This window comes from Flavobacterium marginilacus (assembly GCF_026870155.1).
GTDB lineage: Bacteria > Bacteroidota > Bacteroidia > Flavobacteriales > Flavobacteriaceae > Flavobacterium > Flavobacterium marginilacus.
In genome coordinates this window covers 1,326,443-1,384,113 of record NZ_CP113975.1, presented here as the reverse complement: position 1 = coordinate 1,384,113, position 57,671 = coordinate 1,326,443, and the positions used below count along the sequence as shown (strand labels likewise).

The following is a 57,671-nucleotide window of genomic DNA, read 5'->3' as shown; positions in this document are numbered from 1 at the left end:
TTACAAATAAAGCATTACCTGTTTTTCAGGTTTTCAGCTTAAATTAAAAGAGTATGAAGAAGTTTATGGCTTCAGTAATAATTCTGGCTGATTACCACAAATGGAAGTCACAGAAAATCAATTTTATGATGCCGATGGGAGTAAAAAATTTACCTGCTCTTTTTCCATCATACTATTAAATAATTAGACAGACTGATAATGAATAAATTGATAAATATTCTAATTGTATTTTTAACAATTACACAAATTTCCTTTTCTCAGGTACGTACCGTAAGAGAATTGGATAACAACTGGAAATTTCAAAAAGGGGATTTTGAGAATGCTTTTCAAAACAATTTCAATGATTCAAAATGGGAAACAGTAACTGTCCCGCATGATTGGGCAATTTACGGTCCTTTTGATAAAGAAATAGACAAACAGAGCGTTGCAATTGTTCAAAACGGAGAAAAAACAGCTTCTGAAAAAACAGGAAGAACCGCTGCTTTACCTCATGTAGGATCTGCTTGGTATCGAAATAAATTTACAATTTCAGCTGCAGAAAAAAGTAAAAAAGTGATTTTGCTTTTCGAAGGTGCCATGAGTGAACCACAGATTTACCTAAACGGAAAAAAAGTAGGCGAATGGGCGTATGGTTACAGCTATTTTTATTTTGACATAACTGATTTTATTACGGCTGGCGAGAATATTTTGGCAGTAAAACTAACCAATAAAGAATTTGCTTCACGCTGGTATCCAGGAGCAGGTCTGTACAGAAAAGTAAGCCTTATTATAAAAAACAAGGAAAGCATCGACCAGTGGGGAACTTCTGTCACGACACCGTTTATCAGTAAAGAAGAAGCCAAAGTAAATATAAAAACTAAGGCTTCTGGGGATAATGGCTATCTGGTTACCACTATTTTTGATGCCAATGGTCAAAAAGTAAGTTCAGATAAAGCTGTGACTCCTTTTGGAACTGAATTTGACCAAAACATCAAGGTCGAAAATCCAAAATTATGGAGCCCTGAAACACCTTATCTGTACAAAGCCGTTTCACAATGGTTTGTTGGCAGTGAATTAAAAGATGAAGTTACGACCCGCTTCGGTATCCGTGACATAAAATATGAGCCTAATAAAGGATTTAGCCTAAACGGCGAGATCAGAAAGTTCAAAGGCGTTTGTCTGCACCATGATTTAGGACCTTTAGGAACAGCAGTAAACGTGGCTGCTCTGCGCCGCCAGTTAACGATACTGAAAGATATGGGCTGTAATGCAATCCGCAGTTCTCATAATATGCCTTCATTGGAACAATTAGAATTATGTGATGAAATGGGTTTTATGTTTTTAGCTGAAAGTTTTGACGAATGGGCAAAGCCAAAAGTTGAGAATGGCTACAACCGTTTTTTCGAACATTATGCTGAAAAAGATATTGTCAATTTAGTTCATGCTACAAGAAATCATCCATCAATTGTAATGTGGAGCTCTGGAAATGAAGTTCCAGATCAATGGGGAGACGAAGGAGTAAAACGTGCCAAATGGCTACAGGACATTTTCCACCGTGAAGATCCTACAAGACCCGTGACTGTTGGTATGGATCAGGTAAAAGCAACAATGGAATCCGGTTTTGGAGCGTTGCTGGATATACCAGGACTAAATTACCGCGTTCATTTATATGAAGAAGCATTTAAAAAATTTCCGCAGGGATTTATTTTAGGTTCTGAAACAGCATCTACTGTGAGTTCAAGAGGAATTTATAAATTTCCTGTAGTGCAGGCCAAAGACAAACAATATCCAGATTTTCAATGTTCGTCTTATGATTTAGAAGCCTGCAGCTGGTCCAATGTTCCTGATGAAGATTTTGTTTTGCAGGACGACAAACCTTGGGTTATAGGTGAATTTGTCTGGACAGGTTTTGATTATTTGGGAGAACCGACTCCTTATGATGAAAAATGGCCTTCCCGCAGTTCCTATTTTGGAATCAACGATTTAGCAGGATTACCAAAGGACAGATTTTATTTGTACAAAAGCCGCTGGAACAAAAACGAGAAAACCCTGCACATTTTACCGCATTGGAACTGGGAAGGACGCGAAGGTCAGGTAACGCCAGTTTTTGTGTATACCAATTATGACAGTGCAGAGCTTTTTGTAAACGGAAAAAGTATGGGTATTCAAAAAAAGAATAATTCAACACCGCAAAACAGATACCGTTTAATGTGGATGGATGTTAAGTACGAACCTGGAACGGTAAAAGTTGTTGCATTAGATAAAGATGGCAAAGCAGCCGCAGAAGAAGAAATCCACACTGCCGGAAAAGCCTACAAAATAGTACTTGATCCTGACAGAAAAACAATTAAAGCCGACGGTAAAGATCTGTCTTATGTTACGGTTTCAATATTAGATGAAAAAGGAATTCCATGCCCGAATGCTGTCAATCAGCTGCAGTTTAAAGTTACAGGAAAAGGAAAATACAGAGCCGCATGCAATGGAGATGCAACTTCGTTAGAATTATTTCATCTGCCTACAATGAAAGCCTTTAGCGGAAAAGCAGTAGTACTTGTTCAATCGCTGAAAGAAGCTGGAAACATAGAACTTATAGTTAGCAGCAAAGGTTTAAAAACCGCTACAGTAACTCTTAATTCTTCGAACTAAAAATAGCATTAAATTCAAAATCCCTCTTTCCAGAAACTGAAAAGAGGGATTTTTGTTTTGTCTTAATCTGTATTTCTTACTTCAATTCAAAACCGCTTTCTAATCCTTTGTCAGAGCTTCCTCCAACCATGATTTTGAAAGTTCCCGGTTCAACTAAATAGTTCCCGTCATTGTCATAAAACCCAAGTGCTGCATCTGTTAAAGTGAAAGATACTGTTTTGGTTTCGCCTTTTTTCAAACTAACCAATTCAAAACCTTTCAGTTCTTTTATCGGACGGATAATACTTGCATAATCATCATGAATATACAGCTGTACTACTTCTTTTCCGTCATAATTTCCTGAATTAGTAACCTCAACAGAAACCTGAACAGGCTCACCTTTTGCGAAAGCAGTCTTATTTAATTTCAGATTTTTATAATCGAATGTTGTATAACTCAAACCAAAACCAAACGGAAATTGAGGTGTTTTTTCGACATCGGTATAATGTGACCAAAACACATTTTTGTCTGTATTTGCTGGTCTTCCTGTACTGTATTTATTATAGTAAATTGGAACCTGTCCCACGTTTCTTGGGAACGACATTGGCAGTTTGCCGCTTGGATTATAATCTCCGTATAGAACCTGAGCAACAGCATTTCCTGTCTGAGTTCCCAGATGCCAAGCCTCAACAATAGCAGGAACATGTTCTGCAGCCCACGGAATACTCAACGGACGCCCATTATTTAAAACCAAAACAATATTTGGATTTACTTTATAAATTTCTTCAAGCAGTTCCTGCTGTAAACCAGGTAAATTAAGATCCGTTCTGCTGCGTCCTTCTCCACTCTGGAAACCATGCTCTCCCAAAACCATTACAACTACATCTGCTTCTTTAGCTACTTTTTTAGCTGCTTCAAAACCGCTTTTATCCGTAGTATTGAAAACAACCTCATCTAAAAAGGAAGTTTTCCCAACAGTTAAATCTGCTCCTTTTTCAAAAGTCAGTTTATTGTCTTTATACTGCTGCATTCCTTCTAAAACTGATACTGCAGTATTATCATCCGATGCAATTCTCCAGCTTCCCAATGGGCTGTTTTTATCATTTGCCAAAGCACCAATCAAAGCAATTTTCTGTCCTGATTTTTTCAAAGGCAGCAAATTTTTATCATTCTTAAGCAACACAATGGACTTTTTGGCCATATCCAAAACGCCTTCAACATGAGCCTTGTTTCCAATGGATTCTTTTTCGCGTTTTTCGTCACAATATCTGTACGGATCATCAAATAATCCCAATTCAAATTTCACACGCAAAATTCTGCGGACAGCATCATCAACCAATGCTTCTTTAACTTTTCCTTCTTTGACCAAATCAACCAGTTTTGCAACATACAGATAGGATTCCATATCCATATCCGATCCTGCAACAACTCCTTTCAAAGCGGCATCTTCCTCATCTTTGGCATAGCCATGTGCAATCATCTCACGTATCGAAGCATAATCTGAAATTACAAAACCATCAAACTTCCACTTTCCTTTCAGAATATCTCTTTGCAAAAACACATTTCCTGTAGCCGGAATTCCATTCAGTGTATTAAAGGAATTCATAAACGTACGGACACCTGCATCTACAGTCGCCTTAAACGGTGGCAAAACCGAATTGTACAATTTAGAATTACTGATATCCACAATGTTATATTCCAATCCTGCCTCAACATAACCGTAGGCAGCAAAATGTTTTGCACAAGCGGCAATTGTATTCACTTTTGCCAAATCGGCTATTGTTTCCCCTTGAAAACCTTTTACTCTCGCAGCTGCAATTTTACTTCCCAAATACGGATCCTCGCCTGCCCCTTCCATCACACGCCCCCATCGGGCATCATTGGCAACATCTACATTAGGACCAAAAGTCCAGTTTATTCCCGATGCCGAAGCCTCATCTGCCGCAATAACCGCCGATTTTTTAATCGCTTCCAGATCCCAGCTAGCCGATTCTGCCAGCGGAATAGGACTCAACGTTTTATACCCGTGAATCACATCAAAACCAATGATCAGCGGAATCCCCAATCGGGTTTCTTCGACAGCAATTTTTTGAACCGCGCGTACATTTTTTACACCGCGAACCGTCAGCATCGATCCAACTAATCCTTTGCGCAGATGCTCATATTTCAGCTCGGCAGTCCCGCCTTTTGGTGCTGGCCCTGTTACTTCCCAAAATCCATTATACTGATTCATCTGCCCCGCTTTCTCTTCCAGTGTCATTTGCTTCAGCAGCAGATCAACACGTTCTTCAACAGGTTTAGTTTTATCTAAATGAGGTAATTTTTGTGCATTCATAGTTCCAATTGTAATCAGGGTAAAAATCCCCGCAGTAATTTTTTTTTTCATTTTAAGAGTTAAGGATTATTTTTTGCAACATCATATTTAAAAAGACCAGCTTTTCTGCTCAAACTATCTGGGCGTGACCACGCAGCTTCACGGATTTCAAGACATTTTTTTCTTACCCAATTAAAATGAGGATTAAAAAAATATCATAAAAAAACAGGGAGCAATTTACTTTTCTAATTCTCTTTTGACTAAAACAGATGTTGCAAAAACTAAAACAAATGGGGCTTTTATACTTCCATAATTTGAAATTATTCCGTTATAAAAGACGAAGCAGGCAAATTGGCCTTATTAAAAAGTGCTGCCTGATCGGTATTTTTCCAAGCATAACGAGCTTTCACCGGTTTTTTTACCTGATCAGAATGCAGTACTACAGCATTATTTTTTATAACTGCATTTGCCTTATAAAACACATTATCAGCTCCTGCAACTTCAAACATTTCGGCCTTTTTATCTTTAAAATATAATCCATCGGCATAATCAAAAGTAACTGTCACTTTATTTTTATCGATTGTGATTCCTTTATAAAGCGGTCCGTTTACTAATGCTGTGTTCGTTTTATAAGTATTTGCCAAAGCCAGATTCGCCAAGCGTATTCCCACTGATTTTTTATCTTTTGGATGAATATCATCAGTAGGTGAAATATCACTGGTTACAGCCATTCCTGTATTTGGAACTTCCTGTAAAACTTTTCGCTGTGAATTGCGGACAATCGTTCCGCTGAAATGATTTTCTCCATATTTATAAGGTGCAATCTGAACATAGTAAAATGGGAAATCATAATTCCATAGTTTTCTCCAAGACGTGATTAAAGCAGAAAGCGTTTTATCATAAACCTCAGATCCCACATTGCTTTCTCCCTGATACCACAATGCCCCAGCGATTTTAAATTTTGTCAATGGATAAATCATTGCATTAAAAGCACGTCCCGGCTGATTGGGACCGTAACTTTCTTCTTTACGTGTCTTAGCAGATTCCAATAAAACAGCATCATTTTGAATCACTTCTTCCGGCATCCAGATTTCTGCTGGCGTTCCTCCCCAGTTCGATGAAATTAAACCAATTGGTACGTTCTTCAATTCTTCCTGCAGTCGTTTTCCAAAAAAATAGGCTACTGCGCTAAAATATTTCATAGTCTCAGGTGAGCATTCAGTCCAGTTTCCTGATATATTATTCTGTGGAGTTACAGCCGTTAATTTTGGAACCAAAAAAAGTCTTATGTTCGGATTTGAAGCATTTTTTACAGCTTCATCGCCATTCTCGATTCCCCAGCTGGCGCTCATTTCCATATTAGACTGCCCCGAACAAATCCAGACTTCACCAATCAGAATGTTTTTCAGTACTACTTCATTATATCCTTTTATCGTAATAGTATACGGCCCTCCTTCTTTTGGAGTCGGAATTAGAATCTCCCATTTTGCCTGATTGCTGGCTTTTATTTTATAGCTTTCATTGTTCCAGCTTGGCGTAATCACAACTTCTTCCTGCGGATTGGCAAATCCCCAAAACAGCACTTCGCTATTGCGCTGCAAAACCATATTATCCGAAAAAATATTCGGAAGCGTAACATTTGCGGAAGCGGTATTTGAAAGTATCAGGAAAAGGACAAAGACAATAAGCTTATTTTTCATTTAGCAGTTTTTTAAAATAAGGAATCAATTGGTCAGCCATTACTTTATCATCAGCAATATCTGGATGATAGCCACAGCCTTTTGGAGACATTGGCTGAAATTCGAATAATGTAATTGGCTTGTGTGTTTTATCATTTTCAAAAGCCTGAATTACTTTTTTCAGACATTTTACCAAAGTCACATTTTTATCACCCGAAACCATCGGACTTGTCAATAATACAATTCGGGCATTAGGAGCATGTTTGTAAACCGTTTTAATAAATTCGATATAATTGGAAACATATTTTTCTTCATTAAACGGCAGTCTTGCTTTTTTTCCGTCTCCATCAGAAAGGTCATTAGTCCCTAAACAAATACTAACCAAATCAGGCTGAAATGCAAAATCATACGGTTTTGAACTGTCTTTATTTAAATATAGATTTTCATAAACATCCGGAATATTGGGTTCGTTTTCATGCTCGTCATTCCAGTTCCGGTACATCCCGTAACCCGAAACAGAACTCAATACAAAATCGATATTCAAAGCTCTGGAAAGCACCGGACCATAAGCCCAATACGCATTGTGCTGATCGTACCAGTCACCGCTCCCGCAGGGAATCGCCGAAGCATCGTTTCCAAAACCGCATGTAATGGAATCTCCAATCAGTTCAATTTTTTTCTTCTTTTTGGATGCTGTGCTTTTTACTAATTTAGCTGTTGTCCCTGCAAATAAAACCCCTCCGTTCGCAGCTTCGGTAGCTTTGTAAATCGAAAGATGGTGCGTTTTTTTACCATTAGAAACTTTAACAGGATAGCTTTTTATTTCCCCTTTCTCAATTCGAACTCTCCCGATATAGTTTCCGTCGAGTTCCAATGAAACATAGTTTTGATGATTCTCTAAACTTTGCAGTAAAACATCGCATGAGTTGCCGCTAAAATCAAAAGAAACAGCAGCAGCAGCACCTATCAGCACCGCTTTATTATCTGCTAATTTTTCGATTCTTCCGCTATACTCAAAATATGACTGATTTTCAGCGTTTTTTTGCGCAATAGAAATTGACGAACCGCAGACCAATAAAAATAAAAGGTATATTTTTTTATAATTCATAATCTTTTAGGACTTTCTTTGTAATATAGGCAACAAATATAAAGCGATTGCTATTCAAGAACAGATACTATTTTTTCAAATTATAATCAAAAATCTACATGCCGCTTATTTGTAAACAAAAAAACCACCCTGATTAGGTGGTTTCACATACATAATTGTTTTTTAGATTAACTTTTTACCCCAGCTGATGCTGTAACTACAGTTCCTTTTATAGTCAAAACTTTAGGTGCCGTTTCAACATTAGTTGTTACTGATACTGTTTTGGTAAATGTCCCTGGATTAGCAGCATTATACGTAGCTGTAACTGTTCCTGATTTTCCTGGAGCAATCGGCATTTTAATATAATCTGTTGCGGTGCAGCCACAGGAACCTTGAACATTTGTAATTATAACAGCTGTTTTTCCTGTATTTTTAAATTCAAAAACAATAGGTTTTGGTGTGTTCTGTGGAATTGTCCCCACATCAATAGTCTCGCTTTTCCATACAATTGAAGAAGCTGTGATTGTTTTTGAAATTAATACCTTTACTGGAGCGATAGCCGAAAAAGACATTAAGCTTAGTGTTAATGCCAGCATTGAAATTTTGATCATTTTCATATTTTTATAATTTTATTGGTTACTGTTTTGAATAACCCAAAAATAAATTAGAAAAACAGACCCCTTTGTTAAGCGGTTTCAAATCTTTGTTAATGACTTGTTAATGCAGAAAACACAGCCGAATTTTGATTAATATTACATCATGAAACTGAATAAACTCAATGGCAGCATCCTGATTGGCTTAATTGCAATTATAGGAATCCTGATAGCCCAGCTGCTTTGGACAAGGGAAGCCTTTAATAGTGAAGATAAAAAGTTCAGTCAGAAAGCACATATTGCCTTACTGGAAGCTGCCAAAAAATTGTACCGCGGGACTAATCTGGAGCTTCCCGGCAAAAACCCTGTGCAAAAAATTTCTAACGATTATTATATTGTAAATGTTGATAACGATTTTGAACCGGAGATTTTAGAATTTTATCTCATTTCCGAATTCAGAAAAATGAATATCACTACGGATTTTGAATATGCGATGTACAACTGCCAAAGTGAGGAAATGGTGTATGGAAACTACATTTCACTTTCTGAAAAAAAACAGACCAAACATTCTGTACATTTCCCCAAACATAAAAATTTTGTTTATTATTTTGCTGTCCGATTTCCCAACCAAACCGGTTATCTCTTTAGTTCACTGCGTTTCTGGTTTGTACTTTCGATTGCATTAATCATTATTTTATTGGTCTATGTGTATTCTATTTTTACGCTTTTACAGCAAAAAAAATACTCCGATCTGCAGCGTGATTTCATTAATAATATGGCACACGAATTCAAAACCCCTTTGTCCTCCATACTGATTGCATCGAATTATCTCTACAAACAGGATCCAATCAGGCAGGATGAAAAACTGAAAAAATACACTCATATTATTATTGATCAAAGCAACAAACTAAGTCAGCATATTGAGAAGATTCTAAGCATTGCAAAATCTGATAACAGTCCATTAATTTTAAACAAAAAAACTCTGGATGCTCTGCCAATTTTAGAATCAGTAATTGAAAACATACAACTGAAACATCCCGAATCTCAAATAAAAATTGAAACCGATTTAGAAGCTACCAGCATCGAAGCTGATGAATTTCATTTTACAAATTTAGTTTACAATCTGCTGGATAACGCTATTAAGTATAGCGAAAACAAACCCGAAATCACTATCGCTATTTCAAAATCAGGAAAGAATTTACAAGTCAATTTTATAGATAACGGCATTGGAATTTCGTCCAAAAACATTGACTTTGTCTTTGATAAATTCTACAGAATTCCAAGCCAAAAAAGTAATGAAGTAACTGGTTTTGGATTAGGTTTGTACTATTCAAAAAAAGTTTCTGATTTACACAATTGGAAAATTTCAGTAAAATGCAATCCCGAAAAAGGCTGTACCTTTTCACTATTAATTCCCCAAACTAAATGAGTACTTATCGAATATTATACACCGAAGACGATGCGACCTTGGCATTCCTGACCAAAGATAATCTGGAACAAAACCATTATGAAGTCACCCATTGCGAGGATGGAAAATCTGGTTTAGAAGCTTTTAAAAAAGATTCTTTCGATATCTGTATTTTGGATATAATGATGCCAAAAATGGACGGTTTTGAATTGGCTGCCGAAATCAGAAAACTCGATACTGAAGTTCCTATTATTTTTCTTTCGGCAAAAACCTTAAAAGAAGACCGCATAAAAGGTCTCCGTTTGGGTGCTGATGATTATCTCGTGAAGCCTTTCAGCATTGAAGAATTACTGCTGAAAATTGAAGTATTCCTGAGACGTTCCCGCAAAAATACTGCAATTGAAAAATCAATATATGAAATTGGAAAATACCAATTTGACACTAAAAATTTTACCCTTTTCAATGAAACGGAAAAAATCTCCCTCACCCAGCGCGAAGCAGATCTCTTAAAACTATTCCTTGACAATAAAAATGTAGTTTTAAAGCGGGAACAAATTCTGACTTCTCTTTGGGGTGACGATGATTATTTCATGGGACGCAGTCTCGATGTTTTTATTTCCCGCCTGCGCAAAATTTTGGTTAACGAAAAAGGAATTGCGATTGAGAATTTACATGGGATTGGGTTTCGTTTTAAAGCGGAGTAAATGTATTATGGGTTTTAATAGTTCTTGAAGCCGTTTGATGTGTCTTTATTTTACTCAAATATTTTTTAACTTTTTCAAGATTTAGTGATAATCTAAACATTAACATCAAATTCATATTAAATTGCCAAATTCAGAACTAGCACTAAATCAAGCCTAAGAATTTTATTTTTGGGAAACTATTATTAATAGTAATTCTTTTCTTTTTTTAAGCTTGGCAGTTCCGTTTTTTCTTCTAAATTTGTAACCATTGTGTAATGTTAAATAATATGGTTATGAATGAAGAATATATGACGCTTTCTGAAACTTCTGAATACATTGGTAAAAGTAAAGAAACTTTGAGACGTTGGGATAAAGAAGGTAAATTGACAGCTGTTCGTGAACCAATGAGCAATTACAGAGTTTACAGAAAATCAGATGTTGAAACTTTATTTTTTGATTTCTCAGATGAAAAGATTCAGGAAACAGTATCAAATTATATTGAACCTCATAATGAATATACAGTTTTAGAGCTTTTTGCTGGAGCTGGCGGATTAGCAGTCGGAATGGAAAAAGCAGGTTTAAAATGTGTTGCCTTAAACGAAATTGACAAATGGGCTTGTCAGACATTACGAAAAAACAGACCAAATTGGAATGTTTTAGAAGGTGATATAAAAACTTTTAATTTTTCTGAATATAATAACAAAGTTGACATTGTAACTGGTGGATTTCCTTGCCAAGCTTTTAGTTATGCTGGAAAAAAATTAGGTTTAGCAGATGCAAGAGGAACTCTATTTTATGAATTCGCAAGAGCTGTTAAAGAAGTAAATCCTCCTATTTGCATTGGCGAAAATGTACGTGGTTTGTTAAGTCACGAAAATGGAAAAACTCTAGAAGGAATGATTTCTATTTTGGATGAAATTGGCTATAATGTTGTTCCAGTTCAAGTTTTAAAAGCAATAAATTATAATGTTCCTCAAAAAAGAGAACGATTAATTCTCGTTGGAATTAGAAAAGATATTGATTTAAAATATGAATATCCCAAACCATATAAAAAAATATACAATTTAAAAGATGCCCTTAAAAAAGGTGATTTATTTGATTGTGATGTTCCTAAATCGGAAGGTTCAAAATATCCAAAAAGCAAAATTGATGTTTTAAAATTAGTTCCACAAAAAGGATATTGGAGAGATTTACCTCTTGAAATTCAAAAAGAATTTATGGGGGGAAGTTTTCATCTTGGTGGTGGTAAAACAGGAATTGCTCGAAGAATAGGCTGGGACGAACCATGCCTTACGTTAACTTGTAGTCCTGCTCAAAAACAAACAGAAAGATGCCATCCCGAAGAAACTCGCCCGTTTACTGTTCGAGAATATGCCAGAATTCAGACTTTTCCTGACGACTGGAAATTTGAAGGCTCTATTGCTCAGCAATATAAACAAATAGGAAACGCAGTTCCAGTTAATTTAGGGCAAGAAGTTGGTTATTCAATTGTGAAATTTCTAAATAGTTATTATAATTTATTAAAGTCAAAAAGTTGAGAACTTTCAATTTCCTTTGCCAGTTCTTCAACTCCGACATTTATTAAATCCTGAGTATCAATATTATTAATTATTTTTTGTAGATTATCAACTAAACCATTATAAAAGTCAGGAAATCCTGTAACTCTATGCCAAAAGTCTTTACCAATAATAACAGGATGTGTTTTATCTATCACTTTGTAGTGCATACTTAACTCATTCTGTTCTCCATAAAGAACACCAACTATAAAATCTGTGTTATTTATATTTTTAAATGCTTTGTTTGTTCTAGCAAGGTTAATTGTGTCTGAAAACTTTTTTATTAGAGGTTTCACATCCTCAGAATTAATTGTATTTGGCCCCGATTTTAATTGGCACCATTTTCGTCGATTATCTATTTTATCTATAAATTCTATATCCATTCCTTTAATTAAAGAACCTTCACCAATTTTTAAATCAACAAACATATTTTGAATTCTGGTACCAAAAGAAGTATTTATTGAAGTCCCCAACACTCTGGGATAATAAAGGGCTTTAGCCACTCCAACTGCATTATAATTTCCTTCCAAAACTTTTGACAAATACTTTACTACAATAGGATTAATATTGTACGATTTAAGTTTTGAGTGAACTTTTAAAGCCGCATTGATATGATTTTCAAAAATATATACATTAAAATACTCTACTATTTCAATTAAAAGTTCCTTTTCAGTTCTATTTGGCATTTGATTTATCAATTTAATTTTAATCGCTAAAATAGCACTTTTATTTTACAAAGGAATATTTCCATGCTTCCTATCAGGAGTCACACTTACTTTATTTTCCAGCATGGCAAAAGCTTTTATCAGTTTGCGTCTTGTATCTTGTGGCAAAATCACCTCATCGACAAAACCGCGCTGCGTTGCCGTGTACGGATTCGCAAACAAATCGGCATATTCGGCTTCTTTTTCTAGGAGTTTAGCTTCATGATCTTCGGCATCCTGAATTTCTTTCTTAAATATAATTTCCGAAGCGCCTTTGGCTCCCATTACCGCAATCTCAGCAGTCGGCCAGGCAAAATTCATATCGGCACCAATGTGTTTAGAGTTCATCACGTCATAAGCGCCTCCGTAGGCTTTTCGGGTAATCACGGTAACTCTCGGGACTGTTGCTTCGCTTAAGGCATAAAGCAGTTTTGCTCCGTGAACAATAATCCCGTTCCACTCTTGATCGGTTCCCGGCAAAAAACCCGGTACATCGACCAATACCAATAACGGAATATTAAACGCATCGCAAAAACGGGTAAAACGCGCTGCTTTTTTCGAACTTTTCACATCCAGACAGCCAGCTAGAAACATCGGCTGATTGGCAACGATTCCAATGCTTCGGCCTCCCAACCGGGCAAAACCCACAATAATATTTTCGGCATAGTTTTTATGAATTTCAAAAAATGAATCTTCGTCTATAATCCCGCTTATAACAACATGCATATCATAAGGTTTATTCGGGTTATCCGGAATAATGCCGGCCAATTGTTCACGTATTTCATCTTTGAGTTCATACGGCAGACTGCGGGGTTTTTCTTTGTTATTTTGAGGCAGATAACTCAGCAGTCTTTTGATATCTTCCAGACAAACCACGCCATTCACAGCTGTGCGGTGTGCCACTCCCGACTTGGTAGAATGCGTACTCGCACCTCCCAATTCCTCCGAAGTCACCGATTCGTTGGTCACGGTTTTCACCACATTCGGTCCGGTAACAAACATATAACTCGTTTCTTCGACCATAATCGTAAAATCAGTAATCGCTGGGGAATAAACCGCTCCGCCGGCACAAGGTCCCATAATGGCAGATATCTGCGGAATCACGCCGCTCGCCTGAACGTTTCTGTAAAAAATATCAGCATAGCCTCCCAGCGAACGAACTCCTTCCTGTATACGTGCGCCTCCCGAATCGTTCAGTCCAATCATTGGAGCACCTACTTTTACGGCCATATCCATAATTTTGCAGATTTTCTCGGCATGGGTTTCGGATAATGAACCTCCAAAAACCGTAAAATCCTGAGCGAAAATATAAACCAATCTTCCATTGATAGTTCCGTATCCTGTTATAACTCCATCGCCGTAATACATTTCGTTTTCCATCCCAAAATCGGTGGTGCGGTGTGTCACCAGCATCCCGATTTCTTCAAAAGAACCTTCATCCATCAAATAATCGATGCGTTCCCTTGCGGTTAGTTTTTTACTGCTGTGCTGTTTTGCAATACGCTTTTTTCCTCCGCCCAAATGAGCCTGAGCAATTTTATCGCTGAGTATTTTTATTTTGTCCTGCATATCTTTTTTCAACCGTAAGTTTTTATTAATTCTTTTTCTTTTTGGCTAAAGCCAAATGTTTTTTTCACCATTAAGATATTAAGAAAATTAAGTCCTGCTTTCTTAATGAGACTTAATACCTTAATGGTTCAAATCAATTTTCAATTTGGCAATCGTATTATTTTTTGGTCTTCAAAATACTGTTTCAAGGCAACCAAAGCTGCAATTTCGGCTTCCTGTGCCATTTGATTTTTCAGCAAATCGGCATTGTAATATTTCTTGACAAAATGAGTATCAAATTTCCCTGAACGGAAAGCTTCGTGCTCAAAAACAAATTTCCCGAAAGGCAAAGTTGTCTGCACGCCTTCTACTTTGTAATTTTCAATAGCTTTAATCATCAGCTGTAGTGCTTCTTCCCGCGTATGTCCGTAAGTGATTAATTTGGCGAGCATCGGATCATAATAAATCGGAATATCCATACCCTGCTCAAAACCATTATCTACACGGATCCCTTCGCCAACAGGCAATTGATACACATCAAGATGACCAACACTCGGCAGGAAATCATTCAGCGGATCTTCGGCATAAACACGCAGTTCAAGAGCATGCCCCTTTATTTGTAAATCGTCTTGCTTAATTGGCAATGCTTCTCCCCTTGCGACTCTGATCTGCAGTTCGACCAAATCGGTGCCTGTAATCAGTTCCGTAACGGGATGCTCCACCTGCAGACGGGTATTCATTTCGAGGAAATAGAAATTATTATTTTCATCCAATAAAAATTCAACAGTTCCAGCTCCTATGTAATCACAGGACTTAGCCACCAAAACAGCTGCTTCTCCCATTTTCCTGCGCAGTTCGGGAGTCAAAACTGAAGACGGTGCTTCTTCCACCACTTTTTGATGGCGTCGCTGAATACTGCACTCTCTTTCAAAAAAATATAAAATAGTACCATGACTGTCTGCCATCACCTGAATTTCAATATGCCTTGGAGAGGCCACATATTTTTCAATAAAAACGGAGCCGTCGCCAAACGCTGCAACAGCTTCACTTATGGCCCGGTTCATTTGAGACTCAAAATCGGCTTCGGTTTCTACCACACGCATTCCTTTTCCGCCACCGCCAGCCGAAGCTTTAATCAAGATAGGAAAACCAATTGCTGTGGCTGCCTGCTTTGCTTTTTCGATATCAGTAATTGCCTCGTCTATGCCCGGAACCATTGGAATATTATATTCTTTAACAGCATCTTTTGCTGCCAGTTTACTTCCCATAATTTTTATTGCATGTGATTTTGGACCAATAAAAATTAAGTTGTTTTTTTCGGCTTCTTCTGCAAAATCAGCATTTTCACTGAGAAAACCATATCCGGGATGAATGGCATCAGCGTTCAGAGATTTGGCAGCTTCTATAATTTTGTGTCCCAGCAAATACGATTGGCTTGAAGGCGCTTCACCAATACAAACCGCTTCATCAGCAAATTTTACATGCGGAGAATTCCTGTCGGCAGCCGAATAAACTGCTGCTGTTTTAATACCCATTTTCTGTGCGGTTTTCATCACCCTGATAGCGATTTCACCTCTATTAGCAACTAGTATTTTTTTCATATTTTTAATTCTTTAGAATATAGAAAATAGAGAATAGAATATAAACTTTTAGGCAAAAATGAGAGTTCACAATATTCAATCTGTTTTCTTTTTTCTTTACTCTATTATCTTTTCTTCTTTACTCAAATTCAATTAATAACTGCCCTTTTTCCACAGCATCTCCAGTCTTTACGAAAATAGATTTAATCACACCGTCACGGGGCGAAAGAAAACTGTTCTCCATTTTCATGGCACTTAGAATAATTAGATTGTCATTTTCCTTTACGGACTGTCCGACAACAGCATTGATTTCCAAAATCAGTCCCGGCATGGGAGCTTTAATCACATTAACCTGCTTGGCCGACCCAGCCTCAAACCCCATTTCTTTAATCAAAATATCCAGCGGATTTGAAATTACAACAGTATAATTGGTATTATTTACCTTCACTGTAAAGCGTTTTTGATTAAAATCCGATGAGACGATTTCAGCTTTATAAGGCGAATTTTGATGCAGGATATGAAATTTATTTACCCCTGCAGGTATTGAATCGAGCTGAGAAACGCTTTCTTTTTCAAAATCAAAATGGAAAGCATCATTAACAGTTACTTTGTAATTTGAACTCATTCCTATTTATTTTAGTTTAGTAAAAATAGGAAAGAAATCGTTTGAGTTTACAAAAAAACAAATTCACTAAAAAAGTTATAACCTAATATATCAATTAGTTAAAAGGATTATTTGTATTCACAATCTCATTAAATTAGGTTTGAATTCATTCTAAGCAAAGGTCCAGAGGCGCAAAGTTCAGAACGGATTTCTTTGTGTGAGCCATATTAAAAAAAGATATTGATGAATTTTATACATTATTTAGAACATGCTCATGCATTCAGATTTTGAGTAATCTAATGTATAAAACGGAGGCTGATAATAATAAATCAGTCCAGATAAAAAATGTAACCAAAAGTTAACCCGACCTGCCAGTCGTTATATTTGTTTTCGGTAAAAATTTGTTTATTAGGATTTAATCCGTCCACCCAGTCGGAACCAAAATACTGAAGGCGAAATTCAACAAGTAAATCCGATAGAGGAGTTAATTTGTAACGAGAACCTACACCTGAAACAATTGACCAAGTACTGCTGCTTTCGGTAGAAAAACCGTAAGAATGTCCATCCGAAGGAATTAAATATTTTGGGAAGGTTGCTGCCACAGTTCCCAATTCTCCCATCGATGAAGAAGATTTTACATTGTAAAAATTACATTGAAGCCCTAAACTAAAATAAGGTGAAAAAGAGCCTACAGTATATTCAAAATCGTGGATTCTTCTAAATGGAAAATATTCTAGCTGCGCACCCAGATTTAAAATAGATGATTTCCCTTCCATTGCTCTTAACTGCCGTTTGCCAATGCTATTACCATTTTCTGCCCATTTTCCAAAATGATTCAATTCGGTCTGATTAAAAGACAACTCGGAACGTACTTTAAAATGTTCTTTAAAATAAGCACTGCTCATCGAATTGGATGAAAAATTCAGATAATGTATAAAACCAATTGCAAAACCAGTATTCCGATAAGTAGAAGGATCATCATTTCTTTGTCCGTAATCCGATTTCATAACACTAGGACCCAAAAAACCGCCTATTTCATGAGCAACTGAAGACTGAGCATAAGATAAATTGAAAAGCCCAAGAAAAGCAATAAAAATACAAGTAATCTTTTTGGACATTCTATGATTAATTTTATGATTTGGGGACAGTTTTAATCTTTAGCTATACACTTTCATTTATTTTAAAAAAAAACAAATAAATTATAATCCGCAAAGAGAATAACTATAAAACACAATAAAAATTAAAATCGTTGAATGTCAATTTTTATAGCTTAAATACATAATTTTCAACTGTGCTGATGTATAATATTACAACAAACTGACTTACTGCAATATACAAATTATTTTTTTATTATCACTTCTAAACAACTATAACGTTTTCGTAATGCCGATTCCAAAGGAAAAAATTAAATAACGCACAATAGTACAAAACAAAAACCACTGAAATGCAATACAATAACATATAAAAATAACAAAAAGAATGATTTTATTGAATAGGAAAATTCACAACAAAAAAAAGAAAAAAAATGTAGCCTTAATCGAAATCAATATCTTTAAAAATGGCTCACTAATCAAGCACTAATATAAAGAATAAAATTAAGAGCCTGTTTAAGTTTTATTTATTGGCTCTCTTATGATGATTTTTGGTTACAACTTCGTTAAATTTTCATACAATAGCTCTGCTATTTTATAAAAATTTGCCTTGTTTCACTCAAAAATCCTCTAATAATAAATCTCAAAAATAAAATTTAAACAGGCTCTAAGAGAAATTACAAAACTAATAATCCAAACTCCCGTAAAACATTCACTGGTTTGGAGTACCAAAATAGTTCGAAATCTTCCAATTGGATTTCAAAATCGTTTTTTACTTCCTGAAAAGAAAAGGTTTTAGCATTCGAAACCGATAGTTTCTGAAGCATTTCAGCAAGCCATTCACCTTCAGCTTTGCTGGTCTGAATAGTGAAGCTTTGTTTTTTGTCATGAAAAGTCAAAGCCAGCATTTCCCAGCTGTTTCCTTTTTTGGATTTGGTAAATGTTTCAGCAGACGGTTTTCCTCCCAGCCAGACGATTTTGGCTGTAGGTTTTATATTGAAATTGGCTTCTTCCTGCAGTGCATCAAAAATAAAGTCGGGACCTATTTTTGTCTTCGGAATTTTGAAATCGAACCACTCCTGCAGTTCATAGTCAAAACAGATTCCGTGCATGTAATTAAACAGCGATTTCTTAAGTCCGAAACTGAATTTATCGTGATCGATTCCTGTAGAATCCACAAAATTAATATCATTATTAGCAAAAGTTCCAATGTCTTCTGTTTCTTTTACTGCTCCAAACTGCTCTGGAAACATTCCCACCGGACTGTGAGCCGTCATGGCAAACTGATGCCAAAATCCCGACTGCAGCACTCCCGCTTCAAACAACTGGCGCACCATTTCGAGGCTGTCCACCGTTTCCTGAACTGTCTGTGTAGGGTAGCCATACATCAGATAAGCGTGTACCATTATATCGGCTTCGGTGAAATTTCGGGTAACTTTCGCCACCTGCTCTACGGTTACACCTTTATCAATTAGGTTTAATAATCGGTCCGAAGCTACTTCGAGTCCGCCTGAAACTGCAATACAGCCCGAAGCTTTTAGCAGCAGACATAAATCGGCCGTAAAACTTTTTTCAAAACGAATATTTGTCCACCAGGTAACCGATAATTTCCGGCGAAGGATTTCAAGAGCCAAAGCACGCATCAAAGCAGGCGGTGCTGCTTCGTCTACAAAATGAAAACCGGTTTCACCTGTCTGTGCAATCATTTCCTCCATTCGGTCACACAATAAACTTGCCGCAACAGGTTCGTACACTTTTATATAATCCAGAGAAATGTCGCAGAAAGTACATTTTCCCCAATAACAGCCATGCGCCATCGTGAGTTTATTCCAGCGTCCGTCACTCCACATTCGATGCATCGGATTCACAATTTCAATAACCGAAATGTATTTGTCCAAAAGCAGATCCGAATAATCGGGCGTTCCCACCTGCGATTGTTTATAATCGTGCTTCCTGGAATTATTTTTATAAACTACTTTCCCGTCTTCCAGCAGAAAAGTTCTTTTAACCTCCCCTAACCCCTGCAAAAGAGGGGGATTCGATACCAAATTGCATAACAACTCGATTGGAGTTTCACCATCATCCAAAGTGATATAATCGAAAAATTCAAAAACTCTTGCATCAGATAATGAACGCAGTTCGGTATTTGGGAAACCGCCGCCCATCGAAATTTTAATATCTGGATGATGCTTTTTCACCCATTGCGCAGAGCGGAAAGCCGAATATAAATTCCCGGGGAAAGGAACCGAAATCAAAAACAAATTCGGCTGAATATTTTCTATTTTTTCTTTTAAAATTGAAAGCAGAATAGTGTCAATATATGTTGGCTCCTTTTGCAAAGCTTGATACAATTCATCAAAAGAATTGGCACTTCGGCCTAGACGTTCCGCATATCGGCTGAAGCCAAAATTATCATCAATACATTCTACGATAAAATCCGAAATATCTTCGAGATACAATGTTGCCAAATGTTTAGCCTTGTCCTGTGTCCCCATTGTTCCAAAAGCCCAATCCAATTCTTCCAACTGAGCAAAACGAGATGCTTCAGGCAAGAAATCCTCCTGACAAATTTGAAGTGCCAAAGTTGGATTTTTTCCCTGCAAAAAAGCAATAACCGAATCAATCGTTTTGATGTATTCGTCCTGTAAAGCTAGTATTCGTTTGCAGTTGTCGGTTGTTGGCTGTTGGCTGTTAGCAAACAAATTTTGCAATCCTTCTTTTGAAAATAATCTTAAAATCACATCAATACCCAAATCCGCCTGAACGGATTCAATATTTTTGGTATTCAAAAAACCTTTTATATACGCAGTTGCAGGATACGGTGTATTCAGCTGGGTAAAAGGCGGGGTGATTAGAAAAAGTTTTGGTTTCAAGAGAAAAAATTTTCAGCAAAAATAAGGGATATTTGGAGACTTTTCAGGAAAAGATTTTAGGAGTGTTTTTTATGCTTTAGAAACGGAATTTTAGTTTTTTTTTATAAACATTTGATTACATTTGTAAGGTTCCAAATTTTTCTTATGAAACGAATTTTACTTTTTTTTATTTTACTGCATCAATGTACTTTAGTTCTTTCTCAAAATACAAATCCAGATTCGTCTACCCAACATTTACTTGAAGATAAAAATGGACATCTGATTCAAGATTTAGAACAGCAGAAACAATTTTTAAAGATTCGGGAAGAAAAAAAGAAAGCAGAAATACTGAGTTTGAAAACAGTAAACGGGAATACAAAAAAGGGAAACTTGACTTCAAAAACTGCAGCTGTACTTCAGGCGGTAGAAATGTGTACTAATGGAGGTTTTGAGCAATATGAAACCATAAACGGAAGCAGTTATCTAAAGAACTTTCTTTACACAATAGGCGATCCTCCCGGCCCGACACAATGCCGATCGATTACCAATACTGCAGACTCCTACATCAATCGCTATAACCCTAATAACATGAATATTATGGCAACTGGTGTTTCTGCAAATTTAGTTGACCCTTATATGGGAGATATTAAAGCATTTGATCAGTATGCGCTTAAAATCAATCATGAAAACTCCTCTACTTATGGTTCTATTGTTCAAGGCAAAAGGTTTAAAACAAATAACGAAAATTATCTAAAGTTCAACTACAAAGCTGTATTACAAAGTGTATACGATAACAGCCATACTGACAATCAGGCATTTGTAAAAGCAAGAATTCTAGATAAAAATAAAGTAGTTGTAAATGAATTTTGTCTGGTAGGAGATGAAAAAAACTGCATTTTTTCCAAAGTTCCAAGTCAGACCTCTTCTTTTGTTACCTTATATACCACCAACTGGCAATCTGGATATCTGGACATTTCATCAATTCCAAATAATGAAGAATTTACCGTTGAATTTATGGCTTCAAGATGCGGATTGGGCGGGCATTTCGGCTATATGTATGTTGATGATATCTGCTTATTACATTCGGCAGAGAATCTTCAAGGTTCTATAGAACTTGATCCTTTGAATAAAGTCTGTCCTAGTTTACCGATTTCAGTTTGCGGTACTTATACTATTCCAAATTCCGGAGGAATTTCTGCAACCGTTAAAAAAATTACTTTAACAGCTTACAACAGCAACAATGTTTCTGTTTATACAACATCAACTACCTCAAGTCTTGACACCACAAATAAAAAGTTTTGTTTCACACTGAATGCTTCTGATTTCCCAAATACTGCTAATGCAAATTACAATATAGGCGTACAAGTAGATTATGATATTTCCGGAACTTCCTGTGCAGGAACAACATTTAATTCTGCCATAGATCCTGATGCAAATTCTGGCTGGGATATCTCTTTTATGAATTGTACCTCAAGCTGTTCGATTGATGTAAAGACTGCAAAGATCTCTCAATGTGATACAAATCGTGACGGAAGTGAAAATTTTGATTTGTCTAAATTAAATGCTGCAGTAGTGGCTTCTACTGCGGGTTTAAATTTTAGTTATTTCAAAAATTACAACGATGCGGAGGCCAACTTGAATGCCATCACAAATTTTACAAGTTATCCAAGTTCAAGTGCTTCTATTTTTGTCAGAGTGAGTAAGAATACCTCTTGCTACAAAATAATTTCTGCTGATTTAGAGGTTAGAAATCCCACTGCTACTATTTCAGGTATTTTAAATGTCTGTTCTGGGAGCACAATATTGACTGCATCTTCAGGTGCTTCGTATTTATGGAGCACTGGAGAAACCACGCAAAGCATTACAGTAACCTCAATAGGAGATTATTCTGTTACGGTCACTGATTCTTTTGGATGTGGCAGCGATGCGAGTGTTACTATCGAACCGAGTCAAACTGCTGTATCTCCGGTCCTGCAGATTACGCAGCCCTCCTGTTTTGCCTCCACAGGAACCATAAAAGTAACTTCAGCAGCATCACAATATAGTTTTGACGACGGCGCGACGTGGAGCACAAACGACACAAAAAATAATTTGTATCCTGGTACTTATTTAGTAAAAATAAAAACTGTAAATGGATGTACATCCTTTTCTCAAAGTGTAACTATCACAGCAGCTTCAACTTTGTATCCAAGTTACAATTATACCAATCCTCTATTTTGCGGAGATACTGGCAGCATCACTATTATAACTCCTGCTGCATACTATAGTTTTGATGATGGTGCAACTTGGGTAAATAATTCTGTTGCGACCAATCTTCAGCCTGGAAATTATAAAATTCACACCAAAGATCTGCAAGGCTGTATTTCATCGGCCAACAATGTACTTCTAAGCAGTAATACACTGGAAAATCCCACTTATACGATAACACAGCCTGCTTGTACTGCAAAGGGAAGTATTACTATCAATACTGTTTCGGATTTTTATACTTTTGACGGAGGGACCACGTGGGTTACAAGCAGCACAATGAACAATTTAAATACAGGAAGCTATTCTTTAGGGATAAAAAATGCTATAGGCTGTACTTCTTATTATACTTATGTTTATTTAACTGATTTTCAGTATTCCTATCCTGAATATACAACAGAACAGCCTGTCTGCGGAAAAGACGGAAGCATTACGATTACTACAGCAGCAGATTCCTATAGTTTTGATAATGGAGTGACCTGGACTAGTAATAACGTTAAAATTTTACCTTTTGGAAACTATCAGATAAAGATAAAAAACAGTGCGGGATGTATCAGCTCAACATCTTATGTTAGTTTATATCAGCCTTACTTGAATTCGCCGGTTGTCAGTACAGAACAGCCAACTTGCGGTGTAGACGGAAAAATAACTATTAACTCATTATCCGATTTTTACAGCTTTGACAATGGCGCAACCTGGACAACGCTCAATTCAAAATCATTGCCTCCCGGCAGTTATCAAATAATGATAAAAAATAATATTGGCTGTACCTCTTATCCAAGTTATGCTTATTTAAATAATCCAAATATTGCCCCTCCTGCTTATACAGCAGTTCAGCCGACTTGTACTGCTGCGGGCAGCATAACCATAAATACAGCTGCCGATTTCTATAGTTTTGACGGGGGCTATACCTGGGGAACTTCTCCTTCCTTAACTAATCTTAATACTTATACATATTATAACATTGCAGTAAAAAATAATTTAGGATGTATTTCTAACAATATAAATATTTTAATTAACTCTCCAAAACTTCCTGATCCAGATTATACAGTTACCAATCCAAGCTGTGGAAATATTGGTAATATTACATTCAGCACCACTGCAGATTATTATAGTATAGACTATGGTACTACTTGGAGTACAAATAATGTCTTTACTAATTTAGCCCAAGGATATTACTATTTAATGATAAAAAAGGCGGATTGTACTTCCAATATAATTTCCGTTTATATGGATAACACAAGTTTGGCAAAACCAAATGTTACTATAACTCAGCCTGCCTGCGAAACAAAAGGCAGTATTAAAATCAATACTACTGCTGATTTTTATAGCATAGACGGAGCCAATTGGGGAACAAATCCAGTTTTTTCAAATCTTTCGCCGGGATATTATTACCCAAGAATCAAAAACACACAAGGCTGTATTTCTAACTATACCCAAGTATATTTTCAGCCTTTTTATCTCCCAGCTCCAACTTTTAAAATAACACAGCCAACATGTGGAAATGGAGGAAGCATAACCTTTACTTCAACAGAAGCAGAATACAGTATAGACGGAGGAAATACCTGGAGTACCAATCCGGTATTCACTAATGTAAATACTGGATCTTATTATTTAATAGTAAAAAACAATGCCGGATGCACCTCTAATCCTTATAGTACATATGCTTCCCTGCAGCAGTATTATTTACCTAATCCAGATTTCACAATAATTCAGCCAAGCTGTGGCGTCAATGGAAATATTACTATTGCAACAGTCGCTGCTTCTTATAGCTTTGACAATGGCAGTAATTGGTCAACAAACCCAGTCCTTTCCGGACTTACTTCTGGCTATTACAACATAATGATAAAAAATGCAGCCGGCTGTGTATCTAGAAGTCTATCAATATATATCAATCCATATTATCTTCCCAATCCAAACGTAAAAGTGGTTCAGCCGAGCTGCGGCAATGGAGGAAGCATCACTGTCACTACTCCTGCTTACCAATATAGTTTTGACGGAGGTACCACTTGGACTACCAATCCTATTTTACTAAATCCAACATTGACATATTATACTATCATCATTAAAAATACAACGGGCTGTAAATCAAATTCGCAATATGCATATATAAACAAATTTTATCTGCCCTCGCCAAATATCTCCACTATTCAGCCAACCTGCAGTACTCCGACAGGAACTATAATAGTAAATTCTACAGCAGATCAATATAGCTTTGATGGAGGAACAACTTGGACTACAAATCCTATAAAGAAAAATTTAGCTGGAGGCTCTTATTATTATATGCTAATAAAAAACACTCTAGGCTGTACTTCAAATAGTTATTATACTTATATTAATAATCCTCCCGCTGTTCCTGCAGCACCCGCTGTACAGATAGTCCAGCCTTCATCCTGCGGAGCTACTGACGGCAGTATAACCATAACAACACCGGGTATAAGTTATAGTTTCAATGACGGAAACAGCTGGACTACAAGCCCAACAAAAGTAAATATAGGAGCTGGTACTTATATTATTAAAATCAAGACAAATACATATAGCTGCGAATCATTGGCAGCTGTTGTCAATTTAAGTTCCGGAAGTACTATTGCGGCTCCAGATTTCACCACTAATCAACCCAGCTGCAGCTCATCAAAAGGTGCCATTACAATTACTACTAATGCTTCAACCTATAGTTATGACAATGGATTGACCTATGTTTTTTCAAATACAAAAACAGATCTTTCTCCGGGAATTTATTACATAAAAATTAAAAATGCAGCGGGTTGTGTTTCAGATGCCGCTCCAGTCACTATCTCTCCGGTATCACCGCTTCCAGCTCCTGCCTATAAAGTCATTCAGCCAAACTGCACCAATTTTACAGGATCAATTACCTTTGATACCGCAGCCGCTTTTTACAGTTTTGATAACGGAATCACATTTGCAACATCCAATACAAAATCTAATTTATCACCGGGAACCTATAATTTAATGATTAAAAATAGTTCCGGCTGTATTTCTCTGGTAACACTAGTCACTATAGATGCCGCACCTGTAATTCCTGATGCGCCGCAAGTTGTTGTCACAGACCCGATAGGCTGTAATTCCGCGAAAGGCAGCATTATGGTTTCGACTGTTGCAAATCAATATAGTTTTGATGATGGTACTACTTGGAGTTCAAGCAATACAGCCAGTTTATCACCCGGAATTTATTTAATTAGAATAAAATACACCAATGGATGTGCTTCTGCTGCATATAAAGCAGTCATCAATACACCTCCAGATGCTCCTTCTGCTCCAACGCTGAGTGCTACGCATCCTATTAGCTGCAGTAATCCATTTGGTTCAATTATAATTACCAGTACGGCTTATCAATATAGTTTTGATAATGGTGCAAATTATTCAGCCAGTCCAAATTCTGGTAATTTAGCAGCCGGAGCCTATCAGGTTCGTGTTAAAAACAGCAGTGGCTGCGAGTCTTCTCCAGTACCTATAACTATTAATGCACCAACAGATTACCCTAACAACCCTAAATTCACAGCTCCTCAGCCCGATTGTAACAATCTTAAAGGAACTATTACAATAACAGACAGTGCATCAGAATATAGTTTTGATAACGGTGTCAGCTGGACTACAAATGCAGTGCAGCCAAACCTTGATCCCAAAACCTATTTTATTAAAGTAAAAAATAATGATGGATGTGTTTCAAATGCGACCACAGTTACCCTAATTCCTTTTACAAATTTCACTCCAAAACCAACTGCGGCAACTCCGCAGACTTTCTGCATTCAACAGAATGCTGCTCTAAATTCAATTAGTGCCACAGGTCAAAATATAAAATGGTATGATGCATTAACTGCTGGAACACTTTTGCCAAATACCGCTGTACTACTTCAAAACGGCAAAATTTATTATGCTTCGCAGACTATCAATAACTGTGAAAGTGAAAGAACTCCAGTAACCATTAACATTCAAAACACATTGGCTCCAGCGGGAAATACTAATCCGACTTTCTGCTCTAGCCAAAACCCAACAATTGCAAATATCCAAGTTACCGGAACTGCAATAAAATGGTATGACGCTGTAAACAACGGCTCTTTATTAGCCCAAACAGCCAGTCTGCAAAATGGCAAAACCTATTATGCTTCACAAACAATTAATTCCTGTGAAGGACCAAGATTCGGCGTTACGGTTTCTATCGTTAATACGCCTGCTGCTCCAGCTGGAAATGCAAGCCAGGCATTTTGCAAAAGCGAAAAAGCAACACTAAGTACTATCCAAATATCCGGACAAAATATAAAATGGTATGACAGCAATACTTCGGCTGCTGTTATGCCAAATACAGCTTTATTAGAAAACAATAAAACCTATTTTGCCTCGCAGACGATTGGGTGCGAAAGTGACAGAACTCCAATTTTAATTCAGGTAAATGATACTCCTGAACCCACAGGAAACAGCAGTCAGCAGTTTTGTATTGATGATAATGCCGCAATTGCCAATCTGAATATCATTGGAACAGCTGTTAAATGGTATGATGCTGTAGCGAATGGAAATCTTTTATCGTCAACTATGCTCCTGCAGAATGGCACCTATTATACCACGCAGACACTTAACAATTGCGAAAGCGGCAGATTTCCAATTATCGTAAAAATACAAGACACTCAAAGTCCTACTGCTGATTCCCCGCAGACATTCTGCATCCAGAAAAATGCAAAAATCAATGACATTGACATTATGGGACAAAACATAAAATGGTATGACAGCAGCACTTCTTCAGTAAGTTTGACAGGATCAACCCTGCTTGCAGACGGAATTACATATTATGCTTCACAAACCGCAGATAATTGTGAAAGTGACAGAATACCTATTGTCATTAACATACTTGCGGCAACAACAGGAGACTGCATCAATTATGTTGAAGTACTTCCTTATCCAAAATTCTTTACTCCAAACAGTGATGGATTTAATGATACTTGGACAATTGATTTTGCTTATCTGGCTCCAAATACCGGAATTAGAATATTTGACCGCTATGGGAAATTAATAACTGTATTATCCGAAAATAGTTCCTGGGATGGAAATTATTCTAATCAGCCCTTACCATCAACGGATTACTGGTTTACAGTTACACGAAAAAACGGTAAAGAATTTAGAGCTCATTTTAGTTTGAAGAGATAGAGGCTGTCCAAAAAGTAAGGACAGCCTTTTTTTTGCTGTTTTTAATCTAAAATAGTATCTTAGAGTTGCACAAAAAACGAGCAATGGCTAAAGTAATATTTAAATCGCAATCGATCAATACACCGGAACTTTTTCCGATAAATATTTTTGATAAAATTTCAGAAAACCACCCTGTCCGCTTAGTGGACAAGGTCGTCAATTCATTGGATATAAGCCATATACTTAAAAAATATAAAGGAGGAGGGACCTCGGCTTATCATCCCAGAATGATGCTTAAAGTTTTGTTTTACAGCTATTTGAGCAACACTTATTCCTGCCGAAAAATAGCAAAAGCACTCACCGAGAACATTCATTTTATGTTTATTTCAGGCAACTTAACTCCTGATTTTAGAACCATCAACGATTTTAGAGGAAAGGTTCTAAAAGAAAACATCAAAGATTTATTTGCAGAAGTAGTCAAAATGCTTGTGGAAATGGGCTATGTCAGTCTGGATATCCAATACATCGATGGAACAAAAATTGAAGCCAAATCCAACAAATACACCTTTGTCTGGCGGGGTTCTATAGAGAAATACAAAGAAAAACTCGAAGTAAAAATCAACAGCATCTTATCCGATATCGAAAACAGTATTTTATCAGATAATCAAGAAGTCAACAAGGAAGAATTACCAAAAAAAATAAACTCGGAAGAGCTGAAAGAAAAATTATCAGAACTCAATAAAAAACTCAAAGAGCCCAACAAGAAGATAACCAAAGAGCTTGAAAAGCTTCAGGAAGAGCACCTGCCAAAGCTTGAAAAATACGAAAAAGATTTAGTGATTTTAGGCAATAGAAACTCCTACAGCAAAACAGATCCTGACGCTACCTTTATGAGAATGAAGGAAGACCATATGAAAAACGGACAGTTAAAACCTGCATACAATCCTCAGATTTCTACTGAAAATCAATTCATTACCAATGTAACCATTCATCAGACACCTAACGACACTACGACTTTAAAATCCCATCTGGAGGAATTTGAAAAAATGTATCAAAAACAAAGCAAAACAGTTGTAGCCGATGCTGGTTATGGAAGCGAAGAAAACTACGAAATGCTTGAAAATAAAGATATAACAGTACTATGTAAAGTATAATTATTTTCACAAAGAACAGAAGAAAAAAATGAAGGACAATCCGTTTCTTGTCCAGAATTTGTTCTACAATATACAGCAGGATTTTTATGTGTGTCCAATGGGACAAAGAATGGAAAACATTGGCAGTGGAAAACGGACATCGGCCAACGGATACGAATCACAAGTATCTTATTATCAAGTAAAAAGATGTCATGGATGTCCGCTAAGAGGTCTATGTCACCAAGCCAAAGGAAACAGGACAATAGAGATAAACCACCGCCTGAACCAATTAAGGGCTAAAGCCAAAGAGCTGCTCACAAGCGAAAAAGGACTCGAACACCGAAGCAAACGCCCAATAGAAGTTGAAGCAGTATTCGGACAGCTAAAAAACAACAATAAATTCAGCCGGTTTACTTTCACAAGCATCGAAAAAGTGGAAATGGAATTTCTATTGATGGCTATCGGGCATAATTTTAGAAAAATGATAGCAAAGAACAATGATGCGTCGAAAACTCATCTAAAAATTTCCTTCAGAGTTCTAAATAGAGCCCTAAAAGACCATATTTACCTTTTAAATACTGTAACAGAATATTTTTTCATTAATCAACCAACCCAAAATCGATTCTTGAAATTTGCAGCATAAAAAAAGCTGTCCTTTTCGGACAGCCTCTTGTTAACTATAAATTCTATTTTACTTCACCCGAACCAAAATCCATTTTGAAATTTCCTCCAACGCAATTGGGGAGAATGTCTGCTCAATAACAGCATATTCTTCTGGAGCGCCGGTTTTACATTCCTGAAACAGATGATTCAGATTGGGAAGCGTTTTAACAGCAGCATTTTTATTACCTCCTTTTGCGAGTGCTTTTTGAATAGCCTCCAGATTCACATCTGCTGGAACCTGCATATCTTTTTCTCCATTAATTGCCAAAACTGGACATCTCACTTTTTCCAAAGCAACTGCAGGATCAAGTTTTAGGAAACCTATCATCCAGGGACTAGTAATTTGGGCTGTTAATGTTTTAATCTGATTATCGACCATTTTATCACCAACTTTCAACGTCAGATAACTGCTTACTTTACTCTTTAGACTAGGATCACCAGCTGGTGAATCAATAATAATTTTATAAACACCCTTAAAAACTTCTTGTCCTTTTTGAATTTCGCCATCAGAAACTGCCATTAGACGTTCTATTTTTTCCTTTTGCAAAAGCATCAATTTATCACCGCGGATTCCTGTTCCTGCCAATAGTACAATAAAATTAACATCTTTGGAATTCCCTGCGACGATTGGAGCAATTATGCCGCCCTCGCTGTGACCGATTAATCCAATTTTACTTTTATCGATTTCTTTTCGGGTTTTCAGATAATCTATTCCAGCTTGAACATCTTTGGCAAAATCGAATGTTGTTGCTGTTTTATAATCGCCAGTAGATTTTGCAGTACCGCGGTCATCAAATCGTAAAACCGCAATCCCTTTTTGGGTCAAATAATCGGCTAAAACCAAAAATGGCTTGTGGCCTAAGATTTCTTCATCTCTGTTTTGTGCTCCGCTTCCAGTAATTAAAATTACAACAGGAAACTTACCTTCTTTGCTGGGCAAACTTAACGTTCCTGCCAAAACATTTTTATCTGTTTTATTTTCAAATGTAACGTCTTCGGTATAATATGGATACGGTTTTTGCGGTTCCTGCGGTCTTTTTAAAGTTTCTTTTTCTAGTTTTTCTTTAGACAGATTCAACGGAAAAGACTGACCGCTTTGTGTAAAAGTACCAACAATTACATTATACTGATTTAACTCCCCTTCAAATACAATTCGGGCACCAGGGATCTCTAGTTTTAAAGTTTTTTTTTCAAAAGTGGTTGCCGTGACAGGAATTCCTCTTGCTCCCTGATCTGGACTGTCCATAGTGGTGGTATAACCGTTTTCGCTTTTACTTATATTAAAAACAAGTGCTAACTGCCCTCCTGGAACTTTTAAAAAACCATTCCATTGGCCTGTGATTTCCTGTCCTGACATTATAAAAGAGGACAAAACTGTCATTATAAAAAATACTGTTCTTTTCATTTTATTTGATTGTAATGAATTAAAATTGATATTAAAATTTAAAAAACTGAAATCTATTGTTACATTTTTTCTTTTTTGGGATAATGACAAAAAGCCAAATTTCTCCTTTTAGCCTCGATTACTTCGTCAGTCCACTTCCCTCTTGTGCAGTGGAAATCTCCCGATTTACAAGAACAAGTTTTTTAGCTGTAGTTTTTTCTAAATCGCGAATTGGACAATACTACTTACTGAAAACGCATAATTTTTCTGCTCCAAATTACCAACAGAAGCGATTATTTACTTTTCTCTATCTGCTTAAACTTTATATAAGAATACACCATTGGAACTATTGCCAAAACTGCAATAATGGAGATAAAGACTAGGTGGATTCAACATATAAATGCAACAGTATTCAATTTATTGATTTTTTCGGCGAAAATTTCATTAGGTGTTTTATAGCCAAATCTTTTTCTGGGTCTGTTGTTTAATGTATTAACTACTGTTTTTATTTGTTGTTCTTCGATGTTTTCAAAGTTAGATTTTTTAGGAAAATATTGTCTTATTAATCCGTTTAAATTTTCATTGGCTCCTCGTTCCCAGCTATGGTAGGGTTTGGCAAAATAATAATCGATATCTAAATCTTCTGCAATGGCCCGATGATTGGCAAATTCCTTTCCATTATCCGAAGTAATGGTCTTGATTATTGGTTTCCAATCTTTCAATAATTCAATTGTTTTCTGCTGTATTGCACTAGCTTCTTTGCTTTCTACTTTTCCCATAAAAAGTATTCCAGAGGCTCTGTCATTGATAGTTAGTAACGCTCCTTTGTGATTCTTACCAATGACCAAATCAATCTCTAAATCGCCCAATCTACTTTTCTTTTCTACAATCTTTGGACGCTCGCTAATATCGACCCTACCAATAATAAGTCCTCTTTTATCCTTTAAATGTCCTCTTTTTTTATACTTTTTACCCTTGGTCCTAAGATGTTTATATAAGAGTCCTCCTTTGCGTTTATTTTCCCAAATATATTGATAGATTCTTTCTTTAGAAACCATTGCTCTTTTGTCAATTTTTGCTCTGCCAACAATTTGTTCAGGACTGTAATCTTGCTTTAAATAAAACAAAATATTTGCTTCAACTTCTGAGGTTAAAGTGCATTTTTTGATCTTAACCTTATGCCTGTTTAAAGCTTTTTTATCCGCCAAAACAGCTTTATAAACACCACTTCTTTGATCAGAATTACGTTTTATTTCTCGAGAAATAACTGATTTGTTTTTATCTACCAATTCAGCAATTTCGGAAATACTGATACCGGCATTTCTATATACTTCTATTTTGTATCTTTGTTCTAACGTTAAATGTGCCATCTATTTTGAGTGTTGCAACCCAAAGATATGATGATTTTTTCGCCAACTCTAGTGTTATTCTTTTGACCTAGGTCAAAAGAATAACACTAGAGTTTTTTTTCACGTTGCATTTATTACTTGAATCTAAGCTATATTGAAATAATTATTTTCTAAAATCAATCCTCCCAATACGACTGCAAATCCCCCAATAACCCAAAGTTTACCCGCAAAATTATGGGTAAGCTTCCAGACTTCATTGCTTTCTAAAGTCCATGGTGTCCGTATTCCTATAAAATAATTAGGCTGAATTACTTTGAAATAATTACCCAGTACCAAAAATAAGACTCCTGTTAAGACCGGTATTAAATTAGGACTTGAAAAAGACTGGTTCTTGGTAATATATATAATAGACAATGCCAATAAAGACATGCACAGAACAAGAAAAAATTTCAGCTGATGAAACTTGCCCCCCATTAAAGCAATGCGTTTTTTGGGATCAATTTTTGGTGCTGCAAGCAGTAAAACATACGTTAAAACGGGGAGCATAAACAGCAGTCCAATCAGCGAAAATTTATCTCCCCAATGATCAATTTCGCCTTTGTAATTCCAATGTGTCGGGACTTTTTCGGGCAATGAATTCCAAATAAAAGCTAAATAAACAAAAGGTAACAAAACAATTCCAATGATAGGCAGTTCTTTTCTGAAAGTTAAGTTCATTATTTTATTTTTTAAAGGTTAGTATCCACTGCAATACATCTTCCATAATGGTCGTATTGAGAGAATAGAAAATAAATTGTCCTGATTTTTCGGCAGTAATCAAATCGGCACGTTTTAAAATATCCAAATGATGAGAAATACTCGGCTTCGACATATTGAACTTATCAGCAATTTCACCTGCAGATAAATCCTTTGTTTTCAAAAGATCCAGTATTTCTCTTCGAGTGGCATCATTCAATGCTTTAAATATGTCGTTCATAATTTAAAGTATTTATATATTTAGACAAATGTCTAAACATATTCTTGAACAGCCAAATTTTATTTATAAAATCTATAAAAACAAAAAAGAGCTGCAAAACATTTTCGCAGCTCTTTAATATACTTTATCCTTAGTTAACCTAAAATTTGTGTTCCTTTTTACTAATTGCCAACAAAGCGAACAAAGAAATACAAGCCGCAAACGTCAAATAAAAACCAACATAAGTCAAACTATAAGTTGATGCCAGCCAGATAGCAATCATAGGTGCAAAAGCCGCTCCAATAATTCCGGCCATATTGAAAGTTAATGACGCTCCTGAATAACGAACAGTTGTAGGAAATAATTCCGATAAAAAAGTTCCCAAAGGTCCGTAAGTGAATCCCATCAAAGCCATTCCTGCGCATAGAAAGAAAGTTACCATTACTGTGTTTCCTGAATTTAAAAAATAGGAAAAGAAAAATCCAAAAACGGCAATGGAAGTTGTAGCAATAATAAGCATTTTGCGCCTCCCGATTTTATCAGCAACTACAGCTGAAACTGGAATAAACAGAGCAAAAAACAACACCGAAAACAGCTGGAACAATAAGAAATCTCTTTTCTCAAAACCCAAATCGGATGTTGCCCAGCTCAATGTAAATACGGTCATTAAATAAAACACCAAGAAAGTGGTAATAGATGCTAATGTTCCGAAAAGCAGTTGGTTTTTATAGGATTTAACCAATGCAAGAAAAGGAATTTTAACTTCTTCGTGTTCTTTTTTTGAATTCTCGAAAGAAGGAGTCTCAGTAATTTTAGTTCGGATATAAAAACCTACCACCACCAAAAGTGAGCTGGCAATAAAAGGAATTCTCCAGCCATAATCCATAAAATCCTGACTGCTCATCAAGTCGGTTAACAACAGAAAAGTCCCTCCCGAAAGCAGCAGACCGATTGGCGCCCCCAATTGCGGAAACATTCCGTACCAAGCGCGTTTATTTGGCGGTGCATTTTCAATTGCTAATAAAACAGCTCCTCCCCACTCGCCTCCAAGTCCTACACCCTGACCAAATCGGCACAGCATTAATAATAAAGGAGCCACAACGCCAATACTGGCATAACCTGGCAAAAACCCAATAGTTACAGTCGATATTCCCATCGTCAGCAAAGCTGCTACCAAGGTAAATTTACGCCCAATTTTGTCTCCATAATGTCCAAAAAAAGCGGACCCCAGCGGACGGGAAATAAATGCTATGGAAAAAGTTGCCAAAGACTGCAAAGTTGCCATAGTAGCATCTGCACTTGGAAAAAATAATTGCGGAAAAACCAATACTGCTGCATTGGCATAAATATAAAAGTCAAAAAATTCGATTGTGGTGCCTATCAGGCTGCCAAAAAGAACATGTTTTAACGAGTTCTTTTTATTCTGGTCATGTTTCATCCGATTTTGATATAGTTTTTTTTTAGAAAATAGGATGTAAAAATGAATCTTATTTTTGAATGTGGCAAATATTTGTTTTTAATATTTAAACCTTAATTTTATTTAAACAATGAAAAAAATGGGACTCCATTTTGCCAAATACATAAATCGACACTCAAAAAGAACAAAAACTTGGTAATTTGTTAAATAAAACGTAAAATTACAAAAAATTAACTATTACTTAATAATCCAATAGCCTCAAATTAATTTTGAAAACACAGCGTAAACATATTTACATTTTAGATGATTTCACTTTGTGGAATAATTTGAAAGCTGGTGATGAAAAAGCTTTTTCAACACTTTTTGAAAAATACTATTCAGATTTAGTACGTTATGGCAATTCTTTGTGTTCTTATGATGATAGAGTACAAGATTGCGTTCAGGATGTTTTTACAGATATTTGGGTGTATCGGGAATCGCTTTCATCAGACGTTATTATCAAAGCTTATTTATTATCAAGTGTCCGCAAAAGAATAGCACGGCTGTACCAGCGCGATCCTTTTTTCACGAAAAAGAAAAATACAGAAACTACTGAATTTCTATTTGATTTCTCTATCGAACAGCAATTAATCGATGACGAAATTACAGCCGAAAAGGTATTACAGCTCAATACCCTTATCAACAACCTGCCTCCAAGACAAAAAGAAGCTTTGTATCTGCGTTACCATCAGCAGTTATCGGTAGAGCAGATTGCCGAAATAATGTCAGTGAATTACCAGTCTGCGAGCAACATTCTATTTAGAGGAATACAGAAATTGCGCAATGACTGGAAAGAGAATATTTCAATCATTTTACTTCTGGCTTCTTCATCCATCTAGACTTTTAAGATATTTTTTTAAATATTTAAAAAAAAATCATAATTAGATGAGTATATAATAAAAGACTTGTCCTTATTGCTTTTGTAACCCTTATTATAAAGATGCAAAAGCGAAACAAATATACTCGGGCAGAAGACTTTTTAGGTGATGATTCCTTTCGTCAATGGATTCTGCAGAATAAAAACAATTCCAACTGGGAGAATTGGACACTTGAAAGTCCCGAAAGAGCAAAATTAGTAGAAGAAGCCCGTTTATGGATTCTTGCTACCAAAGTCGAAAAACCGCAGATGTTAGCCGCAACTGTGGAATCGGCTTTAGAAAATACCTGGAAAAAAATCGCACTCAAAGAAGCTGCTCTTAAAAGAACACAAAATCCAAAAACTAAAATCTGGAATAACAATTGGTTTAGATCTGCGGCTGCCGTTTTGGTAATAGGACTAGCTTTTTCATGGGCGTATACCAATTATTTTCATTTAACAGATAACAATCCTATCTATAAAGAACTCCTTATAGAAAATAAAGAAGGATTAGTTGAAGAAACAAATAACTCCAAAAATCCTCAGATCATAACGCTTTCTGATGGAAGCTCTGTTTTATTACAGCCCAAAAGCAAATTGAGTTATCCGAAAACTTTTAGCGGAAATGAACGAAAAGTGTATTTATCAGGTGAAGCTTTTTTTGAAATAAGTAAAAATAAAAGAAAACCATTTTTTGTTTTTGCGAATGAAACTGTTACCAAAGTCGTAGGAACTAGTTTTAGAATCTGCGCATTTGAAAACCAGCCAAATGTTGAAGTGGTGGTCCGCACGGGAAAAGTAAAAGTTCACTCGAATACTCTGACTGCCAAAGCCTCATCTGAAGAGGTGGTTTTATTACCGAATGAAGCTGTACGCTTCGTAAGAGAAACTGCCAAATTTGATAAAATAACAGATGTTACCAAAGATATTGTCCTGAAACAGTCTGCAAAAACCATAGAACAATTGAGTTTTGATTTTACAGACACGCCTGTCAGCCACATATTCAAGACAATCGAGCAGGCCTACGAGATAGAAATCGATTTTCCAAAAGAAAAATTAAAAAACTGTCACTTGACTACTTCATTGATCGACCAGCCTTTGCCAGAAAAATTAAAGATTATCTGTAAAAGCATTGGAAATAATACCAGTTACGAAATGAATGGAAACAAAATTATCATAACGTCCGAAGGATGCAATTAAAAATCAAGCCTATGTAGAAAAAATATTTTAAAAAAAAAGCGCCAAATATGCTGTAACACATTTGACGCTGAGTTAGTATCAAAAAGCTTTCTGTAAAAAGCATTTTTGGTAAGTTTTTCAGAACACCCGTTTAAAAAGTATTAATCAAAACAAAACCAAAATTATGAAAAAACCTGTTGTCAAACAACGATTACTCTATCGAATCATGAAAATAACACTCTTTCAGATTGTACTGGCTTTTGTCTTTTCTACTGTTGTAATGGCGAACAGCGTCAAAGGACAGAAAAAACTAGATACAAAAGTCACCGCTTCGATTACAAACGTGAGTTTATCCAAAGCATTATCTAAACTTGAAAAATTAGCTTCTGTAAAATTTTCATATAATTCAAGGATAACTCAGCTTAACCAGAAAGTGAACATTAATGCTGAAGATGAGATGCTCTCCAGTGTCTTAAACGAAATACTTTTACCTTTAAATATCAGTTACTCAGAAATAAGCAATCAGATTATTCTGCAGACTATACCTGCTAAAGAACTTGCAGATTTTAATCTTTTAGAATCTTTAAATTTTAATTTGATCGCATCTATCATTGTTAAAGGTAAAGTAATCGACAATAGCGGAAGTCCTCTGCCAGGAGCATCAGTACTTGTAAAAGGCACTAAAGTTTCAACATTAACAGATTTTGACGGAACTTTCTCTATAGAAGTACCTTCTGGAAGTACCAAAATAATAATTAGCTATATTGGTATGAAAACGAAAGAAGTTGATGCCACAGCTGACTTTATGACTATAACCTTATCTCAATTAGGACTAAATCTTAACGAAGTTGTCATTACTACCGGATATGAAAAAACCTCAAAAAGAACTTTTACCGGAGCTACGAGTAAAATTAGTGACAAAGAATTAAAGGTAGACGGAGTAGTTGATGTAAGCCGAATGATCGAAGGTAAAGCTGCCGGGGTAACAGTACAAAACGTTACAGGAACTTTTGGTACTGCACCAAAAATTACGGTCCGCGGATCTTCATCCATTTTCGGAGATACAAAACCGCTGTGGGTTATTGACGGTGTGGTGCAGGAAGATATTATCAATCTTTCATTTGCTGATCTCGCTTCAGGAAACTCAGAGACTTTACTGAGTTCATCAATCGCAGGTTTAAACGCAAACGACATTCAGAGTATCGAAATTCTTAAAGATGCATCTGCAACTTCAATTTACGGATCACGATCTCTTAACGGTGTTGTTGTTGTAACTACCAGACAAGGAAGGAGAGATTCTCCATTAAAAATAACATACTCATTAGAGCAATCCCTTAGAACAGTACCAAATTATGGACAATATGACATTTTAAATTCTCAGGAGTCGATGAGTATTTTTAAAGAAATGGAAGCTAAAGGATATTTGGATTTACCAACAACGGTAAATGGAAGATATGGAGGCGCATATAATATTTTAGGAAGAGCTATCAATACATATGTTCCGGAAACTGGCGGTTATTTAGTAAACAATGACCCTGTAAGCCGTAACAATTTTCTAAAAAAATATGAATTGGCCAATACTGATTGGTTCGAAGTTCTTTTTAGACCGTCAATTACACAAAATCACTCTTTGAGTTTTGCCGGAGGCGGTAAAAACAACACTTTCTATGCTTCATTGGGTTATTACAATGATCCGGGATGGACTATTGCCGATCAGGTAAACCAATTATCATCAAACATCAAAGGGACATTTTTTGTAAATGATAAATTAAACATAACCTTATCTACTCTGGCTTCTGTCCGTAATCAAAAGGCTCCTGGAAGTTATGAAAGTGAAAAAGACGAAGTTTTTGGAAAAGTTACCAGAGATTTTGACATCAATCCTTTTAATTATGTTTTAAATACCAGCAGAACATTAAGACCTTATGACGATAATGGTAATTTAGAATACTATCGAAACAATTGGGCTTCAATGAATATCCTAAATGAGTTGAAAAACAATTATATGGAAATTGATGTTAAAGACATTCGTTTTCAATTGGATTTAGATTATAAAATTAACTCAAAACTTAACTATAATCTAACAGGATCAGGCCGTTATGCGAATACAAGCCGTCAGCATAAAATATTGGAAAATTCAAATGTTGTAGGTGCTTACAAAGCTGGAACTCCTGATGGCGAAGATGGTGTCAACACATTGGTTAGAGATGAGAATATCTTTTTATACCAAGATCCTGATGATCTGACGGCTCCTAAAGTTTCGGTGCTGCCAAATGGCGGTTTCCTGAGAAAATTCACGAATGATATGACTTCGTATAATCTTAGAAACAGTATATCTTACAGAGATATTTTCAACGAAAAACATGAATTAGAAGGCTTCTTCGGGACTGAGATGCGCGTTGTAGACAGAAACAGCGATAATTTTACTGCAGCCGGACTTCAGTATGACAGAGGTCTTACCGCTTTTACCGATCCAAGAATTATTGAAAAAGTAATCAACGGAGGAGATTCCTATTATGGATTTAATGTAGAAAAAGAAAGAACGGTAGGTTTCTTTGGTAAAGTTGGATACACTTATGACCGCCGCTACACTGCTTCTGTAACTGGCCGTTATGACGGATCAAACAGACAGGGAGACAGCGGTTCTTCGAGATGGCTTCCTACTTACACTTTTAGCGGAAAATGGAATCTTTCCGAAGAAAATTTCATGAAGAATCTTTCATCAGTAGACAATTTAAGCCTAAGAGGTTCCTACGGACTTACTGCAACGGCTGGCCCAGCAACAAACTCATTGGCAATTTACAAAAGTTATATTACTGATCGTTTTGATATTGATGACAGAGAAACTGGAATCCAGATTGATGAATTACAAAATGGATCATTGACTTGGGAGAAACAGTTTGAAACTAATATAGGTGTTGATTTAGCAATGTTCAATAACAGAATTCAATTTACAACAGATGTTTACAGCAGAAAAGCATTTGATTTAGTGGATTATGTTATTACTTCAGGAATTGGCGGACAAAGAATAAAACAAGGTAACAATGCAAATATGGAAACCAAAGGTCTTGAAGTTGGTTTTACTACAAAAAACATTAACAACAAGGACTTTAAATGGTCAACAACATTAAATTTTTCGATTTATAATCAAGAAATCACAAAATTAGAAAATAAGCCTACTGCTTTTGATTTAATCGATGGCAATGGCGGTAATACTGTTGGACACCCAAGAAATTCTATTTATTCTTACCAATTTACAGGTCTAAACAATCAGGGTTTACCAACTTTTATAATGCCTGAAGGAGAAACAGATAATATAACAGGAGCTGATTTTCAGGACAATCAGGATGTTACTAAATATTTAAAATACGAAGGTTCTATTGAGCCTAATAAATCTATTGGTTTAGCAAATACATTTACCTATAAAGATTGGTCATTATATGTCTTTTTCGTTGGATCCGGTGGCAACAAAGTACGTCTAAACCCAGTTTACGACAGTACTTATGATGATTTAACCGTTTTTACTAAAGATTTTACTAACCGCTGGATTAATCCTGGTGACGAAAATTTTACTGATGTTCCTGTTATTGCAGACAAACGTCTGAATTCGAATTACGGAGGATCAAGAACATTGGCAAGAGCTTACAATACTTATAACTATTCAGATGTTAGAATTGCAGACGGTGATTTCGTAAGATTGAAAAACATATCATTGAGCTGGGAGTTTCCAAAAGATTTGAAGAAAAAATTAGGACTGAGCACCTTTACTTTAAGAGGGTCATCTGTTAATCCTTGGCTGATTTATTCTGATAAAAAATTAAATGGACAAGATCCTGAATTCCGCAATACAGGAGGTGTTGCGATGCCGGTTACCACTCAATATACTTTTGCTATAAACCTTTCATTTTAATATTATAAAATTATGAAAAACTTAAAAATAACACTATTACTTCTAATGCTTGCAGGCTTTAGCAGTTGTGATGATTTTCTTTCTGAAAAACCCGACAATAGAACCGAAATAAATACTCCTGATAAAATTTCAGAAATTTTAGTCTATGCTTACCCTCAAATGAGTTATTTCGATATTGCTGAAACAATGTCTGATAATGTATTTGACAGCGGTCTGCCGGAAACATTACCAAAAAACGAACAGAACTACAATTGGGAAATTCAAACCGAAACCAACAATATTGATACTCAGGCCTACTATTGGGATGCCTGCTACAGAGCTATTGCACATGCTAACAAAGCACTGCAGGCAATTGATGAACTAGGAAACCCAAGCAGTCTGAATCCTCAAAAAGGAGAGGCATTATTAGCTAGAGCCTATTCGCATTTTATGCTGGTCTCTTTTTGGGCAAAACGTTACAACCCGGCTAATGCGGCCACAACTATTGGTATTCCCTATGTTACAAAACCAGAAACCGAACTGATTACCCAATACAAACGAAACACAGTTCAAGAAGTATTTGACTTTATTCAAAAAGATATTGAAGAAGGTCTGCCTTATGTAACCAATGAGTATAAAGAACCCAAATTTCATTTTAATAAAGAAGCTGCTAAAGCATTTGCAAGCCGATTTTATTTAATAAAAGGAGATTGGAATAAAGTAATTGAATTATCAAAAGACTTAGGTTCTAAACCGGCAGTTGGAAAAATAAGAGATTTTGCTTCCTACGATTTAATGAGCGTAGATGAACAGCGTGTAAGCTATGCCAGCAGTGCAGCTCAGACAAATTTATTAATCGTATCGGCAAATTCAATTATCAGAAGATCATCTTACCAAAGCAGATTTCATCTTTCTGGTGCCAGATATCAGGAAATTTTGGGCTCTAGCACAAGTCTTTTTGGAAAAAGCTGGCTGTTTAATTTTTATTCATCCAATAGCAGTATAACCGTATTTCTTCCTAAATTCTATGAGTATTTCAAATATACAAATGTAACAGCGGGAATTGGAGAACCTTATGCAGCCGAAGTTTTGCTAAGCAATGATGAGTTTTTCTTAAATCGTATAGAAGCTCATGTTATGGCTGGACAGATAAGTTTAGCAAATGATGAATTAGAATACTTTTTATCGACTAGAACAGTAGGATACAACGCCGCGACAGATAAACTGACAGAAGCTAAAGTTGTTGCAAAATATCCTGTAATTGCTGATGAGTACACGCCATTTTACACCATGACTCCAGTACAGACATCTTATATAAAAGCAATAGCCGAGGCTAGACGCAGAGATTTTATACACGAAGGCATGAGATGGTTCGATGTAAAACGTTTCAACATTGTTGTTAATCATGAAATTAATAACAAACCAACCAATATTTTAGTCAAAGATGATAATCGCAGAGCCTTACAAATACCTCTTCATGCATCAAACAGCGGTATCGAATTAAATCCTAGATAATCTTTAAAAGCAAAATATCATGAAAATAATAAAATATAGTAAAATAGCAGTTTTGTTTTTAACACTGGCATCACTTGCTTCTTGTTCTAATGATGATCAGGTAGGTGAAAGCCAGCTTGATTATAACCAGCCGATAAAAACAGCACTTGACAATTGGATAGGTGTAAATTATCTGACTCCATACAATATAAATGTCCAATATAAATGGAATCAAAATACGGTAGACAACAGCCGTTATTTGTTTCCGCCATTAGTAAGCAGTGTCAAACCAGCACTTGAGATCGTTCAAAAAATATGGCTTGACAGTTATAAAACAATCGGAGGAACAGATTTTGTAAAAAAAATTGCTCCGAGGGAAATTGTTTTGGTTGGAGGAGTTAATTTAAACAGTGTAGGTACTAGAACCCTTGGACTAGCCGAAGGAGGACAGCGCGTAACACTTTTTGAAACTGATTATATCGACAAATCAGACCGTGCAAACATAAAAGAGTTTATACACACTATTCAGCACGAGTATATCCATATTTTAAATCAGAATAAGCCTTTTGATGAAAAAGCCTGGGCGGCAATTACTCCAGTTGGATATACAGCCGATTGGTACAATTATACAAACGCTTCTTCAAATGAATTAGGTTTTATTACTAGTTATGCGAGATCTAATATTAATGAAGATTTTGCTGAAACTGCATCTGTTATTTTAATCAGTTCAAAAGCTGAGTACGCTGCTTTTTTGAATAACATTGTAAGTGATTCGGCATATTTTGCTCTAATAGCAAAAGAAGCATTAGTTGTAAAATATTTTAAAGATGCTTTTGATATGGATTTTTATGCTTTGCGTGATGAAGCTGAAAAAAATACGAATGCTGTTATAAATTAATTAAACACCAATAATTATGAAAGCACAAAATATATTCAAATATTTAATCATAGGATTTATTGCCCTCTTGTTTGCAGCGTGTACCAATACAGATGCTGAGCAAAAATTTGAACAGACTCCAACAGAAAGGCTGAATGCACAGAAAAAAGAATTAAATGATCTTCTCCTTTCTTCAGAGAACGGCTGGAAAGTGGTTTATTTTACAGACAATACCGTATTAGGAGGCTACACTCATTTAATCAAATTTGCACAGGACGGAACTGTACAGATGGCTTCGGATTTTGATGACGATACTGATGTCTATAAAAGTGAATATGCAATTCAGTTAGGAAGTACGGTAAGTTTAGTATTTACTACCAAAAACAGAATCCATCTTTTATCAGATTCTGATGACTATCCTATTCCTGCACTGCGGGCAAAAGGATACCTTGGCGATTTTCAGTTTTTATATTATGGCCAGGAAAACGGCGAAATTATTTTTAAAACCAATAGAGTCAATGAAAATACTGGTGTCAATGGTGAACTGCGTTTTGTAAAAGCAACTGCTCAAGACTGGACAGATCTGCATAAAAATATAGATATGATTGATAATGTGGTTGGAGATCCGTCAAGACCTCTTTTCAGATTACTTGAAACTAATGACGGCAAAACAATTCACCAATTCGATTTTACTTTTTCTGAAGTTACTCGTTTTGCCGAAGCAAATTCTGTAGAAACCGGTTATTCTGTAACTTATGATATGGGGATTGGTTATTCGCCGACAGGTATTGTAGTCAGCCCGGCGGTAGAAGTTGGAGGTCAAAAGCTATCTGTTTTTGTATACAAAGACTCAGACGGAAGTTTTACAGCAACAGGTACAAACGGTGTAAGTGCAACTATTAAATATTCAAGTAAACCTTTGGTTCTGACTGATGATTATAAAAAATTGTTACCCGGCCAGCCTCAATCCGTTTACGCATATATAGCAGCTAACTTATATACGGCTCCAACAAATTCTGATTTATTTAAAACTCTTGTAAACAAAGTTAATGCTACATTGCCAGCAAATCAATCAATTGCTAGAGTACAAATAGTGTTTAACAATGCCGTTAACGGCACTTATATACAATATCAGTTTAATGGCGGAAAAGCGACTATATCACATCTTGTAACTACAAAAGAAGATGCCGTTAATAAAACCATAATCCTGACGCATACTGGATGGACACAATCTGCCGCAGCTGTTGCTTTCTTAAAAGATCTTGATGCAGAACTCACCAATCCAAAAGGATTGTATGTAAAAAAGGAGAACTTTAAAATAACTTATTCTAATACTATTTACACTTTTACTAGTGCAGCAAGTAATTTTAGAATGACAACATATGCCTTATAATTGTTTTTTTTGATTTTATTTCAGAAGAAAGGCTGTCTAGTTATTAGGCAGCCTTCTTTGATAAACAAATATGCTGCAAACCGATTAACAAAAAACACAAAACAATTATGAAAAAACATATTTCATCAATAAATATTATTTTCTTTTTATGGACATTACTTCTTGTATTTATTTCAAAAGAATATGGCCAATATTTGAGCTGCTTCTATTATTTGTCTTTAATAACAATGATTTCATTTACCATTTTTAATCTTATCAAACAAAGAAAAGAAGACAAATTCAATGGCACAACACTATTTAAATCATCAATTTATAGGATGCTGATTATGGCATTAATACTAATAATTTTCTTTTTCATTACTATGCCAAATAATATCTAAACTTTGCAGCTTTAATTTTACATGAAGAAAAAGCAACTCTAAATTGGGCTGCTTCTTTAATTAAACCATGTTTGATGAATTATACCATTTAGAAATTCCAATTCTGGCTCCCTCGCTGGGGTGAGGTTTAAAAAAACTATTTTATATTTCTAAATGGCATTAGTTTTTACAAAGTTTAAAGTTTGCTAAAAAAATACTGTACCTTACTTACACCAGACACTTTCTAATAAATCTTCATGAATTCAAGGCACAAAGACTGCTCTTCAAAAAGGAATCATTTTTAACAATCTCCTGCAATATTTTTTGTTATTTTAGCAATAAAATAAAAACTTATGCCAACCGACTGTATCAGCTATCAAACCTCAGGATATTTCTCCAAATTGATACAAGATTATTTAGATCAAAAACCAGAATTAAAATCACTATACAATCATTTTCCAACTCTCGAAAACTTTAAAAAGCAAATCGAAGAGAAAAAAATCAATTTCAATAACAATGGTAATGACAAAAGACAAACTTTAGTGAATGTCTTAAAAAGTCAATATGCCGAATTGAATGTTTCCAAAGAAACTTTAAACCATATTGAACTTTTAAACAATTCCAATACTTTCACGGTTACCACTGGCCATCAATTAAACTTGTTCAGCGGGCCGTTATATTTTTTATACAAAATCATTTCGACTATTAATTTAACAAAAGAATTAAAAGCAGAATATCCTGAATATGATTTTGTTCCCGTGTACTGGATGGCAACCGAAGACCATGATTTTGAAGAAATCAATTATTTTAGTTTCAAAGGAAAAAAATTCCATTGGAACAGAGAAAGCACAGGTCCAGTCGGAAGATTATCTACCGAAGGTTTAAAAGATTTCCTCGAAATTTATGCTCAGGAAATAGGTTCCAGCACCAATGCCAATACCATCAAAAAACTTTTTGAAGATTCCTATATCAAGCATGACAATCTAGCCAATGCCACCAGATATTTGGCCAACGAACTGTTTGGTTCATCTGGACTGGTAATTGTAGATGCAGATAATCAGGATCTGAAACGCAGTTTTATACCCTACATAAAAGAGGAATTACTGTTGCAGACTTCATTCAAAGCAGTAAGCGAAACCATTGAACAAATGAAGAATTATTTCGTTCAAGTAAATCCGCGCGAAATCAATTTATTTTATATCGAAGATAATCTGCGTGAAAGAATTATTCTGGAAAATGGAATTTACAAAGTCAATCATACCAAAATAGAATTTACTGAGGCAGAAATTCTGGCATTACTGGAAAGCAATCCCGAAAAATTCAGTCCAAATGTGATTATGCGCCCGTTATATCAGGAAGTGATTCTCCCCAATTTATGCTACATCGGCGGAGGCGGAGAAATTGCTTATTGGCTGGAACTAAAATCTTTTTTCACTGCTGCAAAAGTGACTTTCCCGATGCTGCTGATAAGAAACTCAGTGCTTTTGGTAACCGAAAAACAAAGCAAAAAAGCAGACAGATTAAACCTTACATGGTCGGATTTATTTACAAATCAAAACACATTGGTTAACCGCATCACACAAAAACTATCTGATTTTCCAATTGATTTCAAAGAGCAGAAAGATGCTTTAAGAAAACAATTTGAAGCGCTTTTAGAATTAGCCAATCATACTGATAAATCTTTCTTAGGAGCAGTAAAAGCTCAGGAAGTCAAACAGACCAAAGGATTGGAAAATCTGGAAAAAAGACTTCTCATTGCCCAAAAAAGAAAATTCCATGATGAACTGCAGCGTATCATCGACCTGCAGAACGAATTGTTCCCAAACCAAAGTTTGCAGGAACGCCAAGCCAATTTCTCCGAATTTTATCTGGAAAACGGTGAACAATTAATCCCTCAATTAATGAACCAGCTCAATCCTTTAGAACACAATTTTAACATTCTTACATTGTACTAAATGATTATTCACCATAAAAACCAAAAAACCAATGACCAAAGACCGTCTTATTTCACTTGATGTCTTTAGAGGACTAACTATTTTATTAATGACCATTGTTAATAATCCCGGCAGCTGGTCTGCAATTTATCCTCCATTAGAACACGCCGAATGGCACGGCTGTACTCCTACCGACTTAGTTTTTCCTTTCTTTGTTTTCATCATGGGAGTGGCAATCTCATTTGCAATGCCTCGTACAGACGCGATTAATCGCGCCTCTACAAGCACATTAAATAAAATATTCACCCGCTCGCTCCGTATGATCTGCCTTGGAATATTTTTCAACTTTTTCAGCAGCATACAGCTCTTCGGCTTAGAGGGCATTCCATTACTGACTGGCCGACTGCTAATTACAGCCATAGCCGGCTATGCCTTAATGGGAAATTTTGACGCTAAACTAAAAACCTATTTAGCAGTTTCTATCTTTATTATTTATATAATTCTTGCTTACAGCGGTATTGAATCTTATCAATCGGTTCGTTTACCCGGTGTTTTACAGCGCATCGGAATTGTCTATTTTGTCGCTTCGCTTATGTACCTAAAAACAACGCAGCGGACTCAATTAATAACTGCAATTGGAATCCTGCTTAGTTACTGGGCAATTATGACGCTTATTCCTGCACCTGGTTTTGAAATTACAAATCTTGAAAAAGGTACCAATCTAGCGGCTTGGGCTGACAGTATTCTATTAAAAGGGCATATGTGGGAGGCAACCAAAACTTGGGATCCCGAAGGTGTACTAAGCACTATTCCTGCAATTGCAACGGGAATAATAGGTTTACTAATTGGCCAGCTACTAAACAGCGCATCATTAAAAACTGAAAAATTCAAAAAAATACTGCTCACAGGGGTAATTTTAATTATTCTTGGGCAAATTTGGAATATCGTTTTCCCTATAAACAAAGCGCTTTGGACAAGTTCATACGTTTTATACACAGCTGGACTTGCTGCTCTTACTTTATCTCTTTTATACTACCTGATTGATATTGCTGATTATAAAAAAGGAACCCGATTATTCCTGATTTGGGGAGTAAATCCAATGATCGTTTTCTTTCTTTCTCAGATTATACCACAGGCCATGGGAATGATTTCATTGCCAAATCCAAAAACACCTACTGAACAGACTAATCTTTGGGATTATTTATATTTTCTGGGAGTACAGCCGTATTTCGAAAACCCGATGACTGCATCATTAGTATTTGCCCTGCTTTATGTAGGTTTTTGGTCAATACTTTTGGCTTATTTTTACAAAAACAAAATGTATTTTAAAGTATAAAAAATAACAGTAATTACAGATTTCCACCATTAAACCGAAAATTTGCTAAAATATTTCGAAAAAAAAAGTATATTTTTGCACAAAATTTTAAAACACAGAAAAAATGGCGACTAATAGAACTTTTACAATGATTAAACCAGATGCGGTTCAAAACGGACACATCGGAAACATATTAGCAATGATTACAAACGGTGGTTTCAAAATCGTTTCTTTGAAATTAACTCAATTAACTGTTGCAGATGCTCAGGCATTTTACGCTGTGCACGCTGCAAGACCTTTCTACGGAGAATTAGTAGAATTCATGTCAAGAGGTCCTATCGTTGCTGCAATTTTAGAAAAAGAAAACGCCGTTGAAGATTTCAGAACTTTAATTGGTGCTACAAACCCTGCTGATGCTGCCGAAGGAACAATTCGTAAAGCATATGCAGCTTCTATCGGAGAAAATGCAGTTCACGGATCTGACAGTGACGAAAACGCTGCTATCGAAAGTGCATTCCACTTTGCCGGAAGAGAGCAATTTTAATTTATGATTTTAAATTGCTGAACTTAGATTTCAGATTTAATAAAAAATGCCGTTTCTTAATTTGAAACGGCATTTTTATTTATATGCTAAAATCTGAAATCAAAAATCGTTAATCTACAATCTGAAATCTTTACCTCAAAACAACATCCTTCACCACATCTCTCCTCAATTCCTCATTAATCATTTTGATAATCTTGGATTTGCCGTGACTCAATTCTTCCCGCAGCACCGCAGAGGTTAACTGAACATACAGAGTTGATCCTTTCAAAACCACATTGTTGGTATAACTGTTCACACCGTTCCCCATCAGATTACGCCAAGCATCTTTCACATCAATCTCATCCATTCCAGACTGCAGTTTATTCACCTCAATAATCTGTTTCAGGATATCTCCTACAGTACTTTGATTATTTAGTCTTTTTGCCATAGTCATCTAGATTTATCGGTCCTGCTTTTTTATAATGATATTCTTTTTTCTCTGCATTCAAAACAACCAACTCTTTATCTGTCAAAGCTAGTATTTCCTCGCTCCATTTCATGTACGGTGTAGTGTAATCCAAAAAAGTCTGATCCTCTGCAAACCTGATTTTTACTTTCTCGAACGTATTATTCACCAAAAAAGTTCCATCTAATTGTGGCATCACTTTCTTTCGGATTCCTGAATTATTTTTATCAATCTGGAAATAATCAAAGGATTCATTCACGCCATATTGTTTTTCGCTTCCATCCTCCAAAACCACTTTTTCAATTTCCCAATACCCGTTGATTTTTAAAACATCCGCAGGATTTATTTTTTGTTTACAGCCAACGAATAAAAGGGCAATTAATAAAACACCAAATACTTTTTTCATAAATAATTTATTTTTTAAGAAACTATATCCTGCTGTCCGCTGTAAACAAAGTTCACTGAACTCCAATTAAAATGAATGTTTAGTGAAGTAATCAGGACTAAGGAATCCAGCTAACAGCAACTTTAGCGAAACTGCAAAGTTAAACTTAAATAATCCAAAGAAAACAAAAAAATGCTTTGTGATTAAACTATTTTCTATATTTTTGATCCTACCCAAATACCTAATATCATAACCATGTCTAAATCACTACTATTACTATTTGTTGCTGTTTTTTGTATCAATTGTTCCTCAGATAATAAAGAATCAGATACTCCTCCTACTGAAGAACCACTATACTTTCCGCCACTTACAGGAACTACCTGGAAAACCAAATCAGTTGAAAGCCTTGATTGGAATAAAGCAGCCGTACAGCCGCTTTTAGATTACCTAAAACTCAAAAACACTAAAGGTTTTATCATTCTTGTTAATGGTCAGATCGTAATGGAAAATTATTTCAATGGCCATGATGCTGCTACAAATTGGTACTGGGCAAGTGCAGGAAAAACATTAACATCAGCAATGACTGGAATTGCACAGCAGGAAAACCTCATCAATATCAATAATAAAGTATCTCAATACATAGGAACAGGCTGGACTAGCACTCCTATTGACAAAGAAAATCTAATTACCTGCAAAAATTTACTGACAATGACTTCAGGGCTTAACGACGCCACTGATGATGTCACACCATCTGCCTTAACTTATACTGCCGATGCTGGAACACGTTGGGCATATCATAATGTGTATGTAAAACTGCAGGATGTTGTTGCTGCAGCTTCCAGACAAACATGGTCTGCCTATTTCAACACCAAATTAAGAGACAAAATAGGAATGGATGGCTCTTGGTTTGCTTCTGGCAACAACAGCGTATATTACAGCACAACAAGAAGCATGGCTCGTTTTGGATTGTTGATGTACAATAAAGGAAAATGGAATGATGATGTAATTTTAAATGAAAGTTATTTCAATGAAGCTACAAACACTTCACAAAACATCAACTTAGGCTACGGCTATCTGTGGTGGCTGAACGGCAAAGCGAGTTATCATCTGCCACAATCACAAGCTTCTTTTCAAGGAAGCATTATCCCAACAGGACCAAATGACATGTTTATGGCTTTGGGTAAAAACGACCAGAAAATCTATATTGTTCCAAGCAAAAAAATGGTTGTCATCCGAATGGGCGAAGCAGCTGATAACGTTAATTTAGCTTTATCCGACTTTGACAAAACACTTTGGACAAAAATAAATGCTTTGTATCAGTAAGCAAAGCATAAAACAACTATTCTATTTATTATTCCGTACTCTCTTGGTTACTCCCAAGACAAAGAATATTACGCCAATCAATAATAAAACATAATATACCGGAACGCTTTTTTCTCTGAGAACATTTGCCAAAACAAATGCAATAATGCTGACAAAGTAAAAATAAATAGGACTATAATTTTTCATAAACAACTAACAATTATTTAAAAAAGCTGTCAACAAACTCGTATTTATTGAAAACCTGTAAGTCTTCAATTCCTTCGCCGACACCAATATATTTTACAGGAATCTGAAACTGATCCGAAATACCAATTACAACACCGCCTTTGGCAGTACCATCTAATTTGGTAACTGCTAAACACGAAACCTCGGTAGCAGCAGTAAACTGTTTGGCCTGTTCAAATGCATTCTGTCCAGTAGAACCATCCAAAACAAGCATTACATCGTGAGGTGCATCGCCAACCACTTTCTGCATTACACGTTTTACTTTTGAAAGTTCGTTCATCAGGTTAATTTTATTATGCAGACGACCGGCAGTATCAATAATAACAACATCAGCGTTTTGAGCGACAGCAGATTGCAACGTATCAAAGGCTACCGAAGCCGGATCACTCCCCATTTCCTGACGGACAATAGGAATACCTACTCTGTCTGCCCATATCTGCAGCTGATCAATCGCTGCAGCACGGAAAGTATCTGCTGCTCCTAGAACTACTTTATAACCAGCTTTCTTAAATTGGTAAGAAAGTTTTCCAATTGTCGTTGTTTTACCTACGCCATTTACACCAACAACCATCAAAACATAAGGCTTTGTGTTTATCGGAATAACAAATTCTGTAGCTTCACCCGTATTAGTTTCTGATAATAGTCCTGCAATCTCATCTCTTAAAATCTGATTAAGCTCATCAGTCCCAAGATATTTATCTGCTTCTACTCTTTTTTCGATTCGGTTAATTATTTTAAGAGTTGTATTTACTCCCACATCCGAAGAAACAAGAATTTCTTCTAAATTATCCAAAACATCATCATCCACTTTTGATTTTCCAGCAACCGCTTTGGTTAACTTGGAAAAAAAACTGGTTTTGGTTTTCTCAAGACCTTTATCTAATGATTGTTTCGCCTCTTGGCTTAGGCTCGAGTCTTTTTTCTCTGAAGAGAATATTTTTTTAAAAAAGCTCATTTAAAATGGAGTTTTATGATTGGAATTTACATTTATCGGCTTTAACAAGAAAAATCAATTAAAAAAACGGATTTATCTTTTGCTGTCACCTAAAAAAGGTTTTCTTTTGAGATGTAAATATAGAAAATAAAAAAGCTACTTCCGAGTGAAAGTAGCTTATCTATAAAATGCAATATGATTATTTCTTTTTCAAGAATTCATCAACTTCTTCAGGAGCCATAATAGATTCAACGAATGTATATGCGCCAGTTACTGGAGATTTCACCATTTTGATGGCTTTTGATAATCTCTTAGAAGATGTTTGTAACGATGCTACGGTTTTCTTTGCCATGATTCAAATGTTTTACAAAACTTTTACTCAAGTAAAAATTTCTAATTATTTAATTTCTTTATGAACAGTAACTCTTTTCAAGATTGGATTAAATTTTTTAATCTCTAATCTGTCTGGAGTATTTTTTTTGTTCTTAGTAGTTATATATCTTGAAGTTCCTGCAACACCTGTAGTTTTGTGCTCAGTACATTCTAAAATTACCTGGATTCTATTTCCTTTCTTTGCCATCTTGCTATATATTTATTTTGGAAAAGATTATTTAATAAATCCTTCTGACTGCGCTTTTTTCAAAACTGCAGCGATTCCATTTTTATTAATTGTTTTTATCGTAGATGCTGCTACTCTAAGAGTAATCCATCTATCTTCTTCTGGAAGATAAAAACGCTTTTTAACTAAGTTTACAGAAAATTTTCTCTTAGTTTTGTTCATAGCGTGAGAAACGTTATTTCCTACCATCGCTCTTTTACCTGTAAGGTCACAAACTCTTGACATTATACTTATCTTTTATCGTTATTCAAAATCAGGGTGCAAAGGAAAGAAAAATAAACCTATAAACCAAAAAAATTATTGTTCTTTTTTCGAAATTTCTTTCAATAACATTTCAAGCCCTTTTACCGATGCTCTATCTATCACTTTTTCACGTGGTTGACCAAAATCAAACTCTTCTGCAAAAACTCCATTAGCCGTAGCCACAGCAATATAGACCGTCCCGACACTTGCATCTGCCTCCCCTTTTGACGGACCGGCATTGCCTGTTGTTGCGATAGCATAATCTGTTTTTAGTAATGTTTTCACGCTCAAAGCCATAGCTCTGGCGACTTCAGCACTCACAACACTGTGTTCTTCAATCAAATTCTTCGGAATACCTAATACATTTTGCTTCACTTCCGTCGCATAAGCAACAACACTTCCTTTAAAATAATTAGAAGCTCCAGGAACAGAACTTAGCAGCCGCGCAACACCTCCGCCTGTACAGCTTTCGGCGGTGGCAACAGTTTTATTCTGCTGTGTTAGAATCTTTCCTATAACTGTTTCAAGAGTTTCATCATCTTCAAAACCTACAATAATATCTCCTATTATTTCAGTGAGAGAAATCACATTCTCTTCTATTGCTTTTTCCAACAACTCTTTATTAGTTCCTCTGGCCGAAAGACGCAGATTCACCCTTCCGTACGCAGGCAGATAAGCCAGCTTTATAAATTCGGGCAGATTATTTTCCCAGTCTTCAATCTGTTCCGCCACTGCACTTTCTCCGCGTCCGTAAGTCAGTATCGTTTTATGAAGAATATATGGACGCTTATAATCCTGAACTAATTTGGGAATAATTTCATTTTCTACCAAATATTTCATCTCAAAAGGAACTCCCGGCAATGAAACAAACACAGTATTTTCCTTTTTTATCCACATCCCTGGTGCTGTACCAACCTTATTAGCAAGAACAGTACACTTAGAAGGAACCAAAGCCTGATCTTTATTAATCTGAGTAATCGGCCGTTTATAAAATCTTTCTATCAATTGAGTTACATGTTCAAGAACCGCATCATCAACAACCAATTCATCTTCAAAATAATCACAAAATGTTTTCTTAGTTATATCATCCTTTGTAGGCCCGAGTCCTCCTGTAATAATTACAATATCAACTGTATTCTGCAGTTTTGAAAATGTATCCAGAATATGTTCACGAGAATCACTTACAGAAAGCATTTCACGAACCTCAACTCCTATTCTATCTAATGATTTGGCTATAAAACCCGAATTTGTATCAACAATCTGACCAATTAAAATTTCATCTCCAATTGTAACTATGGCTGCTTTCATATTTTAAAAACTTTTGTTTTATATTCAATAAAAAAAATCTAACTATTGTAATCTCTCATACAACTGTTAGATTTTCTATGTCTTATACTTTTATAAAAAAATTAAAGTGAAGACTAAAGGTCGAAATCTTTTTTCAGCTCTTTGATAGCGTCTTTCACCTGTGATTTAACACTTTTATATGTTTCAATTATTTCTTTCTTTTTACCTTCTGTTTTAGTCCAGGCCTCGATTTGCAAAATTTCTTCGAATGCCACATTCAAACCCAATAAATCTAAAGTAGGTTTCAGTTTGTGTGCAAAAGCATAGGTCTGCTTATAATCTTTCTTCTTGATACCATCCCCTATCTGCGCTAAATCATCCGGTACTTCAGTAACAAATAAATTTAAAATTTCATTTACAAATTCCGGGTCATTATCTGAAAGTGCGTACACTTTTGCTAAGTTGTATTTTATAGCCATTATTTTACTTGTATTCTAAATAGTTTTTGTCCTTCTAAAAATCCTTCTAGAACATCATTCGGGTTTACCGCTGCAACTCCCGCTGGCGTTCCTGTAAAAATAATATCACCGATTTTTAATGTAAAAAACTGAGAAACGTACGAAACCAGCTCATCAATACTCCACAACATCATGTCTGAATTCCCTTTTTGGACGGTAATATTATTGTTCTTCAATTCAAAAGTAACATTTTCCAGTGAAACAAATTGACTTTTAGGTAAAAATTCTCCAATAACAGCCGATCCGTCAAATGCTTTGGCTTTTTCCCAAGGCAGTCCTTTTTCTTTCAATTTAGCTTGTAAATCTCTTGCCGTAAAATCAATTCCTACACTAATTTCGTCATAATATTTATGCGCAAACTTAGGCTCAATATATTTTCCCACTTTGCTTATTTTCACAATAAGCTCAATTTCATGATGAATATCCTCCGAGAATTCCGGAATCACAAAAGGATGCTGTTTTAACAAAACAGCCGAATCCGGTTTCATAAAAATAACCGGTTCAGAAGGGCGCTCATTTTTTAATTCTTCTATATGGCTGGCGTAATTCCTGCCGATGCAGATTATTTTCATTCTTTCTTAAGTTGCTAAGATTCTAAGTCGCTAAGATCCTAAGTTTCTTAGCGACTTAGAATCTTAGCAACTTAGAAACTTATTTCGTATTTAATTTTCTTAATTTAATAGCCGTCAAAACTTTTTTGGTATACAATGGAAAATCGGCATTTTGAATCCAGCTGTAATAACCTGGCTCTGTTTCGAGAATCTTATCCACCTTAGCTCCTTTGTGTTTCCCGAAGGTAAAAATTTCTTCATTATCAGCATCAAAAGCGATCATTCCTGCGAAATCTGCTATTTTTTTTCTAGTAGTAAACTCAGACAATGATTTCATATCATTTTCCAGTTCTGGATAACGGTCCAATTGTGCTTTTAGAATTTCATAAGTCGCCATAGTATCAGCTTCGGCAGAATGTGCATTTTCCAAACCTTTACCGCAGTAAAACTTCAAAGCCGCACTCAAAGTACGTTCTTCCATTTTATGAAAAATAGTCTGTACATCTACAGAAACCCTGTTTTTCATATCAAAATCAACTCCGGCACGCAGTAATTCTTCAGCCAATAAAGGTATATCAAAACGATCCGAATTGAATCCAGCCAAATCGCTATCTTTAATCATGTTGTAAACTTGCGGAGCCAATTCCTTAAACGTAGGCTCATTTGCCACTTTTTCATTACTTATACCATGAATAGCTGTTGAAGAAGGCGGAATTGGAATCGTAGGATTCACCAGCCATGTTTTGCTTTCTTTATTTCCGTTGGGGAAAACTTTAAAAACTGATATTTCTACAATTCTGTCTTTTCCGATATCGATTCCAGTTGTTTCAAGATCGAAAAAACAAATTGGCTTATTGAGTTTTAGTTCCATTTTTTGTATTTAATTGTACAAATATAAAAATTTGGGCTTGATTTCATTTTAAAGTCAGCATTAAAACACTAATAAATAAGAAAACCCAACATTTCAAAAGACAATGTTGGGTTTATTCTCATTTTATATGAATTTAATAATCTCTGTTTATATCAAATGCTTCAAGGTATTCTGCAACGCGTTTCACAAAACTTCCTCCCAAAGCTCCATCTACAACACGATGGTCATAACTGTGCGACAAGAACATTTTTTGACGGATACCAATAAAATCACCTTCTGGAGTTTCAATAACAGCCGGCACTTTACGGATAGCCCCCAATGCTAATATACCTACTTGAGGCTGATTGATAATCGGCGTTCCAAAAACACTTCCAAAAGTCCCAACATTGGTAACTGTATAAGTTCCTCCCTGAGTATCATCCGGTTTTAACTTTCCTGTTTTGGCACGATTCCCCAGATCATTTACAGCTTTAGCCATACCCACCAAATTCAGCTGATCTGCATTTCTAATAACAGGAACAATTAGATTCCCATTTGGCAAAGCTGCAGCCATCCCTAGATTGATATCTTTCTTTTTTATAATAAAATCTCCCTGCACAGATATATTCATACCTGGATAATCTTTTATTGCTTTGGCAACCGCTTCCATAAAAATAGGTGTGAAAGTCAGTTTCTCCCCTTCTCTTTTTTCAAAAGCTTCTTTAACTTTATCTCTCCATTTTACGATATTGGTCACATCAACTTCTATAAATGACTGTACGTGAGCCGAAGTCTGCACAGAAGCTACCATATAACCAGAAATCAGCTTGCGCATTCTGTCCATTTCTATGATTTCATCGCCTCCATTTACCGAAACTGGCACAACTGGCTGTATTGGCTGAACTTGTACTGGCTCCACTGTTTCCACTGGAATACTTTTTGGAGGATCTGCTTTTACCGTCTCGATAGTTTTAACCGGTTCAGCAATACTAGCCGAAGGCTGAGCTCCTCTGCTTTTTATATAATCTAAAATATCATCCTTAGTAACACGCCCTTCTTTTCCGGAACCAGCAATACTTTCTAGCTCCGCCAACGAAACCCCTTCTTCTTTTGCAATATTTTTCACTAATGGTGAAAAGAATTTATCACTTTCAAAAAAGCTAACTGAAGCACTGACAGTTTCTTTAGTCGCTTCAACAGATTTTTCAATTTCCTGAATAACAGCATCCGAGACATCTTGAGCAGGTACTGCCGCAACACCTCCTTCGGTTTCAATAATAGCAATAGTTTCACCTACCTGAATCAAATCATCTTTCCCAAATAATCTTTCAACAAGAATTCCAGAAACCTCGGACGGAACCTCAGAATCAACTTTATCAGTAGCAATTTCCAAAACAGCTTCATCTGCTTCTATTTTGTCACCAACTTCTTTTAACCAGTTTGTAATGGTTGCTTCCGCAACGCTTTCTCCCATTTTTGGAAGCTTTAATTCAAATCTTGCCATATTATTAACCCAAAAGGTGATTTTGATTTTAATTTTGCGAAATTAATAAATATTTTAAATATAAATTTCACTAAATATAATTTTATTTAATTTTTTCAATTCCTCCCCTTCCATTAGAAGAATCACTCCCAATACAAAAATTAGTGCCTTTTGGTATGATTCTAAAGACAACTCCTTTATTAACATATCTTTCGTGAATCTCAATACACTCCTTAAAAGATACAAATTCATTATCCAAAACGATCTTCAACCCGTTTCTTATTGAATTTGATGACAAATTTACCTCTTTTTCTGCTTCCAAATCTAGAAAATCAACCTTTTTTT

Annotated in this window: 46 protein-coding genes (2 of these 46 running past the window's edge); 19 read left to right on the top strand and 27 right to left on the bottom strand. The window is 35.8% G+C overall.

The window, feature by feature from the left end:
* The 3 genes in view from OZP07_RS06095 to OZP07_RS06085 are tightly spaced (at most 19 nt apart) and all read left to right on the top strand, a layout consistent with a single transcriptional unit that may run on beyond the window.
* On the top strand, window positions 1–47 hold the 3' portion of the coding sequence (locus OZP07_RS06095; RefSeq protein WP_281637652.1) for a glycoside hydrolase family 53 protein. 1,051 nt of this gene lie to the left of the window's left edge; 47 of the gene's 1,098 nt are visible here — the last part of the coding sequence; its start codon lies off the left edge, out of view; it ends in the stop codon at window positions 45–47.
* A 6-nt stretch (window positions 48–53) separates the two neighbouring features.
* Window positions 54–179, top strand: a complete 126-nt coding sequence (locus tag OZP07_RS06090) for a hypothetical protein (protein ID WP_255549694.1) — start codon at window positions 54–56, stop codon at window positions 177–179.
* Window positions 180–198: 19 nt separating this feature from the next.
* Window positions 199–2,625, top strand: coding sequence for a DUF4982 domain-containing protein (locus tag OZP07_RS06085; RefSeq protein WP_281637651.1), 2,427 nt, complete (start codon window positions 199–201; stop codon window positions 2,623–2,625).
* A gap of 76 nt (window positions 2,626–2,701) precedes the next feature.
* Here the strand turns inward: OZP07_RS06085 and bglX are convergent, their stop codons facing one another.
* From bglX to OZP07_RS06065, 4 genes are all read right to left on the bottom strand, one after another.
* Window positions 2,702–4,990, bottom strand: a complete 2,289-nt coding sequence (gene bglX / locus OZP07_RS06080) for a beta-glucosidase BglX (protein ID WP_281637650.1) — start codon at window positions 4,988–4,990, stop codon at window positions 2,702–2,704.
* 248 nt (window positions 4,991–5,238) lie between these two features.
* Window positions 5,239–6,618 carry a sialate O-acetylesterase gene (locus OZP07_RS06075; protein WP_281637649.1) on the bottom strand — a complete coding sequence of 460 codons (1,380 nt, stop codon included), beginning with the start codon at window positions 6,616–6,618 and terminating at the stop codon, window positions 5,239–5,241.
* A complete protein-coding gene (locus OZP07_RS06070; RefSeq protein WP_281637648.1) occupies window positions 6,608–7,705 on the bottom strand; it encodes an SGNH/GDSL hydrolase family protein in 1,098 nt (365 codons plus the stop codon). Before OZP07_RS06070 ends, OZP07_RS06075 begins: the two co-directional genes overlap by 11 nt.
* A gap of 167 nt (window positions 7,706–7,872) precedes the next feature.
* On the bottom strand, window positions 7,873–8,301 hold the full coding sequence (locus OZP07_RS06065) for a DUF1573 domain-containing protein (RefSeq protein ID WP_281637647.1): 429 nt from the start codon (window positions 8,299–8,301) through the stop codon (window positions 7,873–7,875).
* 142 nt (window positions 8,302–8,443) lie between these two features.
* On the opposite strand from OZP07_RS06065, the gene OZP07_RS06060 reads away from it, so the two are divergent.
* The 3 genes from OZP07_RS06060 to dcm all read left to right on the top strand — a co-directional run bounded on the left by OZP07_RS06060 (window position 8,444) and on the right by dcm (window position 11,906).
* Window positions 8,444–9,706, top strand: coding sequence for a sensor histidine kinase (locus OZP07_RS06060; protein WP_281637646.1), 1,263 nt, complete (start codon window positions 8,444–8,446; stop codon window positions 9,704–9,706).
* Complete coding sequence (locus OZP07_RS06055; protein WP_281637645.1) at window positions 9,703–10,389, top strand: response regulator transcription factor; 687 nt, start codon at window positions 9,703–9,705, stop codon at window positions 10,387–10,389. Before OZP07_RS06060 ends, OZP07_RS06055 begins: the two co-directional genes overlap by 4 nt.
* 266 nt (window positions 10,390–10,655) lie before the next feature.
* Entirely contained in the window at window positions 10,656–11,906 is a 1,251-nt protein-coding gene (gene dcm, locus OZP07_RS06050) for a DNA (cytosine-5-)-methyltransferase (protein WP_281638456.1), read from the top strand.
* Here dcm and OZP07_RS06045 read toward each other — a convergent pair.
* The 6 genes from OZP07_RS06045 to OZP07_RS06020 all read right to left on the bottom strand — a co-directional run bounded on the left by OZP07_RS06045 (window position 11,879) and on the right by OZP07_RS06020 (window position 20,324).
* Window positions 11,879–12,610: a PmeII family type II restriction endonuclease gene (locus OZP07_RS06045; RefSeq protein WP_281637644.1), complete on the bottom strand. Its 732-nt coding sequence runs from the start codon at window positions 12,608–12,610 to the stop codon at window positions 11,879–11,881. The two genes, dcm and OZP07_RS06045, sit on opposite strands and share 28 nt — an antisense overlap.
* Window positions 12,611–12,655: 45 nt before the next feature.
* Entirely contained in the window at window positions 12,656–14,197 is a 1,542-nt protein-coding gene (locus tag OZP07_RS06040) for an acyl-CoA carboxylase subunit beta (RefSeq protein ID WP_281638455.1), read from the bottom strand.
* A 140-nt stretch (window positions 14,198–14,337) separates the two neighbouring features.
* Window positions 14,338–15,777 carry an acetyl-CoA carboxylase biotin carboxylase subunit gene (gene accC, locus OZP07_RS06035; RefSeq protein WP_281637643.1) on the bottom strand — a complete coding sequence of 480 codons (1,440 nt, stop codon included), beginning with the start codon at window positions 15,775–15,777 and terminating at the stop codon, window positions 14,338–14,340.
* A gap of 118 nt (window positions 15,778–15,895) precedes the next feature.
* Window positions 15,896–16,381 (bottom strand): acyl-CoA carboxylase biotin carboxyl carrier protein subunit, encoded by a 486-nt coding sequence (locus OZP07_RS06030; RefSeq protein ID WP_281637642.1) that lies wholly within the window; start codon window positions 16,379–16,381, stop codon window positions 15,896–15,898.
* Window positions 16,382–16,689: 308 nt separating this feature from the next.
* Window positions 16,690–17,478 carry a THC0290_0291 family protein gene (locus tag OZP07_RS06025; protein WP_281637641.1) on the bottom strand — a complete coding sequence of 263 codons (789 nt, stop codon included), beginning with the start codon at window positions 17,476–17,478 and terminating at the stop codon, window positions 16,690–16,692.
* A 650-nt stretch (window positions 17,479–18,128) separates the two neighbouring features.
* Complete coding sequence (locus tag OZP07_RS06020; RefSeq protein ID WP_281637640.1) at window positions 18,129–20,324, bottom strand: B12-binding domain-containing radical SAM protein; 2,196 nt, start codon at window positions 20,322–20,324, stop codon at window positions 18,129–18,131.
* Between the two features lie 144 nt (window positions 20,325–20,468).
* Here OZP07_RS06020 and OZP07_RS06015 point away from each other — a divergent pair, with 144 nt between their 5' ends.
* From OZP07_RS06015 to OZP07_RS06005, 3 genes are all read left to right on the top strand, one after another.
* Entirely contained in the window at window positions 20,469–27,704 is a 7,236-nt protein-coding gene (locus OZP07_RS06015; protein WP_281637639.1) for a T9SS type B sorting domain-containing protein, read from the top strand.
* 83 nt (window positions 27,705–27,787) lie between these two features.
* Window positions 27,788–28,837, top strand: a complete 1,050-nt coding sequence (locus OZP07_RS06010; RefSeq protein WP_281637638.1) for an IS1182 family transposase — start codon at window positions 27,788–27,790, stop codon at window positions 28,835–28,837.
* Between the two features lie 28 nt (window positions 28,838–28,865).
* Complete coding sequence (locus OZP07_RS06005; RefSeq protein WP_281637637.1) at window positions 28,866–29,459, top strand: transposase; 594 nt, start codon at window positions 28,866–28,868, stop codon at window positions 29,457–29,459.
* Between the two features lie 48 nt (window positions 29,460–29,507).
* On the opposite strand, the gene OZP07_RS06000 is transcribed toward OZP07_RS06005, so the two are convergent.
* The 5 genes from OZP07_RS06000 to OZP07_RS05980 all read right to left on the bottom strand — a co-directional run bounded on the left by OZP07_RS06000 (window position 29,508) and on the right by OZP07_RS05980 (window position 34,605).
* On the bottom strand, window positions 29,508–30,884 hold the full coding sequence (locus OZP07_RS06000) for an alpha/beta hydrolase family protein (RefSeq protein ID WP_281637636.1): 1,377 nt from the start codon (window positions 30,882–30,884) through the stop codon (window positions 29,508–29,510).
* 368 nt (window positions 30,885–31,252) lie between these two features.
* On the bottom strand, window positions 31,253–32,233 hold the full coding sequence (locus tag OZP07_RS05995; protein WP_281635297.1) for an IS30 family transposase: 981 nt from the start codon (window positions 32,231–32,233) through the stop codon (window positions 31,253–31,255).
* Between the two features lie 123 nt (window positions 32,234–32,356).
* The gene (locus OZP07_RS05990) at window positions 32,357–32,929 is read right to left on the bottom strand and encodes an SdpI family protein (protein ID WP_281637635.1); all 573 of its coding nucleotides are present in this window, start codon (window positions 32,927–32,929) and stop codon (window positions 32,357–32,359) included.
* 4 nt (window positions 32,930–32,933) lie between these two features.
* Entirely contained in the window at window positions 32,934–33,188 is a 255-nt protein-coding gene (locus tag OZP07_RS05985; RefSeq protein ID WP_194642583.1) for an autorepressor SdpR family transcription factor, read from the bottom strand.
* 139 nt (window positions 33,189–33,327) lie between these two features.
* Window positions 33,328–34,605 carry an MFS transporter gene (locus OZP07_RS05980; protein ID WP_281637634.1) on the bottom strand — a complete coding sequence of 426 codons (1,278 nt, stop codon included), beginning with the start codon at window positions 34,603–34,605 and terminating at the stop codon, window positions 33,328–33,330.
* A gap of 248 nt (window positions 34,606–34,853) precedes the next feature.
* Here OZP07_RS05980 and OZP07_RS05975 point away from each other — a divergent pair, with 248 nt between their 5' ends.
* The 9 genes from OZP07_RS05975 to OZP07_RS05935 all read left to right on the top strand — a co-directional run bounded on the left by OZP07_RS05975 (window position 34,854) and on the right by OZP07_RS05935 (window position 48,463).
* On the top strand, window positions 34,854–35,462 hold the full coding sequence (locus OZP07_RS05975) for an RNA polymerase sigma factor (RefSeq protein ID WP_281637633.1): 609 nt from the start codon (window positions 34,854–34,856) through the stop codon (window positions 35,460–35,462).
* 101 nt (window positions 35,463–35,563) lie between these two features.
* A complete protein-coding gene (locus OZP07_RS05970; protein ID WP_281637632.1) occupies window positions 35,564–36,679 on the top strand; it encodes a FecR family protein in 1,116 nt (371 codons plus the stop codon).
* Window positions 36,680–36,842: 163 nt separating this feature from the next.
* Window positions 36,843–40,568 carry a SusC/RagA family TonB-linked outer membrane protein gene (locus OZP07_RS05965; protein ID WP_281637631.1) on the top strand — a complete coding sequence of 1,242 codons (3,726 nt, stop codon included), beginning with the start codon at window positions 36,843–36,845 and terminating at the stop codon, window positions 40,566–40,568.
* Window positions 40,569–40,580: 12 nt separating this feature from the next.
* The gene (locus tag OZP07_RS05960) at window positions 40,581–42,062 is read left to right on the top strand and encodes a RagB/SusD family nutrient uptake outer membrane protein (RefSeq protein WP_281637630.1); all 1,482 of its coding nucleotides are present in this window, start codon (window positions 40,581–40,583) and stop codon (window positions 42,060–42,062) included.
* Window positions 42,063–42,081: 19 nt separating this feature from the next.
* A complete protein-coding gene (locus OZP07_RS05955; protein WP_281637629.1) occupies window positions 42,082–42,939 on the top strand; it encodes a substrate import-associated zinc metallohydrolase lipoprotein in 858 nt (285 codons plus the stop codon).
* A gap of 16 nt (window positions 42,940–42,955) precedes the next feature.
* Entirely contained in the window at window positions 42,956–44,311 is a 1,356-nt protein-coding gene (locus OZP07_RS05950) for a DUF4302 domain-containing protein (protein ID WP_281637628.1), read from the top strand.
* Between the two features lie 712 nt (window positions 44,312–45,023).
* A complete protein-coding gene (gene bshC, locus OZP07_RS05945; RefSeq protein ID WP_281637627.1) occupies window positions 45,024–46,625 on the top strand; it encodes a bacillithiol biosynthesis cysteine-adding enzyme BshC in 1,602 nt (533 codons plus the stop codon).
* Window positions 46,626–46,656: 31 nt separating this feature from the next.
* Entirely contained in the window at window positions 46,657–47,940 is a 1,284-nt protein-coding gene (locus tag OZP07_RS05940; protein WP_281637626.1) for an acyltransferase family protein, read from the top strand.
* A 103-nt stretch (window positions 47,941–48,043) separates the two neighbouring features.
* A complete protein-coding gene (locus OZP07_RS05935) occupies window positions 48,044–48,463 on the top strand; it encodes a nucleoside-diphosphate kinase (RefSeq protein WP_194643657.1) in 420 nt (139 codons plus the stop codon).
* A 130-nt stretch (window positions 48,464–48,593) separates the two neighbouring features.
* Here the strand turns inward: OZP07_RS05935 and OZP07_RS05930 are convergent, their stop codons facing one another.
* The gene (locus tag OZP07_RS05930; RefSeq protein ID WP_115810942.1) at window positions 48,594–48,890 is read right to left on the bottom strand and encodes a DciA family protein; all 297 of its coding nucleotides are present in this window, start codon (window positions 48,888–48,890) and stop codon (window positions 48,594–48,596) included.
* A complete protein-coding gene (locus OZP07_RS05925) occupies window positions 48,871–49,314 on the bottom strand; it encodes a hypothetical protein (RefSeq protein ID WP_281637625.1) in 444 nt (147 codons plus the stop codon). The genes OZP07_RS05930 and OZP07_RS05925 overlap by 20 nt, the downstream gene beginning before the upstream one ends.
* Window positions 49,315–49,548: 234 nt before the next feature.
* Between OZP07_RS05925 and OZP07_RS05920 the strand changes: the two genes are divergently transcribed.
* On the top strand, window positions 49,549–50,616 hold the full coding sequence (locus OZP07_RS05920; protein WP_281637624.1) for a serine hydrolase domain-containing protein: 1,068 nt from the start codon (window positions 49,549–49,551) through the stop codon (window positions 50,614–50,616).
* Between the two features lie 199 nt (window positions 50,617–50,815).
* Here OZP07_RS05920 and ftsY read toward each other — a convergent pair whose 3' ends face one another.
* From ftsY to OZP07_RS05870, 10 genes are all read right to left on the bottom strand, one after another.
* Entirely contained in the window at window positions 50,816–51,796 is a 981-nt protein-coding gene (gene ftsY / locus OZP07_RS05915) for a signal recognition particle-docking protein FtsY (protein WP_281637623.1), read from the bottom strand.
* 178 nt (window positions 51,797–51,974) lie between these two features.
* Window positions 51,975–52,127, bottom strand: a complete 153-nt coding sequence (locus OZP07_RS05910; protein WP_100429907.1) for a DUF4295 domain-containing protein — start codon at window positions 52,125–52,127, stop codon at window positions 51,975–51,977.
* Between the two features lie 45 nt (window positions 52,128–52,172).
* A complete protein-coding gene (gene rpmG, locus OZP07_RS05905; RefSeq protein WP_007805817.1) occupies window positions 52,173–52,355 on the bottom strand; it encodes a 50S ribosomal protein L33 in 183 nt (60 codons plus the stop codon).
* Window positions 52,356–52,382: 27 nt separating this feature from the next.
* Window positions 52,383–52,619, bottom strand: a complete 237-nt coding sequence (gene rpmB / locus OZP07_RS05900; RefSeq protein WP_024980263.1) for a 50S ribosomal protein L28 — start codon at window positions 52,617–52,619, stop codon at window positions 52,383–52,385.
* Between the two features lie 72 nt (window positions 52,620–52,691).
* Complete coding sequence (locus OZP07_RS05895) at window positions 52,692–53,945, bottom strand: competence/damage-inducible protein A (protein WP_281637622.1); 1,254 nt, start codon at window positions 53,943–53,945, stop codon at window positions 52,692–52,694.
* Window positions 53,946–54,058: 113 nt separating this feature from the next.
* Window positions 54,059–54,403 carry an Hpt domain-containing protein gene (locus tag OZP07_RS05890; RefSeq protein ID WP_194643667.1) on the bottom strand — a complete coding sequence of 115 codons (345 nt, stop codon included), beginning with the start codon at window positions 54,401–54,403 and terminating at the stop codon, window positions 54,059–54,061.
* A complete protein-coding gene (locus tag OZP07_RS05885; RefSeq protein WP_281637621.1) occupies window positions 54,403–55,014 on the bottom strand; it encodes a fumarylacetoacetate hydrolase family protein in 612 nt (203 codons plus the stop codon). Before OZP07_RS05885 ends, OZP07_RS05890 begins: the two co-directional genes overlap by 1 nt.
* A 79-nt stretch (window positions 55,015–55,093) precedes the next feature.
* Window positions 55,094–55,864, bottom strand: coding sequence for a 3'-5' exonuclease (locus OZP07_RS05880; RefSeq protein ID WP_194643670.1), 771 nt, complete (start codon window positions 55,862–55,864; stop codon window positions 55,094–55,096).
* 133 nt (window positions 55,865–55,997) lie between these two features.
* On the bottom strand, window positions 55,998–57,347 hold the full coding sequence (locus OZP07_RS05875) for a dihydrolipoamide acetyltransferase family protein (protein WP_281637620.1): 1,350 nt from the start codon (window positions 57,345–57,347) through the stop codon (window positions 55,998–56,000).
* Between the two features lie 82 nt (window positions 57,348–57,429).
* Window positions 57,430–57,671: the 3' portion of a glycosyltransferase family 2 protein gene (locus OZP07_RS05870; protein WP_281637619.1), read on the bottom strand. Its footprint extends 922 nt past the window's final position; the window shows 242 of its 1,164 coding nt (coding positions 923–1,164); its start codon lies beyond the right edge, outside the window; it ends in the stop codon at window positions 57,430–57,432.

Excerpts from the sequence above, each read along its gene's own strand:
- OZP07_RS06090 (WP_255549694.1), top strand. The coding sequence starts at position 54 with ATGAAGAAGTTTATGGCTTCAGTAATAATTCTGGCTGATTACCACAAA.
- OZP07_RS06085 (WP_281637651.1), top strand. The coding sequence starts at position 199 with ATGAATAAATTGATAAATATTCTAATTGTATTTTTAACAATTACACAA.
- bglX (WP_281637650.1), bottom strand. The coding sequence starts at position 4,990 with ATGAAAAAAAAAATTACTGCGGGGATTTTTACCCTGATTACAATTGGA.
- OZP07_RS06075 (WP_281637649.1), bottom strand. The coding sequence starts at position 6,618 with ATGAAAAATAAGCTTATTGTCTTTGTCCTTTTCCTGATACTTTCAAAT.
- OZP07_RS06070 (WP_281637648.1), bottom strand. The coding sequence starts at position 7,705 with ATGAATTATAAAAAAATATACCTTTTATTTTTATTGGTCTGCGGTTCG.
- OZP07_RS06065 (WP_281637647.1), bottom strand. The coding sequence starts at position 8,301 with ATGAAAATGATCAAAATTTCAATGCTGGCATTAACACTAAGCTTAATG.
- OZP07_RS06060 (WP_281637646.1), top strand. The coding sequence starts at position 8,444 with ATGAAACTGAATAAACTCAATGGCAGCATCCTGATTGGCTTAATTGCA.
- OZP07_RS06055 (WP_281637645.1), top strand. The coding sequence starts at position 9,703 with ATGAGTACTTATCGAATATTATACACCGAAGACGATGCGACCTTGGCA.
- dcm (WP_281638456.1), top strand. The coding sequence starts at position 10,656 with ATGGTTATGAATGAAGAATATATGACGCTTTCTGAAACTTCTGAATAC.
- OZP07_RS06045 (WP_281637644.1), bottom strand. The coding sequence starts at position 12,610 with ATGCCAAATAGAACTGAAAAGGAACTTTTAATTGAAATAGTAGAGTAT.
- OZP07_RS06040 (WP_281638455.1), bottom strand. The coding sequence starts at position 14,197 with ATGCAGGACAAAATAAAAATACTCAGCGATAAAATTGCTCAGGCTCAT.
- accC (WP_281637643.1), bottom strand. The coding sequence starts at position 15,777 with ATGAAAAAAATACTAGTTGCTAATAGAGGTGAAATCGCTATCAGGGTG.
- OZP07_RS06030 (WP_281637642.1), bottom strand. The coding sequence starts at position 16,381 with ATGAGTTCAAATTACAAAGTAACTGTTAATGATGCTTTCCATTTTGAT.
- OZP07_RS06025 (WP_281637641.1), bottom strand. The coding sequence starts at position 17,478 with ATGTCCAAAAAGATTACTTGTATTTTTATTGCTTTTCTTGGGCTTTTC.
- OZP07_RS06015 (WP_281637639.1), top strand. The coding sequence starts at position 20,469 with ATGAAACGAATTTTACTTTTTTTTATTTTACTGCATCAATGTACTTTA.
- OZP07_RS06010 (WP_281637638.1), top strand. The coding sequence starts at position 27,788 with ATGGCTAAAGTAATATTTAAATCGCAATCGATCAATACACCGGAACTT.
- OZP07_RS06005 (WP_281637637.1), top strand. The coding sequence starts at position 28,866 with ATGAAGGACAATCCGTTTCTTGTCCAGAATTTGTTCTACAATATACAG.
- OZP07_RS06000 (WP_281637636.1), bottom strand. The coding sequence starts at position 30,884 with ATGAAAAGAACAGTATTTTTTATAATGACAGTTTTGTCCTCTTTTATA.
- OZP07_RS05995 (WP_281635297.1), bottom strand. The coding sequence starts at position 32,233 with ATGGCACATTTAACGTTAGAACAAAGATACAAAATAGAAGTATATAGA.
- OZP07_RS05990 (WP_281637635.1), bottom strand. The coding sequence starts at position 32,929 with ATGAACTTAACTTTCAGAAAAGAACTGCCTATCATTGGAATTGTTTTG.
- OZP07_RS05985 (WP_194642583.1), bottom strand. The coding sequence starts at position 33,188 with ATGAACGACATATTTAAAGCATTGAATGATGCCACTCGAAGAGAAATA.
- OZP07_RS05980 (WP_281637634.1), bottom strand. The coding sequence starts at position 34,605 with ATGAAACATGACCAGAATAAAAAGAACTCGTTAAAACATGTTCTTTTT.
- OZP07_RS05970 (WP_281637632.1), top strand. The coding sequence starts at position 35,564 with ATGCAAAAGCGAAACAAATATACTCGGGCAGAAGACTTTTTAGGTGAT.
- OZP07_RS05965 (WP_281637631.1), top strand. The coding sequence starts at position 36,843 with ATGAAAAAACCTGTTGTCAAACAACGATTACTCTATCGAATCATGAAA.
- OZP07_RS05960 (WP_281637630.1), top strand. The coding sequence starts at position 40,581 with ATGAAAAACTTAAAAATAACACTATTACTTCTAATGCTTGCAGGCTTT.
- OZP07_RS05955 (WP_281637629.1), top strand. The coding sequence starts at position 42,082 with ATGAAAATAATAAAATATAGTAAAATAGCAGTTTTGTTTTTAACACTG.
- OZP07_RS05950 (WP_281637628.1), top strand. The coding sequence starts at position 42,956 with ATGAAAGCACAAAATATATTCAAATATTTAATCATAGGATTTATTGCC.
- bshC (WP_281637627.1), top strand. The coding sequence starts at position 45,024 with ATGCCAACCGACTGTATCAGCTATCAAACCTCAGGATATTTCTCCAAA.
- OZP07_RS05940 (WP_281637626.1), top strand. The coding sequence starts at position 46,657 with ATGACCAAAGACCGTCTTATTTCACTTGATGTCTTTAGAGGACTAACT.
- OZP07_RS05935 (WP_194643657.1), top strand. The coding sequence starts at position 48,044 with ATGGCGACTAATAGAACTTTTACAATGATTAAACCAGATGCGGTTCAA.
- OZP07_RS05930 (WP_115810942.1), bottom strand. The coding sequence starts at position 48,890 with ATGGCAAAAAGACTAAATAATCAAAGTACTGTAGGAGATATCCTGAAA.
- OZP07_RS05925 (WP_281637625.1), bottom strand. The coding sequence starts at position 49,314 with ATGAAAAAAGTATTTGGTGTTTTATTAATTGCCCTTTTATTCGTTGGC.
- OZP07_RS05920 (WP_281637624.1), top strand. The coding sequence starts at position 49,549 with ATGTCTAAATCACTACTATTACTATTTGTTGCTGTTTTTTGTATCAAT.
- ftsY (WP_281637623.1), bottom strand. The coding sequence starts at position 51,796 with ATGAGCTTTTTTAAAAAAATATTCTCTTCAGAGAAAAAAGACTCGAGC.
- OZP07_RS05910 (WP_100429907.1), bottom strand. The coding sequence starts at position 52,127 with ATGGCAAAGAAAACCGTAGCATCGTTACAAACATCTTCTAAGAGATTA.
- rpmG (WP_007805817.1), bottom strand. The coding sequence starts at position 52,355 with ATGGCAAAGAAAGGAAATAGAATCCAGGTAATTTTAGAATGTACTGAG.
- rpmB (WP_024980263.1), bottom strand. The coding sequence starts at position 52,619 with ATGTCAAGAGTTTGTGACCTTACAGGTAAAAGAGCGATGGTAGGAAAT.
- OZP07_RS05895 (WP_281637622.1), bottom strand. The coding sequence starts at position 53,945 with ATGAAAGCAGCCATAGTTACAATTGGAGATGAAATTTTAATTGGTCAG.
- OZP07_RS05890 (WP_194643667.1), bottom strand. The coding sequence starts at position 54,403 with ATGGCTATAAAATACAACTTAGCAAAAGTGTACGCACTTTCAGATAAT.
- OZP07_RS05885 (WP_281637621.1), bottom strand. The coding sequence starts at position 55,014 with ATGAAAATAATCTGCATCGGCAGGAATTACGCCAGCCATATAGAAGAA.
- OZP07_RS05880 (WP_194643670.1), bottom strand. The coding sequence starts at position 55,864 with ATGGAACTAAAACTCAATAAGCCAATTTGTTTTTTCGATCTTGAAACA.
- OZP07_RS05875 (WP_281637620.1), bottom strand. The coding sequence starts at position 57,347 with ATGGCAAGATTTGAATTAAAGCTTCCAAAAATGGGAGAAAGCGTTGCG.